Raw genomic sequence first — 49962 nt, forward strand, 5'->3', positions numbered from 1 at the left:
GGGTTGGCGGCGGGGGTGGGGGGGGGGTGACGGCGGGGGGGCGGAGAAGGGGTCGGGGGGAGGGGCCCCCCAGGGGTCCGCGCGAAAGCGGGGGGGGGGGGGGGGGGGCCCCCCCCCCCCCCCCCCCTTCCGCCGTCACCCAGGCCGTCAGGGCTTGATGAGCACCTTCAGTGCGCTGCGGTCGTCCATCGCGCGGTAGCCGTCCGGCACCTCGTCCAGGGACACGGCCCGGTCGAAGACGGGCGACGGGTCGATCGCGCCGCTCAGCACGTCCTCCAGCAGCTCCGGGATGTACGCGCGCACCGGGGCGACGCCACCGCGCAGGGTGATGTTGCGGTCGAACATCACACCGAGGTCGAGGCCGGTGCCGCTGCCGTGCGGGACGCCGACGTAGCCGATGGCCCCGCCGTCGCGGGTGATGTTCACGGCGGTGCGCATGGACTGCTCGGTGCCGACCGCCTCGATGACCGCGTGCGCGCCCTGGCCGCCGGTCAGCTCGCGGACGGCGGCCTCGGCGGCCTCGCCGCGCTCGGCGACGACGTCGGTGGCCCCGAACAGCTTGGCGATGTCGGTACGGACGGCGTGGCGGCCCAGTGCGATGATCCGCTCGGCGCCGAGGCGCTTGGCGGCGAGGACCCCGCACAGGCCGACCGCGCCGTCGCCGACGACGGCCACGGTGGAGCCCTTGCGGACGCCCGCGCCCAGGGCGGCGTGGTGCCCGGTGCCCATGACGTCGGAGAGGGCCAGCAGGCCGGTCAGCAGGTGGTCGTCGGAGACGGCGGCGGCGGGCAGCTTCACGAGGGTGCCGTCGGCGTGCGGGACGCGGACGGCCTCGCCCTGGCCGCCGTCGAAGCCGACCGAGCCCCAGAAGCCGCCGTGCACGCAGGAGGTGTAGAGGCCCTCGGAGCAGTAGTCGCAGGTGCCGTCGGACCACATGAAGGGGGCGACGACGAGGTCGCCGGCCTTCAGGCCGGACACGGCCGAGCCGGTCTCCTCGACGACGCCGAGGAACTCGTGGCCGATGCGCTGGCCGGGCCGGCGCTCGGCCTCGCCGCGGTAGGCCCACAGGTCGCTGCCGCAGATGCAGGCACGCAGGACGCGGACGACGGCGTCCTCGGGGCGCTGGATCGCAGCGTCGGGCACCTCCTCCACGCGGATGTCGTGCGGGGCGTGGATGACGGTGGCTCGCATGGTGGTGCAGCCCTCCGGATCAGATAGTTCAGTCTTGTAGGACCGTCCTACCGTACGCCTGCGTCGGGGCGAGCGCTCCGGTGGCCAGGAGGTACTGGGCGGCGACGTAGGTGGCCATGATCCAGAAGTCGGGGCGCGGCAGCTGCGGCCAGTCGGCGACCCCGGTGGCGATCAGGGTGTCCGAGAGCAGGAACAGCGCCCCGCCGAGGCCGGCGCGCAGACCGAGGGCGCTGGAGCGGTAGGCCATGGCGGTGAGCAGCAGGCTGTACCCGGCCACCGGGATCCGCAGGTCGGCCGGCAGGTCGCCCCAGAGCAGGCCGACGGTCCCGAGGAGGGCGACGGCGTACGCGCCCCCGAGCGCGGGGTGCGTCCTGCCCCGGCCGAAGAGCACGAGGTAGCAGACGTGCCCGGCGGCGAAGGAGCCCATGCCGACGAGGAAGGCGGGCTCGGCGTCGAAGAGCAGCGCCAGGTCCCCGCCCCACCCGAACAGCAGGGCCGCGGCGAGCAGGCGCGGGGCCCGGCGGGTGATGACGTACGCGACGAGCAGCGGCATCAGCAGCGGCTTGGCGAGGACGTGCCCGAGGTGCCAGCCGGCCAGCAGCGAGCCGAGGTCGACGGCGGTGGCGACGGAGAAGGCACCGAGCAGGACGCGACCGGCGGCGCCCGCTTCGTCGGGCACGGGCCGCGCCCAGGAAGGCGTACGGAACGCACGGGACCCGGTGTCGCTCACGCGGCGTGCTCCTGGGCCTTGGCGGGCTCGGCGGCGGCGGTCTCGGCTGCTGCCGCCGGGGCGGCGGGCTGCCAGCCGGGGCCGCGGAAGACGCGCCCGGCGCGCTCGCGCCAGCTGCCGGCGGCGCGGACGTCGCGGGCGATGGCGGCGTACTCGTGGGTGGCGACGCGGAGCGGGTTGTAGGTGCCGATGTTCTTGGTGAGCCCGTAGACGGGCTTGTCGGTCTCGCCCACCCAGGAGCCGAACATCCGGTCCCAGACGATCAGGATCCCGCCGAAGTTGCGGTCCAGGTAGCCGCCCTGGGAGGCGTGGTGGACGCGGTGGTGGGAGGGGGTGTTGAAGACGTACTCGTAGGCCCGCGGCAGCTTGCCGATGCGCTCGGTGTGGACCCAGAACTGGTAGAGGAGGTTGATGCCGTAGCAGAACGGGATCGCGGCCGGGTGCACGCCGAGGGCGACCATCGGCAGGTAGAACCACCAGGTGGTGGCGCTGGTCCAGGGCTGGCGCAGGGCGGTGGTGAGGTTGAAGTTCCGGCTGCTGTGGTGGACGACGTGGCAGGCCCAGAGGATGCGGATGACGTGGTGGAGCCGGTGCTGCCAGTAGTAGAGGAAGTCCTGTACCAGCAGCATCAGCAGGACGGTCCACCACAGGAACGGCACGCGCAACGGGGTCAGTTCGTACACCGCGGTGAAGACGGCGACGACCGGGAGCTTCCAGAGCAGGTCGAAGCCGATGCTGCCGAGGCCCATGGCGACACTCGTCGCCGCGTCCTTGGTGTCGTAGCCGGCGGCATCCTCGTCGGGATGGAGCCGGTAGCTCACCACCTCGATGACGGTGAGCAGCACAAAGGCGGGTATGGACCACAGCACGACATCGGGCAGGTTCGGCATGCCCGCACCATAGAGCGGGTTCGGGGGCGCCGCTAGGGGTTGTTACCGATCGGTATCCATCGGGGTTACCGGCGGTTCACGCGATGATGTCCGAGCCAAGGGGAGGGCAGGGGATGACGGGCTTCGAGACGGTTGTCTTACGGGTGGCGGGTACGGCGGCGGGGGCGCTGGTGAAGTCCCTTCTGAGCCGGTCCCCGGGGGCCGGTCTGGCGGCGGATCCGGCCGCTCCGGCCCCGCGCTGGCGCCGGCCGGCGGAGCTGGGGGCGGCGGAGGTCCGCCGCCTCGCCGAGACCCTGGCGCCCCGGCTGGACGCGGCCGCGCGCGGCCTCCCGGAGCACGAGCGCCTGGCGGCGCTGGACGCGGTGGGCGACGCCTTCGCGGCGCTGGGCCCGCTGAACGCGGAGACCCTCTTCGCGGCGGACCTGGACCCTGCGGCGCTGGCCGCGGCGGTTGCCGCGGCCTCGGGCCTGAGCGAGCCGGCCGAGGCCGTCTACCGCGACCTGGTCCGGCTGTGCTGCGTCCACGCGGTGGAGTACGTGACGACCCTGCCGGGCTTCGGGGCCCGGGCGGACGTGGAGCTGGTCCGCCGGACGGGCGAGCTGGCGCGCGCCGTGGACCGGATGAAGGAACGCACGGACGGTGCGGCCTACGCCTTCGAGGAGCAGTACGCGCGCTACGTCGCCGAAACCCACAGCCGCCTCCAGCTGTTCGGCCTGACCTTCAGCCACGCCCGCCAGGAGTGGCCGCTGGACCTGGCCTACATCAGCCTGGCGGTGACGGGCGAGCAGCTGCTGGAGGAGCCGGGCCGCCACTCGGCGATGAAGACCGAGCTGGCGCTGAGCACTTCCGAACGGGTACTGCTGCGCGGCCCGGCGGGTTCGGGCAAGAGCACCCTGGTGCAGTGGCTGGCCCTGAATGCGGCGAGACGGAGCTTCAAGCTCGGCCTGCGCCACTGGAACACGCTCGTCCCCTTCGTCCTGCGGCTGCGCTCGTTCAACTCGCCCGAGGGCCTGCCGATGCCGGAGAACTGGCTGCGCGCCTCGGGCGTGCCGCTGCGGGCCCCGGAGGGATGGGTCGAGGGCCTGCTGTCCGAAGGGCGGGCACTCGTCCTGGTCGACGGCGTCGACGAGGTGCCGTCGAAGCTCCGCAGCCGCACGGAGGAGTGGCTCAGATCCCTGCTCGCGGCCTACCCCCGGGCCCGCTACGTGGTGACCACACGCCCGTCGGCGGTCCCGGAGGACTGGCTGACCGGGCAGGCCTTCTCCCTCATCTCCCTGCTGCCGATGGAGCGCGACGACGTCAGCGCGTTCATCACGCACTGGCACGACTCCGCCCGCGCCGAGTGCGGCTCCGAGGAGGAGCGGGACAGCCTGGACCGGTACGAGAAGTCGCTGATCCAGTCCGTCGGCTCTCGCCGGGACCTCGGATGGCTGGCCTCGAACCCCCTCATGTGCGCTTTGCTGTGCGCCCTGAACCGGGACCGCCACATGCACCTGCCGAGGGCGCGCAAGGAGCTGTACGACGCCGCCCTGGACATGCTCCTCGTACGCCGGGACACCGAGCGGGACATCTCCGGTGTCGAGGGCGTGTACCTCAGCAGGGACGAGCAGACCCTGCTGCTCCAGCGGCTCGCGTACTGGCTCATCCGCAACGGCCAGGTGGAGGCGTCCTGCACGGAGGCCGAGGAGATGGTGGGCGAGTGGCTCGGCGCCATGCCCCAGGTACGGGCGCAGGCCGGCGCCGAGCAGGTGTTCCGGCACCTGCTGATCCGCAGCGGGCTGCTCCGGGAGCCGATGCCCGGGTCGGTCCACTTCGTGCACCGCACCTTCCAGGACTACCTGGGGGCCAAGGCTGCCGTGGAGGCGCGGGACTTCGGCGTGCTGGTGGGCAACGCCCACGAGGACGCGTGGGAGGACGTGGTCCGCATGGCGGTCGGGCACGCCCGCCCCGACGAGCGCGCGCGCCTGCTCCGGCAGCTGCTGCGGCGGGCCGACAAGGTCAAGCGGGACAACAGCCGGCTGGTCCTGCTGGCCGCGGCCTGCCTGGAGCACGCCCCGGAACTGGACCCGGCGGTCTGGCACGAGGTGGAGGCGCGCACGGCGCACCTGCTGCCGCCGCACTCCGTGGGGCAGGCCGAGGAGCTGGCCAAGGCGGGCGAGCTGGTCCTGGAACTCCTGCCCGGCCCGACGGGCCTGGCCGAGCAGCAGGCGGCCGCCGTCATCCGCACGGCCGCGCTGGTCGGCGGGGAGCGGGCGCTCCAGGTCATCGCCGGTTTCCGCCGGGACGACCGCTACGACGTGGTCCACGAACTGTCCGACTCCTGGGGGCGGTTCCCCACCGACGCGTACGCGGACGCGGTCCTGGCCGACGCCCCCGTGCGCGTCGGGCACCTGCACGTCCGCACGCCGGAGCAGCTGGCCGTGCTCGGCCGGATGCCCCACATACGCCGGGTCCACCTCACGTGGAACGGCGCCGTCCCGACGGAGATCTCCGGGCGGAGGGACCTGGAGTGGCTGGTCATCCACCGCAATCCGAGCCTGACCGATCTCGCACCACTGGCCGGGCATCCGACGCTGCGCCACCTCGGCGTGCTGGACTGCCCGGAGGTCACGGGCATCGAGGCGGTCGCCGAGCTGGCGGCGGACAGCCTCGCCTTCGGCTACCTCCGGGAGGGTCTTTCGCTGGCCCCGCTGGCGGCGGTCGACCGGCTCAAGTCCCTGGTCATCGGGTTCGAGCCGGCGCAGCGGTGGATCGGGGACGTCCCGGCGGCCGAGGGGCTGACGTCCCTGGCCCTGTGGCAGGGCGTCCGCAGGATGACCCTCGACGGGATCGAGCGGTGGCCGGGGGTGAAGGACCTGACGATCGCGGGCAGCCTGCAGTACCGGCAGCTGGTCCGCTCGCTCCCGCTCCCGGGGCTCGGCTCCCTGCAGATCCGGCACGCCGCACCCGTGTCGCTCGCGGCTCTCGTGCCGTATCAGCGCCTGACCGAACTCGTCCTGATCAGGTGCGTGTTCGAGGGGACGCTGGAGCCGCTGACCGAGCTGCCCGGGCTGCGGCTGCTCGTCCTGCGCGAATGCCTCGGAACGCTGGACCTCTCGCCGCTCGCGGACGTGGACGGGCTGGTCGTCGAGGTGGACCGGCGCACGAGCGTGGTCGGCACCGAGCGGATCCCGCCGGAGCGGCTCGTGTACAAGAACTGAGCCGCCCGGCGGGGTCACGGGATCACCAGACGCGGACCGAGCCTCCTCGGGCGAAGGCCGGGCTGGTGGCCTCCGGCGGGACGTGCGTGAGGGGTTCCGCGATCTCCGAGACCAACGGGCCGTGCTTCGCCGCCAGCGCGTCCAGCTGCGCCAGGTCGAAGCCGTACACGCGGGCCGCGTTGCCGCCGACCATCGCGGCGACCTCGTCCTGCGGGAGGCCCGCGTACGCGATGCGCAGGCCCTCGCGGGAGAAGGGGGTCGTGCCCTCGTCGTGGGGGTAGTCGCTGCCCCACATGATCTTGTCGAGGCCGATCCGGTCCCGCAGCGGGACCTCGTGCGGGCGCATGAAGCTGGCCCCCACGAAGCAATTGTCCCGCCAGACCTCGCTCGGGCCCTTGCCCATGGATTCGGCCAGGCCGGCGCCGAACTTGGACTCCGCCGTGGCCGCCTCGGCAGCCGCGTTCACCAGGCGGCCGTGGTAGTAGTCCAGCATCTCGATCACCCCCGGGATCCAGCCGGAGCCCTGCTCCGTCAGGACCAGCTTCAGGCCGGGGTGGCGGCGGAAGGCCCCGCCGAAGACGAGGTGCCAGAGGGCGCGGTGCGAGAACCACGTGGTCTCGACCATGAAGACCGCCCTCGCGGCCGGTTCGTCGCCGAGCGGCGGCGACGCCGAGCCGCCGTGGTGGTTGACCGGGACGTCCAGCTCGTCGCACACCGCCCAGATCGGGTCGTACGCGGCCGAGTACAGCTCGGGGACCGACGATCCGGGCGGGACGCCGGGCAGCAGGATGCCGCCCGTCAGGCCTGCCTCCCTCGTGCGGCGGATCTCCTCCACCGCCGCGTCCACGTCGTTCAGCAGGATCTGGACCACGCCCGCCCGCCGGCCCGGTGCGTCCGCGCAGAAGTCCGCCAGCCAGCGGTTGTGCGCCTGGAGCCCCGCCCAGCGCATCGTGTACTCCGCGGCCGTCGGAGGCTGGGCCATCAGCGAGGCCTTGGGGAAGAACGGCGGGATCGTGTTGGGGAAGAGGACCTCGGCCACGATGCCGTCCGCCTCGAGCTCGGACAGCCGGCGCGCGGAGTTCCAGTTGCGGTCCGCGGTGTCCGCGAGGAGGTCCTCGTACGGGTTCACGTACGTGGCGGCCCAGGCGTCGAACTCCTCGTGGTACCGCTTCTCCAGGTACGGCTTGTAGTCCAGCAGGTCGGCGCCGGCGTGGCAGTCCGCCGAGATGACCGTGTAGCGGTCCGCCATCAGGACACCCCCAGGACGGGGAAGTCGTGGCCCGTCAGCCAGTGGCGGCCCGTCTCCCGCGAGCGGGCCCACGAGGCCTCCACGGAAGCCTGGTCGGCCGGCTGGCCCAGCTCCGCCGGGGTCGGGCCGATCCGGCGGGCGATCGGGGCCAGCTTGTCCGTGTCGAAGCCGAAGACGTCCGCCGCCGCCAGCCCCAGCATCCGGCGGGTCTCGCCGACCGGGATGTCGTGGAAGGTGTTCTTCAGCCAGCTCCGGGTGTTGGGCCAGGTCCCCTCGGGGTGCGGGAAGTCCGAACCCCACAGGATGTTGTCCACGCCGATCTCGTAGCGCTGCGCGAGCTCGCGCCGCTTGGTGTTGGTCGCGCAGATGAACACCTGGCGGTCCAGGTACTCGCTCGGCGGGCGCTTGAGCTCCTCGAACGGCGACAGCTTCTTGCCGCCGTGCGCGCCGAGGTACAGCCGGTCCATGAACCACAGCTGGTTCGGCAGCCACCAGCAGCCCGATTCGGCGACGCCGAACTTCAGGCCCGGGTGCCGCTCGAAGACCCCGGACCAGAGCAGGAACCACAGCGGGCGGGCCGGCCACCAGGTGACCTCGGACACGAAGATGCCCAGGTGGTCGCCGTACTCGTGGCGGGGCGAGGACCCCGAGTGGGTGACGATCGGCATCTGCGTCTCGGCCGCGGCCGCCCAGACCGGGTCGTAGCGGCGGTCGTGGTACGGCGCCTTGTCCACCCACATCGCGGGGATCATCAACGCGCCGAGCCCGGACTCCTTGGCCCGGTGGATCTCGGCGACGACCTTCGACGGCTCGCCCGTGACGGGCAGCAGGGCGACCCCGCAGTGCCGCTCGGGGGTCTCGGAGACGAACTCCGCCAGCCAGCGGTTGTGCGCCTGCGCGCCCGCCATGCCGAGCTCGGGGTCCTGGTCGCCGGAGAGCCCGAGGCCCACCCCGAAGGGCGCGGCGGTCTGGCTGTCCACGGCGTCGGCGTCGGGGAAGACGACCTCGCCGGCCACCCCGTCGCCGTCGAGTTCCTTCAGGCGCTGCGCCGTGTCCCAGCCGCCCCTGAGGCCTTCCTCGTGGTCGTGGAACCACTTCTCGGCGAAGGCCTCGTTGCGGACGCCGAGCTTCGTGGCCTCGGCGCGGCGGGCGTCGCGCTGGCCGAGGAACTCGTCGAACTGGGGGTGGAAGCGGGAGTCGAGGTACGGGCGGTACTGCTCGGTCGGCAGGCCCGCGTGGCAGTCGGAGGAGATGATCAGGTACGGGTCTTCGTACGCACTGCTGTCGCTCACGGTCTCACTCACTGCAAACGCTCCTCAGTCGAGGATGAAGCTCTCCAGATAGGCGGGGTTGGCGCGGTCGAGCATCGACTGCGACCGGGCGCGGATCTGCCGGTCGCTGTGCTCGCTCGCCGGGAGCATCCAGAAGCGGTCGGCGCGGATGCCGTCGACGACGTGCTCGGCGACCTCCTCGACCGGGGTGAAGTCCACCTCGTGGCCGGCCTGCTTCATCGCGGCCTCGTACTGGTCGAGGCTGCGGTACGGGGTCTTGCGCGGCCGCTGCTTCGCGTACCGCTCGGGCCGGTTGCGGTGCGACTCCCACAGTCCGGTGCGCAGCATGTGCGGGCCGGGGAAGAGGACGGAGGCGCCGACGGCCGCGCCCTCCGCCTTGAGGTGGGCGTACAGGGACTCGGTCATGGTGACCACGGCCGCCTTGGTGACGGCGTAGACGGAGGCGGTGGGCAGCGGGGCGATGCCGCCGTCGCCGGAAGAGGTGTTGACGACGTGGCCGGGTCCGCCGGCCGCGATCATGCGGGGGACGAAGGCCTGGATGCCGTGGAAGACGCCCCAGACGTTGACGGAGAAGGCCCATTTCCAGTCGTTGGGCTCGTGCTCCCACATCCGGCCTTCCGCGCCGGAGCCGACGCCCGCGTTGTTGCACAGCACGTGCACGGCGCCGAAGGTGTCGTACGCGGCGTCGGCCAGCGCGATCACGGAGTCGCGGTCGCCGACGTCGACGACCCGGGCGAGCACCTGGGCGCCGTCGGCGGTCAGCTCGTCGGCGGCCTTGCGCAGGGCGCCCTCCTCCACGTCGGCGAGGACGACCTTCAGCCCCTCGGCGGCGAAGCGGCGGGCCATGGCGAGGCCGATTCCGCCGGCGGCGCCGGTGACGACGGCCACCTGTCCCGGTTCGAGCCTCATGTCACACCCTCCCCTCTGACGATCCCTCCGGGGGCGCGTCGAGGATCTGCATCGGGTCGTCGTAGCGCTGGTGGATGTACGGGAGGAGGGCCTGGGCGCTGACCCGCTCGACGACGCGGCCCTTCTGGTCGGTGGTCTTCTCGCCGATGGTGATCTCCACGATCCGGCGTACGGGGAGGTCGGCGACGGGGTCGAACATCGACTCGCGCAGGACCACGTCACCGGTGACGTGCTCGAGCTTGCGGACCTTCTCGTTGCGGGTGACGTGGACGAGCACCGGGTCGGCGTCGAAGCCCGAACCGTCCACCGCCGGGAGGAACTTGAAGTAGAAGTCGGTCTTGGCGGCGGGCTCGGGCAGCGGCAGTTCGCGGTCCACCGCCCCGCGCACCTCCACGAAGGCGATCCCGTGCCGGGCCAGGGAGGCCCGTACGACGAGGCCGTCCCGCTCGACGTCGACCTCGCCCAGCTTCTTCGGCTCGCCGAAGACCTCGCGGCCGCCGATCAGGGCCCGCTCGTGGGTCATCGGCATGACCAGCGGGTACCAGCCCTCGACCCCGCCGTGCTGCGCGGCGACGGCCACGGAGCCGGCGCCGAGGGGGTAGCCGGGCAGGTCGACCTTGCTGATGTTGGCCCGTACGAGGGGCCGCTCGGCGGGCTTGAGCGGCGGGGGCAGGACCGCCGCCACCACGTCCGGGTCGCTCTCCCAGACCGCCACCACGCCGGTGGACCAGATGTCGGGGAGCCGGGAACTCTTCTCGCGCGACGCCGTGATCTCGGCCTCGGTGCGCGCTCCGTACCGTACGCGTGCCATCTCGCACCATCCCTCGTCTTGAGCGGATCGGTTCTGTAACACAGTTACACCGCCACCGATGAAGGGTAAAGACCCCTGCACGGACCAGAACTGACGATCCGACAGATTGGCGGGACGGCCATGGCCAGAACCACGCTCACCCGCGACGAGGTACTGGAGAAGGCCGCGTGCCTGGTCAAGCAGCACGGCCCGGGCGCCCTCACCATGCGCAAACTCGCCGCCGAGCTGGGTACCGCGGTCACCTCCATCTACTGGCACGTCGGCAACCGCGAATCACTGCTCGACGCCCTCGTGGAGCGGACCGTCCAGGACATGGGCGCGATCCGGCCGGCCGGCCGCACCCCCACCGAGCGGATCCTCTCCGTGGCCCGGACCCTGCGCCGCGAGCTGCGCGAGCGGCCGCACCTGATCGCGATGGTCCACGAACGCGGGCTCACCGAGCGGATGTTCCTGCCCGCCCAGCAGGCCCTGGTCCACGAGGTGCACGCGGCCGGGCTGCGCGGTGCCAGGGCCGCCGACACGGTGCGCGCGGTCCAGTTCCAGATCGTCGGCTACCTCCTCGTGGAGCGCAATCGCGAGCGCTCCCCCGCCCAGTCCCCCGCCGAGAGCGACCTCTGGGACCCCTCCGCCGCCCCCGACGACCCGGAACTCGCCCGCGCCCTGGCCCACCCGGCGGATCCGGAACGGCTGTTCCTGCTGTCCGTACGGGCCCTCGTACGCTCCCTGCTGGCGTCGCCGAATCCGCCCCTGCGGTGAATCGGTTCGCGGGCCCGCGCCCGGGCCGGCCCGGGCCATCGGGCTCCGGGTGTCAGTCCGTGCCGATATCCTCTGTGACCATGCTCGACGACCGTACGACCGCAGAGACGACGTGGCCGACCGCGTACCCCGAGGGGTACGCGGTCGTCGACGTGGAGACGACCGGGCTCGCTCGCGACGACCGGATAATCTCCGCCGCCGTCTACCGGCTCGACGCGCAGGGCAACGTGGAGGACCACTGGTACACCCTGGTCAACCCCCTGCGGGACCCGGGACCGGTCTGGATCCACGGGCTCACCAGCGACATGCTCCAGGACGCGCCGCTCTTCAAGGACATCGCCGGGGAGTTCGCGGACCGGCTCGCGGACCGGGTGCTGGTCGCGCACAACGCCATCTTCGACTGGCAGATGATCGCCCGGGAGTACGCGCGGGCCGCCGAGACCGCGCCGGTCCGTCAGCGGCTGTGCACCATCGCCCTGTCGAAGGAACTGAACCTCCCGCTGCCCAACCACAAGCTGGAATCGCTCGCCGCGCACTTCGGCGTGGTCCAGCAGCGCGCCCACCACGCTCTCGACGACGCCCGCGTGCTCGCGGAGGCGTTCCGTCCGTCGCTGCACGCCGCCGCGCGGGACGGCGTACGACTGCCCCTGCTGGAATGCCGGCCGCTGACGGAGTGGTCGGACTCCGCCGTCACCCCGCGGATCGGCCGGCAGGCCTCGTACGGGAGCGGCAGCTGGCGGCCCTCGCGCAAGCGGCCGGCGTGCCCGCACCCCAACCCGGGCCGCTTCGAGGACGGCAAGCCGCTGAAGCAGGGCATGCGGATCGCCTTCTCGGGTGACACCTCGGTGGAGCGGGAACTGCTGGAGGACCGGGCGATCGAGGCGGGCCTGCACATCGCGACGAGTGTGTCGCGGCTCACGAGCCTGCTCGTGACGAACGACCCCGACTCGGCCACCTCCAAGACGGTCAAGGCGAAGTCCTTCGGTACGCCGGTGGTCGACGAGGCGGCCTTCACCCAACTGCTGCGGGACGTCGCTGCGGCAGACGGGTGAGCATCGGGCGACTCGCCCGGCACCCGCTTCCGCGTTCCGCCCGTCCGGTCCCACCCTGTGGCGCATGGCACGTTGTGAGGTCTGCGGAAACGATTACGGCATGTCCTTCGAAGTGCACGCGCAGGGCAGCGTGCACGTCTTCGACTGCTTCTCCTGCGCCATCCACCGCATGGCGCCCATCTGCGAGCACTGCCGGGTGCAGATCATCGGGCAGGGCGTCGAGGTCGAGGGCCAGTGGTTCTGCGGGGCGCACTGCGCCCGCGCGGAAGGGAAGGTGGGCATCGTCGACCGCGTCTGACCCTCCCCGAACCCCCGTGTGACGCTCCCCCGGTTCCCCATCCCCGTTCCCCGTCCCGACCCCGGACGGCCACCCGGCCACCGGGGTCTTCCCGGCTGGGGGTACCGTCGTGGGCGTGTACCGCTTTGTGCTGACCCGGCAATGGGTGTGCCTCACCCTCGTCGCCCTCGCCCTCATCCCCGCGATGATCAAGCTGGGGTTCTGGCAGTACCACCGCCATGAGCACCGGGTCGCCCAGAACGAGCTGATCGCCTCGAACCTGTCCGCGAAGCCGGTCCCGATGACCGAGGTGACCTCCCCCGGCCACCGGGTCCCGCGCGCCGACTACTGGCGCGCCGTCACCGCCACCGGGACGTACGACACCGCGCACGAGGTCGTCGTGCGGATGCGCACCGACAACGACGACAAGGTCGGCTTCCACGTCCTGACCCCGCTGGTGCTGGCCGACGGCCGGGTGGTCCTGGTCAACCGCGGCTGGGTGGCCGGCGGCGACGACCCGCGCGCGTACCCGCCCGTGCCGGCCGCGCCCGCGGGCGAGGTGACGGTCACCGGCCGCCTGAAGGCCGACGAGACGAGCGGCGGCAGCGGCATCAAGGACCGCAAGGGCCTGCCGGACCGCCAGGTGATGCTGATCAACAGCGCGCAGCAGGCGGAGTACCTGGCCCGGCCCGTCCTCGGCGGCTACCTGGAGCTCACCGCTCCGGCCCCGGCGGGCGGCAGCCCGGAGACGGTCGCCGATCCCGACCACGACTCGATCGGCCCGCACATGGCGTACGCCGTGCAGTGGTGGCTGTTCGCCTCGGCGGTGCCGGTGGGCTGGCTGGTCCTCGTACGGCGCGAGAAGCGCGACCGGGCGGCGGCCGCGGCGGCCGGCGCCACCCCCGAGCGGGAGCCGGCGCCGACGGCGTAGCGTGTCGGGCATGGATCTTGGACTGAAGGACCGTGTCTACGTCGTCACCGGAGCCACCCGGGGCCTGGGCTTCGCCTCGGCACGCGAACTGGCGGCGGACGGCGCGAAGGTGATCGTGACGGGCCGCGACGCGGCGCGCGCCGCCGAGGCGGCGGCCTCGCTGGGTCCGAACGCGGTGGGGGTCGCCGCGGACAACGCCGACCCGGAGTCGGCGGCCGCGCTCGTCGCCGCCGCGAAGGAACGCTTCGGCCGCTTGGACGGCATCCTCGTCAGCGTCGGCGGCCCCGCCCCCGGTTCGGCGGCGAGCAACACCGACGAGCAGTGGGCCGCGGCGTTCGAAGCGGTCTTCCTGGGCGCCGTACGCCTGGCCCGCGCGGCGGCGGCCGAGCTGGGCGAGGGCGGGGTCATCGGCTTCGTCCTGTCGGGCTCGGTCCACGAGCCGATCCCCGGCCTGACCATCTCCAACGGCCTGCGGCCCGGGCTGGCGGGCTTCGCCAAGTCCCTGTCGGTGGAGCTCGGACCGCGCGGCATCCGCGTGGTCGGGCTGCTGCCGGCCCGGATCGACACCGACCGCGTCCGCGAGCTCGACGCGCTGTCGGGCGACGCCGAGGCGGCCCGCGCGGCCAACGAATCCGGCATTCCGCTGAGGCGCTACGGCACCCCGGAGGAGTTCGGCCGCTCGGCGGCGTTCCTGCTGTCGCCCGCGGCCTCGTACCTGACGGGCATCATGCTCCCGGTCGACGGCGGCTCCCGCCACGGCTTCTGAGGCCCTCCCCTTCTGAGGCCCTCCCCGCTCATCACGTGACGCGGCGGGCCCGGTGCTTGGCGATCCGGAAGCGGGCCTCCGCGGGGAGTTCGGCAAGGCCCGCAGACCGGCGGGCGTGGTTCAGCACCGGCCCGGCCAGCGCGGCCAGCGCATCGGCCGGGACGGCATGCGGTTCCAGCTCCAGCTCCACCTGGAGCTTCGGCGCACTGCGCCGACTGCGTTTCCCCTGCCGCCCGCGCAGCACGACGCTGCACCGGGCGACCCCCTCCAGCGCCCCCGCCTCGGCGGCCACCGCCTCCTCCAGCGCCCGCCCCCGCAGCACCGCGAACGCCTCGTCCCCGGTGTCCACCACCAGCGCGGTCAGCCGCGAACGCCTCAGCTGGGCCACCAGCCACCACAGTGCGAGCACCACGCACAACCCGAGCCCGGCGAGCACCGCCCACCACCACCAGCCCTCGGCATGCCAGTACCGCAGCCGGGTCGCCTCCGTCAGCAGCGGCTCGTGGCGGCCGCCGAGCGGTCGGAACGCCGCCAGCAGCGCCGCCCCGGCCGCCAGCAGGACGAGGCCGATGATCCCGAGCAGGATCCGGTTCACCGTCCCGAGCATCCCCTCACCTCTTCCCGACGGGGGCCCGGGTGACCCGTACCCGCGGCTGCGGCGGGTGCGCGAGGCCCAGTTCCTCGATGCCGACCGCGAGCACGGCCTCCAGGTCGGCCCGTACGTCGTCCAGCTCGCGGAAGTGCGAAGCGGCCCGGACCGCGACGCGGGAACGGCCCACCGCGACCCGCGCCGACTGCACCCCGGACACCTCCATGGCCCGGTCCCGCAGCACCAGCGCGGCGGCCTTGCGACCGAGCCCGGCCCGTACCCCGGCCTCCGGGTCCGCCGTCCGCATCGTCAGGATCGCGCGGAGCCCGGGGGTCAGCGCGAGGAGCAGGAGCACCGCCCCGGCCACGGCGAGGGCACCGGCGCACACGAGGACCCACGGGTCCGCGGGGGTCTGCCGCTCCAGCTGGTGGGCGAGTTCGCGGCGCCATTCCATCCCGGGACGGCCGGCCCGTACGGCGGCGAGGTCGTAGAGGAACAGGCCCGCCACCCCGAGCACGGCGAGTGCGGTCAGCGCGGCCGGGACCCGCCGGGCCGACCGGAACCGCGCGGCGCGGACCGGGGCCCGCCCGGGATCCGGGTCCAGGTCCGGGTCCGGGGCACGGCCGGGGGAGGGCGCCGTCACCGCAGCTTCCGGTCCCGTACGGCGGAGCCGGAGGTGTGCGCGGAGTGCAGGTGCTCGATGTCGATGTCCACCTCGGGTACGGACATGCCGGCGCACTCCTCGATGCGGGAGACGACCTGGCGGCGTACCGCTGCGCACTGGGCGCCGAGGTCCGAGGGGTAGTCGAGCTCGAGGCTCACCCGTACCCGGGCGATGTCGTGGTGCACGGTGACGGTGGCGTGCGGGGCGGCCGGCCCGGCGCCGGCGGGGCGCGCGGACCCGACGGACCCGACGAGTCCGACGGCGCGCGCGGTACCCGCGGCCGTCGGCGGCCCGCCGGTCTGCGCGGCGAGCGCCTCCCGGGCGGCCTGGGCCGCGATCTTGGCGACGACCCGGTCACCGATCCGGGTGGACCCCCGGTCGGCCGGCGGCACCCGCGGCGGGGTCGTCCGTGGCGTGCTCATCGGGGCCTCACCTGTCGCGGTCGCGGGGGCGGAAGAAGTCGCCGGGTTCCAGGTCCCCTTCCAGGAACCGGCCCACGACGAAGCCGATGGCACCGAGCGCCGCCACCAGCAGGAAGGCCCCGAACCCGCCGAAGTATCCGGCGAAGGCCAGCGCCATGCCGGCGAAGAGGCCGACGACCGCCATCCTCATGCGGGCTCCCTCACTGGAGTCGGGTTTCCGGCTCTTCGTCGGGCTCGTCGGGGAGCTTGACGTCGCTGACCGCGATGTTGACCTCGACGACTTCCAGGCCCGTCATCCTCTCGACCGCCGAGATGACGTTCTCACGGACGGCCCGGGCCACGTCGCGGATCGACACGCCGTAGTCGACGACGATCTCGAGGTCGAGGGCCGTTTGCACCTCGCCGACCTCTGCCTTGACCCCGCGGGTGACGGACGATTTCGCCCCGCCGGGGACGCGGTCGCGGACGGCGCCGAAGGTACGGGAGAGGCCGGTGCCGCTGCCCATGGCGTGGACACCGACCACCTCGCGGGCGGCGAGCCCGGCGATCTTCTCGACCACCCCGTCGGAGATGGTGGTGCGGCCCCGGTCGCCCGGGTTGCGGGAGGCGCCCCCGGATGCGGATTCGGTCATCGCGTGTCCCTTCGCGCGGATGGACTCACTCCTCACCACGGTAAGCGGGCGGCCGCGTTGGCGCGCAGGGACTACGCCGGTCGGCCGGGACCGGATTCATGCCGCCGCTTGACCTCAACCGCGGTCGAGGTCCGAGAGTGGGCGAGTGATCAAGGCCGAAAACGGCCGTGGCACGTTCCGAATGCCGAACGTGAATGCCGAACGAGGGGGATGTCATGCGGGCGATACGGGTGGACGGGTACGGCGGTCCGGAGGTCCTGGTGCCGGTCGAGCTGGCGGACCCGGTCCCGGGGGCGGGCGAGGTGGTGGTCCGGGCCGAGGCCGTGGACACCATCTACGTGGAGACGCAGATCCGCGGGGGCTGGGGCGCGTCCTTCGGCATCCACCCGCCGTACGTGCCGGGCGGCGCGGCCGCGGGGACGGTCCTCGCGGTGGGCGAAGGGGTGGACCCGGGCTGGCGGGGCCGCCGGGTGGTGGCCGCCCCGGGTACGAAGGGGACGTACGCGGAACTGGTCCGGGTCCCGGTGGAACTGCTGGTCCCGGTCCCGGACGGGCTGGAACCGGCGAAGGCGGCGGCGCTGGCGCACGACGGGGTGACCGGCTCGGGCATCGTCGAGGGCGTCGGGATCAAGCCGGGAGACCGGGTGCTGATCCTGGGCGCCGCCGGCGGGATGGGGACGCTGCTGGTGCAGATGGCGGTGGCGGCGGGAGCGTACGTGGTGGGGGCGGCGCGGGGCGAGCGGAAACTGGCGCTGGTCCGGGAGCTGGGGGCGGACCGGGCGGTGGACTACACGGAACCGGGCTGGACCGAGGCGGTCGGCGGTCCGGTGGACGTCCTGCTCGACGGGGTCGGCGGCGAGCTGGGCCTGGCGGGCTTCGGGCTGGTCCGGGACGGCGGGCGGGTCTCGGCGCACGGCGCCCCCGGCGGCGGCTTCACGGAGCCGGACCCGGCGGAGGTGGAGCGGCGCCGGATCGCTCTGCGGGGGATAGCGGAGGTCCAGTTCCCGCCGGCGGAGATCACCCGCCTGGCGGGCCATGCGCTGGCCGAGGCGGCGGCGGGGCGGCTCCGCCCGGTGATCGCGCGCAGGTTCCCCCTTGCGGAGGCCGCGGACGCGCATCGCGCGATCGAAGCCCGGGCGGTTCCGGGCAAGGCCCTCCTGATCCCCTGAGGGCCGGTCCGCTGTGCGGAGTCCCCTACCGCCGTTCCCCGGGCTCTGCCCGGAGCCGCGCCTCGAACGCCGGCGGGGCTGCAAGAGCAGCCTGCCGGCGTCGGAGGCGGCGGGGGGGGTCAGTCCGAGAGGCCGGCCAGGTCGCGGAGGCGGCGGGCCTGGGCGGCGCGTTCCGCCGAGCGCTGGTCGTCGTACGGGCGGGACACCGCCTCGCGGAGCAGCGCCTTCGTCTCGATCACGGCGTCCCGCGGCGGAGCCAGCAGCGCCGTCGTGAGGTCCTGCACCGCCGCGTCGAGCTCGTCGGCCGGGACGACCAGGTTGGCCAGCCCGACCCGCTCCGCCTCCTCGGCATGCACGAGACGGCCCGTCGCGCAGATCTCGAGCGCGCGGGCGTAGCCCACCAGGGAGGTCAGCGGCTGCGTGCCCGCCAGGTCCGGCACGAGGCCCAGGCTGGTCTCGCGCATGGCGAACTGCACGTCGTCCGCGACCACCCGCAGGTCACACGCCAGCGCGAGCTGGAAGCCGGCGCCGATCGCGTGCCCCTGTACGGCGGCGATGGAAACGATGTCGTTGCGCCGCCACCAGGTGAAAGCCTCCTGGTACTCGGCAATGGTCGAGTCGAGCAGTTCGTCCGAACCGCGCGCCAGATCGAGGAAGGACGGCTCACCCTCGAAACCCTCGGGGGTGAACGCCTGCCGGTCGAGTCCGGCGGAGAAGGACTTGCCCTCACCGCGCAGCACCACGACCCGGACGGTGCCCGGCAACGACCTTCCGGCCTCCGTCAACGCCCGCCAGAGCGCGGGGGACTGAGCGTTTCGCTTGGCCGGATTGGTCAGTGTCACCGTGGCGACCGAGTCGTCCACGGTGAGCCGTACGCCGTCCTTGTCGAGCAGAGCCATCTGGTGCCTCCGGTGTGCAGTCGGCCGGCAATCCCGGCCTAAGTGACTGCACAGTAACCACCCGATCGGCCACACGGCCGACCGGGGGTCACCGAAGGAACCGCGGTGTGGGCAGGCAAGCGTCTTCCATCCCGGCCCCGGGCCTGACGGCCAGGGTTCCGGGTCAGGCCGAAGCCGCCTTCTTGCCACGCGTCGCGCCACCGCGACCACGCAGCACGACTCCGGACTCGCTGAGCATCCGGTGGACGAATCCGTAGGACCGGCCGGTTTCCTCGGCCAGCGCCCGGATACTCGCACCGGAGTCGTACTTCTTCTTCAGGTCTGCCGCGAGCTTGTCGCGCGCGGCGCCGGTTACCCGGCTGCCCTTCTTCAGAGTCTCGGCCACCCGTGCCTCCTCATGGGAAGTGCGCTCTGGACTTCTCATGATCACCCCTCCCCGGCTTCCTGGCCACCCATTCAGCAAGGTCGGTACGACGGCATTTCCCGACCAGTGGACACATCAGCAGAACGGAATCTTCTCTTCCGCTGCATGACGTCCGTCACACTTCTCCACCCTCACCGGGAATCGCCAGGTCAGGGGCCGGACGGCACAAAACGACGGCCCCGGCAGCATGCCCGTGCGGGCACGGCCGGGGCCGTCGTACAGAGCGCAGAGGTACGAGACCGTCTCACTCAGATGATGGATCACGCCTGAGCCGAATGATCCATAAGGAACTGGATCACCGACTCCGGGGGATCAGGCGAGGGCGACGAGGTCCCGGTAGTCCGGGCCCCACAGGTCCTCGACGCCGTCCGGGAGCAGGATGATCCGCTCCGGCTCCAGCGCCTCGACCGCGCCCTCGTCGTGCGTGACGAGGATGACCGCGCCCTTGTACGTGCGCAGCGCGCCCAGGATCTCCTCGCGGCTGGCCGGGTCGAGGTTGTTGGTGGGCTCGTCGAGCAGCAGCACGTTCGCCGAGGAGACGACCAGCGTGGCCAGGGCCAGGCGGGTCTTCTCGCCGCCGGAGAGGACCCCGGCGGGCTTGTCCACGTCGTCGCCGGAGAAGAGGAACGAGCCGAGGGTCTTGCGTACGGCGACCAGGTCCAGGTCGGGCGCGGCCGAGCGCATGTTCTCGAGGACCGTGCGGTCGGGGTCGAGCGTCTCGTGCTCCTGGGCGTAGTAGCCGAGCTTGAGGCCGTGGCCCGGGGTGACCTCGCCGGTGTCCGGCTTCTCGGTGCCCGCCAGCAGCCGCAGCAGCGTGGTCTTGCCGGCGCCGTTGAGGCCGAGGATGACGACGCGGGAGCCCTTGTCGATGGCCAGGTCGACGTCGGTGAAGATCTCCAGCGAGCCGTACGACTTCGACAGGCCCTCGGCGGTCAGCGGGGTCTTGCCGCAGGGCGCCGGGTCCGGGAAACGGAGCTTGGCGACCTTGTCGGAGACGCGGACGGCCTCCAGGCCTGCGAGCAGCCGGTCGGCGCGCTTGGCCATGTTCTGCGCGGCGACGGTCTTGGTGGCCTTGGCGCGCATCTTGTCGGCCTGCGAGTTCAGGGCCGCGGCCTTCTTCTCGGCGTTCTGGCGCTCGCGCTTGCGGCGCTTCTCGTCGGCCTCGCGCTGCTGCTGGTAGAGCTTCCAGCCCATGTTGTAGACGTCGATCTGGGAGCGGTTGGCGTCCAGGTAGAAGACCTTGTTGACGACGGTCTCGACCAGGTCGACGTCGTGGGAGATCACGACGAAGCCGCCGCGGTAGTTCTTCAGGTAGTCCCGCAGCCAGACGATGGAGTCGGCGTCGAGGTGGTTCGTCGGCTCGTCGAGGAGCAGGGTGTCGGCGTCCGAGAAGAGGATCCGGGCGAGCTCGACGCGGCGGCGCTGGCCTCCGGAGAGGGTGTGCAGCGGCTGGCCGAGGACCCGGTCGGGGAGGCTGAGGGCGGCCGAGATGGTCGCGGCCTCGGACTCGGCGGCGTACCCGCCCTTGGTGAGGAACTCGGTCTCCTGGCGCTCGTACTGCTTGAGCGCCTTCTCCCGGGTGGCGCCGGCGCCGGTGGCGATGCGCTCCTCGTTCATCCGCATCTTCTTGATCAGGACGTCGAGGCCGCGGGCGGACAGGATCCGGTCGCGGGCCAGGACGTCCAGGTCGCCGGTGCGCGGGTCCTGCGGGAGGTAGCCGACCTCGCCCGAGCGGGTGATGGAGCCGGCGGCGGGCTGGCCCTCGCCGGCCAGGCACTTGGTGAGGGTCGTCTTGCCCGCTCCGTTGCGGCCGACCAGGCCGATGCGGTCGCCCTTGGCGATGCGGAACGAGGCGGACTCGATGAGGACGCGGGCGCCGGCGCGCAGCTCGACGCCGGTGGCGGTGATCACGGAAATACTCCAGGGCGGGGGGACGGCGGAAGGGGGGCAGGACGCGATGCTTCGACGCCGCTAATCCGCGAGGAGATTTGCCATGGGATTCATTCTACCGGGGGTGTGCAACTGGTTATGGGGGCGTCCGACCCTCGACGCACGCCCCTCCCGCCCCCCTCTTCCGTCCCCCGTCCGGCCCACGGATCCCCCGGGAGGCCGGGGCACGTATCAGGATGGACCGGGTGATACGCGCCACTGGGCGGCCACGTGGAATCGAGGGCGGTGCGGGATGCAGTTCGACGACGACGCCGATCTGGACACTTCCGAGGTCGAGGACGTGCGCGGCAGCCGCATCCCGGGCGGCCGGGCGACGATCGGCGGCGGTATCGCGGGCCTCATCGCCCTGGTCCTCGGGCTGCTCTTCGGCGTGGGCCCGGACGAACTGGGGCTGTCCTCGGGGAACCCGGAGCCGGTGGCGACCTCGTCGTCCGTCAGTCAGGTGGAGCAGTCGTGCAAGAAGGGGCGGGACGCGAACGCGCGGGAGGACTGCCGGCTGGTCGCGGTCGTCAACAGCACCCAGGACTTCTGGAGGGAGGAGTTCGCCCGCCGCGGCGGCCGCTACACCCCGGCGTCGACGTTCTTCTTCACCGGTCGCGTGAACACCGCCTGCGGGGCCGCCACCTCGGCGGTCGGCCCCTTCTACTGCCCAGCCGACCGGCGGGTCTACCTGGACCTCGACTTCTTCGACGACCTGAGGACGAAGTTCGGCGCGAGCGGCGGCCCGTTCGCCCAGGCCTATGTCGTCGCCCACGAGTACGGGCACCACATCCAGAACCTGACCGGCACCCTGCAGCTGGCCCAGGGCGGACAGCCGGGCGCGAACAGCAACGCGGTCAAGGTCGAACTGCAGGCCGACTGCTACGCGGGGGTCTGGGCGCACCACGCGACGCGGACCCCGGACGAGTCCACGGGCCGCCCGCTGATCAAGAGCCTCACCGACCAGGACATCAGGGACGGCCTGGACGCGGCGGGCGCGGTCGGCGACGACCGGATCCAGGAGAAGTTCCAGGGCCGCGTGACCCCGGAGTCCTGGACGCACGGTTCGGCCCAGCAGCGCCAGCAGTGGTTCTACCAGGGCTACCGCACGGGCGACATGGCCCGGTGCGACACCTTCCGCTGACGGTCGGCGCCGCCTGCCATGCTGTGACGTGGGTCACCGTCACCGAGAGGGAGTGGTCGTCATGGCAGGCGTTCCGTCCATCTGTCCCACGCTGCGTTTTCGCGACGCGAAGGCGGCGATCAAGCTGCTGACCGGGGCCTTCGGCTTCAGCCAGGTCGCGGTGTACGAGGGCGAGGACGGCGCTGTGATGCATGCGGAGCTGGCGTACGGCAACGGCCTGGTGATGCTGGGCAGCAAGGGCACCGGCAGCGTCTTCGACAAGGCCATGGAGGGCGGCGGGCCCGTGGGGGTCTACGTGGTGGTCGACGACGTGGACGCCCACCACCGGCGGGCCGCCGAGCACGGCGTGGAGATCCTGATGGAGCCCACCGACCAGGACTACGGCTCCCGCGACTACATGGCCAGGGACGCCGAGGGCAACATCTGGAGCTTCGGGACGTACGCGCCGCAGGTCTGAGACCCGCGGCGCGTTCCTGCGCACGTACCCGTACGGGTGCTACGCGCCGCCGGTGTGGACCTGGAACGCGGCCCGGCGGACCGCCTTGGCCAGGGCCGGGTCCGGATGGGCGGCCGCCAGGGCGACCAGGACCTGGACGGTACGCGGATGGCCGACCGCGCGGACCTCGTCCAGCAGCCGCGGGACGGTGGTGCGGACGGCCGAGTCGAGGTGGCGGGCCAGCAGGTCGGCCTCGCCGTGGTCGGCGATGGCGGCCGCGGTGTCCACCCAGAGCCAGGTCGACTCCTCGGCGGTGAGCACGTCCTGGGCCTCGTCGGGATCCACCCCGTCGTGCTCGGCGAGCCAGAGCAGGGCGTACGGCCGCAGGGCGGCGTCGCGGACGGCGGCGCGCACCTCGGGTTCGGCCGGGGCGCCGACCACGCGCAGGGCCTCGAAGGCGAGGCCGCGCAGCAGGGCGTCCTCGCCGCGGGCGGCGTGCAGGAGCTCGCTGACGGCGTGGCCGACGGGCCGGGCGGCGAGCCAGGCCTGGTACTCGGCGCGGGCCGGTCCCGGGGTGAGGCGGGCGCAGCCGTGCAGCATCGCGGCGGCGGACTGCTCGATGTTCCCGGCCGGGCTCTGCGCGGCGACGCAGATCTGTTCGAGCTTGACCCAGACGGCCCAGCTGCCGAGGGGGGTGAGCGCGGCCTGGGCGGGACCGAGGGTGACGGCGTCGACGGCGGCGAGTCCGCCGAGCGCCCAGCGCAGCAGCCGGGCGAGCGGCACGGGCGCCGTGGCGGCCTCCGCGACGGCGACGGCCACGCCGGTGCCGGTCGCCTCGGGGCCGGTCGCCTCAGGGCCGGCCAGATGAGGGCCGGTCAGGTGAGAGCCGGTCAGATCGGAGCTGACTGCCGCTGCTTCGGCGCCGGCCGGCGTCCCGCCAGAGGGCGAAGTCTCGCGCGCCGGGGCGTCGTAGGGGACCTCGCAGCGCTCGTCGCGCAGTTCGGTGACCCGCTGGCCGAGCAGGTCCAGCAGATCCGGAACGGTCACGGGACCGGCGGACAGCTGGAGCAGGGACAGCAGTTGGGGCATCGCCTCGACCACCTCGGCGACGACCGCGGGCGCGATGTCGGCGGGGGCCGGGTGGACCAGTGACCAGGCGTCGAACAGGGCGACCCAGCCGCGCAGTACGGCGGTGTCGTCGCGGTCCCAGGCGCGCAGCCGCCAGCCGGGCCGGGCGTGGCCGCCGTGCACTTCCACGAGGCCGGCGAGCCGGGCACGGTCCCAGCCGACCCGGATCTGCCCGTGTGTCAGGTTCAGTTCGGCGGCGGCCCGTTCCACGTCGGAGGCGGGCAGCGCTCCCGCCGGGGCGGGCCGGCCTCCGTCTCCGGCACCGAGGTTGAGCTCGGCCCAGCGGGCGAGCCGTACGGCGTCGGCGAGCGAGGCCCGGGCCCGGTTCGCGAGTTCGGCCGTGGCCGGGGTGCCCGCCGGGGGCCGGGAGGCGGTACGGGCGCGTCGGTCGGTCACCGCCTTGCGGGCCGCGGCGACGGAGCGCGGGGAGACGAGTCGGAGTCTGGAGTCGCGAGCCAACTGCTCATCAGGCTTTCGGGACGTCACGGAAGCAGTCTCGCCCGTCACCGGCCGAAAGCCCAAACGGAACCAGCCATTATCGCCGGTCGCCGGGGGGACATACGGGGAGAATGCACCCTCCCCGTCCCGTCCGGCACACGGCCTTCACATAAGAGGGGTGAGAAAGCGCCTCAGTGCTTCCTCGTAACGGGCCGGGTCCGCGTTCCACATCGCCCCGTGCGGGGCTTCGCGGACGGTCGTCAGGGTGACGAGGTCGGGACGGGCGGCGGCGAGCCGGCGGGAAGGCTCCCAGGGGGCGAGCGCGTCGTCCGGGCCGTGGAAGATCAGGACGGGTACGCGCAGCGCCGCGGGATCGGCCCCGGGCCCCCGGCGGTCGGCGCGCAGCCCGGCGCTCCCCTCGGCGGCCCGCACCGCGAGCGGCACCAGCGGGGCCGGGGTGCGGCGGGCGGCGACGAGCGCGCGCAGGGTGGTGTGCCAGTCGAGCACCGGCGAGTCCAGCACGAGCCCGGAGATCCGGTCGGCGAGGGCCGAGCGCTCCGCGGCGTACAGGGCCATGGCGGCGCCGGTGGACCAGCCGTGCAGGACGACCCGGCGGGCGCCGTAGCGCAGGGCGTAGCGGATGGCGGCGTCCACGTCGCGCCATTCCGACTCGCCGAGGTGGCCGAGACCGTCCGGTGAGGCGGGGGCGCCGAGGTCGCCGCGGTAGGCGAGGTCGAGGACGGGCAGCCGCTGGCGGTGCAGGAACGGCATGACCACCATCGGGTGCTCGCGGCCGGCGCCGAGCCCGTGCACGGTGATCACCCAGGTGTCGCGGGCGGCGGGCACGAACCAGGCGGGCAGCCCGCCGAGCTCGCCGGGCACGTCCACGTCGGCGTGCTCGAGCCCGAGGGCGGTACGGGGGTTGCCCGCGTGGACCTGGGGGGTGAGGGCGACCCGGGCACCGGGCTCCAGGCTGCCGTGGGTGACGTCGAGGAGCCGGCGCACGACGGTGTCCGCGCCGGGCGCGGCGCCGGCGAGGACGGGCCCGACCACGGCGTGCACCCCGGGGGCGGTGAGCCCGTACGTACCGGGGCGCAGGGAGGCCAGCGAGCGGGTCAGCGCGATCCGCCCCGAGCCGGCGGAGTGGACGCTGAGCCGCGGCCCCCCGGGCAGGGGCCGGCCGGGCTCGTGCCGCAGGGCGGCGTCGGCGGCGTACCGGCCGGCCGCGACCGCGGCTGCGCCGGCACCGACGAGGGAGGTGGCGACGACCGCGGCCGTCGCTGTGGCGGTACGCACGGCTCCAGTGTCGACGCGGGAGCCCGCGCGGGCCACTGGAGCGGAACGCTCCGCATATCGCCGGGCGGGGTCGGGAAGGAACGACTCGGCGGTGCGGCGGGCCGACCGGAGGAGTGATCTAGATCTCTTTCCAGTGCCCCTCGAGGGCGGATCCAGGGGTCTCTGATCCTCTGCGGATCCTTTCGCACACCCCGCTTTGACGTGCATTAATCGCGTTATCAGCGGCAAAATCAGGACGAAGGTCCCGATGGCACGACGGGCCAGTACACCGCTCCGCCCGAGTCAGTTCATCTTCCGTTCACTCAGGTTGCCTACGGTCGCCGAGCCACTGACGTCAAACAGAAGCCTGGGTAAATGGAGCACATAACGCTTCTCCTCGGGATCGTGATCATCACCGCTCTCGTGTTCGACTTCACGAACGGTTTCCACGACACAGCCAACGCGATGGCCACCACCATCTCGACCGGCGCCCTCAAGCCCAAGACGGCGGTGGCCATGTCCGCCGTGCTCAACCTCGTCGGCGCGTTCATGTCCGTGGAGGTCGCCAAGACGATCTCCAAGGGCCTGGTCAACGAGGAGGGCATCCAGCCAGAAGTGATCTTCGCCGCCCTGGTCGGCGCGATCCTCTGGAATCTCGTCACCTGGCTGGTCGGACTCCCCTCCAGCTCCTCCCACGCCCTGATGGGCGGCCTCGTCGGCGCGGCCGTCGCCTCCGCCGGCCTCGGCGCCGTCAACGGCGGCACGCTCGTCACCAAGGTGCTGCTCCCCGCGATCGCCGCGCCGATCGTGGCCGGTGTGGCCGCGATGCTGGCCGCCAAGGTCACGTACAAGCTGGGCGGGAACGTCGGCAAGAAGACCTCCGCCAAGGGCTACAAGGCCGGTCAGATCGCCTCGGCCGGACTCGTCTCCCTCGCGCACGGCACCAACGACGCGCAGAAGACGATGGGCATCATCACCCTGGCGCTGGTCGCCGGCGGTGCGCTCGCACCCGGCTCCAACCCGCCGGTCTGGGTCATCGTCTCCGCCGGCATGGCGATCGCGATGGGCACCTACCTGGGCGGCTGGCGCATCATCCGCACCCTGGGCAGCGGCCTGACCGACCTGCAGCCGCAGCAGGGCTTCGCCGCCCAGACCTCGGCCGCCAGCGTCATCCTGGCCTCCTCCAGCCTCGGCTTCTCCCTCTCCACCACCCACGCGTGCTCCGGCGCCGTCATGGGTGCGGGCCTGGGCCGCAAGGGCGGTGTGGTCCGCTGGTCCACCGCCACCCGCATGTTCATCGCCTGGGGCCTGACCCTGCCGGCCGCGGCCGTCGTCGCCTCCGGCGCCGAGCTGGTCATGCGTACCGGTGACGTCGGCGTCGCCGCCGTCGCGCTCTTCCTGGTCGCCTCGTGCGTCGCCATCTGGCTCATCTCGCGCCGCCAGGTCGTCGACCACAGCAACGTCAACGACGTGCAGCCGGCCGAGGAGCCGGGTGTCGTCACCACGGCCATGGCCGCCGTCACCGTCCCGCCGACCGTGGCCGCCGAGGCCGCCGCCGGTACGACCGCCGCGGTCACGGACGGCGCCCTGAAGGCCACCATTCCGGCGGCCGCCCCGACCCCTGCGGCCCCGGCCGCGGCGGTCTGACCCCGAGAACGACAGAGGAATCCGCAGTATGAAGATCGACTGGGCAGCACTCGGCTCCGTCTTCGGGGTCAGCCTCTCCGCCACCGTCGCGCTCGTGGCCCTGTTCACCCTGGGCCTGGTGGGCCTCTCCAAGCACGAGACCGCCACCGAGCAGGGCGGCGCCGCCACCCTGGCCCGCAGCGGCGCGTACGCCTGCTTCGCGCTCGTCGCGGCGGCCGTGGCGTACGGGATCTACCTGATCGTCAGCTGACCGATTCGGGCACGGCGCACGAAAGCTCCCTCCGGGCTTCCCGGGGGGAGCTTTCCCGTACCTCGGCCCGGCGCGGTGACCAGCCCCGCCGCAGGTCAACGGCGAGTTGACGGGCCTTCGCGGTGCGTGGTGGACTGCCCGAGCCAATACGGCGGCATGGAGAGGAAGTCCGGTGCGAATCCGGCGCGGTCCCGCCACTGTCACCGGGGAGCACGCGGCACGTGCGCCCCGGGAGCCAGGAACTCCCACCGCCGGACACGTCGAACCAGGGCGCGGACCCTGAGTGAGGACATACCTGCCACCATGCGTGCCGATCGCGTCTTCGCGTACGGCGCCACGGCGGGCCTGATCGGCGACCGGATCCTCGGTGATCCGCGCCGAGGGCACCCCGTGGCCGCCTTCGGACGAGCAGCCGCCGCCGTCGAACGCGCCCTGTGGCGCGACGACCGCGCCCGGGGCCTCCTCCACACCCTCGTGTGCGCCGGGGGCGCGGCCGCCGTCGGCGCGCTGGGCGCCCGCGCCGTGCGCTCCCGCCCCGCGGCCGCCCGTATCGCCCTGACCGCAGCGGCCACCTGGGCCGTCGTCGGCGGCACCTCCCTGGGCCGCGAGGCCCGCGCCATCGGCGGCGCGCTCGCCGCCGGGGACGCCGAGGTGGCCCGGGAGCGGCTGCCGCACCTGTGCGGGCGAGACCCGCAGGCCCTGGACGAGCAGCAGATGGCCCGGGCCGTCGTGGAGTCGGTCGCCGAGAACACCTCCGACGCGGTGGTCGGTGCCCTCGTGTGGGGCGCCGCCGCCGGTGTCCCCGGGCTGCTGGCCTTCCGCGCCGTGAACACCCTCGACGCGATGGTGGGGCACAAGTCCCCGCGCTACCTGCGCTACGGCTGGGCCTCGGCCCGGCTCGACGACCTCGCGGGCTGGCCGGGCGCCCGGCTGACCGCCCTGGCCGCCGTACTGGCCGGACCCGACCGGCGGGGAGCCGTACGGGCCTGGCGTGCGGACGCCGCCGAGCACCCGAGCCCGAACGCCGGCCCGGTGGAAGCCTCGTTCGCCGGGGCGCTCGGCGTACGGCTGGGGGGCACCCTGGCGTACGGGGGGCGGGTCGAGCACCGGGCCGTGCTGAACGGCGAAGCGGGGCGGCCGGTGCAGGTCGCGGACATCGAACGGGCGGTGCGGCTGTCACGGCAGGTGACGTGGCTGGCGCTGGGGGCGTGTGTGGCACTGCGCTGTGCGGTGTCCCGTGTGGCAGGGAGGGGGCGCCGGTGAGCGGCGGCAAGCTGGGCGGGGGACTCCTCGTCGCCGGAACGACATCGGACGCGGGCAAGAGCGTGGTCACGGCGGGCATCTGCCGCTGGCTGGCCCGGCAGGGCGTGAAGGTGGCGCCCTTCAAGGCGCAGAACATGTCGCTGAACTCGTTCGTCACGCGCGAGGGCGCCGAGATCGGGCGGGCGCAGGCGATGCAGGCGCAGGCGGCCCGCGTGGAGCCGACGGCGCTGATGAACCCGGTGCTGCTCAAACCCGGCAGCGACCGCAGCAGCCAGGTGGTGCTGCTGGGCAAGCCGGTGGGCGAGATGAGTGCGCGCGGCTACCACGGAGGGCGGCAGGAGCAGTTGCTGGGCGTCGTCACGGACTGCCTGGAGCAGCTGCGGGGCACGTATGACGCCGTGATCTGCGAGGGGGCGGGCAGTCCGGCCGAGATCAACCTGCGCCGGACCGACATCGTGAACATGGGCATCGCGCGGGCCGCGCGGTTCCCGGTGGTCGTGGTCGGGGACATCGACCGGGGCGGGGTCTTCGCCTCGTTCTTCGGGACGACGGCGCTGCTGTCGCCGCAGGACCAGTCGCTGATCGCCGGCTACATGGTGAACAAGTTCCGCGGCGACGTGTCGCTGCTGGAGCCGGGCATGGAGATGCTGCGTTCCCTCACCGGCCGGGCGACGTACGGCGTGCTGCCGTTCCAGCACGGTCTGGGCATCGACGAGGAGGACGGGCTGCGGGTCTCGCTGCGGGGCGCGGTGCGCGAGTCGGTCGTGGCGCCGCCGGTCGGCGAGGACGTCCTGCGGGTCGCGGTGTGCGCGGTGCCGCTGATGTCGAACTTCACGGACGTCGACGCGCTCGCGGCGGAGCCGGGGGTCGTGGTGCGGTTCGTGGACCGGGCCGAGGAACTGGTCGACGCGGACCTGGTGGTGGTCCCGGGCACCCGGGGCACGGTGAAGGCGCTGGAGTGGCTGCGCGAGCGCGGCCTCGCCGATGCGTTGGCGCGGCGGGCCGCGCAGGGGCGCCCGGTGCTGGGCATCTGCGGCGGCTTCCAAGTGCTCGGCGAGCACATCGAGGACGAGGTCGAGTCCAGGGCGGGCTCGGTGGACGGCCTCGGCCTGCTGCCGGTACGGATCCGCTTCGACCGGGAGAAGACCCTGGAGCGGCCTTCCGGGACCGCGCTCGGCGAGGAGGTCGCCGGGTACGAGATCCACCACGGGGTGGCCGAGGTCCTGGGCGGGGAGCCGTTCCTGGACGGCTGCCGGGTCGGGTCGGTGTGGGGCACCCACTGGCACGGCTCGCTGGAGTCGGACGGGTTCCGGCGGGCGTTCCTCCGCGAGGTGGCTGCGGCTTCGGGCCGCCGCTTCGTCCCGGCCCCGGACACGTCGTTCTCCTCCCTCCGGGAGGAGCAGCTGGACCTGCTGGGCGATCTGATCGCCGAGCACGCCGACACGGATGCGCTGCTGCGCCTGATCGACACCGGAGCCCCCTCGGGCCTCCCGTTCCTCCCCCCGGGGGCCCCGTGAACGCCCGGGAGGTCCCCGCGGAGGCGGGGAGCAGAGCAGCAGTTCGATCACGTGCTCGTGGAGGAGCGGGCCACGCCCGTCACCGCGGGGAGCAGATGACCAGCACGGCCGAGGGCCGCTCTCGCTCAGCATGTCGCGGGGGCAGCCCACTCGAAGGAGTGATCAGCGGATGAGCACGAGCACCACCCACTTCCCGTTCACCGCGGTGGTCGGTCAGGACGACCTGCGGCTGGCGTTGCTGCTCAACGCCGTGAGCCCTGCGGTCGGCGGTGTACTCGTGCGCGGCGAGAAGGGGACCGCCAAGTCGACGGCCGTCCGCGCGCTGTCCGCGCTGCTGCCGCAGGTGGACGTCGTTCCCGGCTGCCGGTTCTCCTGTGCGCCGACCGCGCCCGACCCCTCCTGCCCGGACGGCCCGCACGAGGCGGGGCCCGGCTCCGCCCGGCCCGCGCGCATGGTCGAGCTGCCCGTCGGCGCCTCCGAGGACCGGCTCGTCGGCGCCCTCGACATCGAGCGGGCGCTGGCGGAGGGAGTCAAGGCCTTCGAGCCGGGGCTCCTGGCCGACGCGCACCGAGGGATCCTGTACGTCGACGAAGTGAACCTGCTCCACGACCACTTGGTGGACGTCCTCCTCGACGCGGCCGCGATGGGCGCCTCCTACGTCGAGCGCGAGGGCGTCTCCGTACGCCACGCCGCCCGCTTCCTGCTCGTCGGCACCATGAACCCCGAGGAGGGCGAGCTCCGCCCGCAGCTCCTCGACCGGTTCGGGCTCACCGTCGAGGTGGCGGCCTCCCGCGAGCCCGCCCAGCGCGTCGAGGTGGTGCGCCGCCGCCTCGCGTACGAGGACGACCCGGCCGGGTTCGCGACCCGCTGGGCCGGTGACGAGCGGGAGGTCCGTGCCCGCGTCGTGGCCGCCCGGGCCCTGCTCCCGAAGGTCCGCCTCGGCGACGCCTCGCTGCTGCAGATCGCGGCGACCTGCGCCGGCTTCGAGGTCGACGGCATGCGCGCCGACATCGTGATGGCCCGGACCGCGACCGCGCTGGCCGCCTGGGCCGGACGGACCGACGTGCGCAAGGAAGACGTACGGCAGGCCGCGCTGCTGGCCCTCCCCCACCGGCGCAGGCGTGCTCCGTTCGACGCGCCGGGCCTCGACGAGGACAAGCTCGACGAGATCCTGGACCGCTTCCCCGACGAGGAGCCGGACGACGAGCCCGACCCGGACCCGGAGCCCGACCCGGCGCCCGAGGGTCCGGACGACGGCGGTCCGCAGGACGGCGGCCCCGACGGCGGGGGCGGCGGGGTCCCCCCGCAGAGCGGTCCCGACGCGCCCGAGCCCGAAGCCTCCGAGGCGCAGGACGGCACGGCCCCGGACGCCCCGGAGTCCCCCGAGCCGCAGCCCGCCTCCCAGGACGGCGCCGCACCGGAGCAGGCCGCCGTACGGGCCGCCGAGCCGTTCCGGACCAAGGTGCTCAGCGTGCCGGGCCTCGGCGAGGGCGCGTCCGGGCGGCGTTCGCGCGCCCGCACCACCCACGGCCGGACCACCGGCGCCCAGCGCCCCCGCGGCCACCTGACGAAGCTGCACCTCGCGGCGACCATCCAGGCCGCCGCCCCGCACCAGAAGGCGCGCGGGCGCAGCGGGCGCGGGCTCGTCGTCCGCAAGGACGATCTGCGCCAGGCCACCCGGGAGGGCCGCGAGGGCAACCTGGTCCTCTTCGTCGTCGACGCCTCCGGCTCGATGGCCGCCCGGCAGCGCATGGGTGCGGTCAAGGGCGCGGTGCTCTCGCTGCTGCTGGACGCCTACCAGCGCCGCGACAAGGTCGGTCTGATCACCTTCCGCGGCGCCGCCGCCGAGCTGGCGCTGCCGCCCACCTCCTCGGTGGACACGGCCGCGGCCCGGCTCGAGCAGCTGCCGACGGGCGGGCGCACCCCGCTCGCCGCGGGCCTGCTCAAGGCCCACGAGGTGCTGCGCATCGAGCGGTTGCGGGATCCGAGCCGGCGTCCGCTGCTCGTGGTCGTCACCGACGGGCGGGCCACGTCGGCCGGTTCCGTCGGGGGGGACCCGCGGGAACTCTCGGGCCGCAGCGCCCGGCTGCTCCAGGCCGAGGGCGTCGCGTCGGTGGTCGTGGACTGCGAGTCGGGGCCGGTCCGGCTGGGGCTGGCCGGGGTACTGGCCGCCGACCTCGGCGGGCCCGCCGTCACGCTCGACGGGCTGCGGGCCGACTCGCTGGCCGGGCTCGTGAAGAACGTACGTACCGCAGTGACTTCCCCGTCTCACCACACCACCAGGAGGGCCGCGTAATGCCGCAGGGACAGCCGACCGTCGTTCCGGACGACGGACTCACGACGCGCCAGCGCCGCAACCGTCCGCTCGTGTTCGTCCACACCGGCCCGGGCAAGGGCAAGTCGACGGCGGCCTTCGGGCTGGCGCTGCGCGCCTGGAACCAGGGCTGGTCGATCGGGGTGTTCCAGTTCGTCAAGTCGGCGAAGTGGAAGGTCGGCGAGGAGAACGCGCTCAAGGTGCTCGGCGCCTCGGGCGAGGGCGGCCCGGTCGTCTGGCACAAGATGGGCGAGGGCTGGTCCTGGGTCCAGCGGGACGCGCAGCTCGACAACGAGCAGGCGGCCAAGGAGGGCTGGGAGCAGGTCAAGCGCGACCTGGCCGCCGAGACGCACAGGCTGTACGTGCTGGACGAGTTCGCGTACCCGATGCACTGGGGCTGGATCGACGTCGACGAGGTCATCGAGGTGCTGCGGAACAGGCCGGGGACGCAGCACGTGGTGATCACGGGGCGCAACGCACCGGAGAAGCTGCTGGAGTTCGCGGACCTGGTCACGGAGATGACCAAGGTCAAGCACCCGATGGACGCCGGCCAGAAGGGCCAGAAGGGCATCGAGTGGTGACTTCTCTGCACGTTCCGCGCCTGGTCATTGCCGCGCCGTCGTCCGGCAGCGGCAAGACCACGGTCGCCACGGGCCTGATGGCGGCGTTCTCGGAGCGCGGCCTCGCCGTGTCCCCGCACAAGGCCGGGCCCGACTACATCGACCCCGGCTACCACGCGCTGGCCACGGGCCGGCCGGGGCGCAACCTGGACGCGTTCATGTGCGGGCCGCAGCTGGTCGCTCCGCTCTTCGCGCACGGGGCCGCGGGATGCGATCTCGCCGTCGTCGAGGGCGTGATGGGGCTGTACGACGGGGCTGCGGGGCGGGGTGAGCTGGCGTCGACGGCTCAGGTCGCGAAGCTGCTGCGGGCGCCGGTGGTGCTGGTGGTCGACGCGTCGTCGCAGTCGCGGTCGGTGGCGGCGCTGGTCCACGGCTTCGCGTCGTTCGACCCGCAGGTGCGGCTGGGGGGCGTGATCCTGAACAAGGTCGGGTCCGACCGGCACGAGGTGATGCTGCGCGAGGCGCTGGAGGAGGCCGGGATGCCGGTGCTCGGCGTGCTCCGGCGGGCCCCGCAGGTGGCTGCGCCGTCGCGGCACCTGGGCCTGGTGCCGGTCGCCGAGCGGCGGTCGGACGCGCTGTCCTCGGTCGCGGCCCTGGCGGACCAGGTCCGGGCCGGCTGCGACCTGGAGGCCCTCATGGCCCTGGCCCGCACGGCCCCGCCGATGGCCTGCGAAGCCTGGTCGCCTGCCGCTGCGCTGGAGGGTGTCCGGGGCGCGGCCCTGAGCCCTGCCGGGGACGCATCGGGCCCGCCGGCGTTCGCGGCGCGGGGGTTCGGGGGCCGCGCCCCCGACAGCGGCGCCGCGCCGGAGGGACGGCCCGTCATCGCCGTCGCAGGCGGGCCGGCCTTCACGTTCTCCTACGCCGAGCACGCCGAGCTGCTCGCCGCCGCCGGGGCGGACGTCGTCACCTTCGACCCGCTCCGGGACGAAGCCCTGCCCGACGGAACCGCCGGCCTGGTGATCGGCGGCGGGTTCCCCGAGGTGTACGCCCCCGAGCTCGCCGCCAACGAGCCGCTGCGCAAGGCCGTCGCGGCCTTCGCCGCGGACGGCGGGCCCGTCGCCGCCGAGTGTGCCGGACTGCTGTACCTCGCCCGTTCCCTGGACGGCAAGCCCATGTGCGGGGTCCTGGACGCCGACGCGCGGATGTCGGAGCGGCTGACCCTCGGCTACCGCGAGGCCGTCGCGGTGTCGGACAGCGCGCTGGCCGCCACCGGAACCCGGCTGCGCGGCCACGAGTTCCACCGCACGGTGATCGAGCCCGGCGCGGGGGCCGCCCCCGCATGGGGGTTCACGCACCCCGAACGCCGGGTCGAGGGCTTCGTACAGCAGGGCGTGCACGCCAGCTACCTGCACACGCACTGGGCGGCGGAGCCCTCCGTGGCCCTTCGGTTCACGGAAGCCGCGGCGCGGGCCAGGTGAGTTCAGTCCGCGAGGCCCACCACCAGCCAGATCCCGGCCACCCCGCCCACCGTGCACATCAGCGTGGACAGGGCGGGGTGCTTGTGGTGCGCCTCCGGCAGGATCTCGGCGGCCGCCAGGTACAGCAGGACGCCGCCGAAGAAGCCGAGGTACGCCCCGAGCGGTTCCTCCGGAAGGGTGAACAGCAAAGTGGACGCAGCGCCCAGCACCGGGGCCACCGCGTCCGCGAGGAGCATCATCACGGCCTTGCGGCGGGCGTTCCCGTACAGCCGGGTGAGCGTGTACGTGTTGAACCCGTCGGCGAAGTCGTGCGTGATGACGGCCAGCGACACGGCCACGCCCATCCCGCCGCCGACCTGGAAGGCCGCGCCCAGGGCCACGCCGTCGGCGAAGCTGTGGCCGACCATCGCCGCGGCCGCGGTCAGCCCGACCTCGGGGACGCGGCCCCCGTTCTCGGCTCCGTGCGCGGCCTGGCGTACCGCCAGCAGCCGTTCCACGACGTGCGCGATCAGGAACCCGGCCACGAACAGCAGCAGGGCGAGCGGGACGCCGAACACCTTGCGGCCGGCCGCGTGCAGCGACTCCGGCAGCAGGTCGAGGCCCACGACGCCGAGCATCAGCCCGCCGGCCAGGCCCAGCACGAGGTGGCGGCGGTCGGTGACGCGCTGCGCCGTCCACCCGCCCGCCAGGGTCATCAGGAACGCGCCCAGCGCCACGATCACGGCCATGTGCCCCTGAATACCGACTCCTCGCCCCGTGCGCACGTGTGCGCGCGGGCGGCGGGGCACGAACCATTGACGACTACGGAGGGGGCATGAGCCCGGTGGGCGAGTACGGGACGCAGCTGGTGGTCGGGGTCGGCGGACGGGCGGGGGTGTCCGTGGCGGAGGTCTGCGCCCTGGTCGAGGAGACGCTGCGGGGTGCCGGGCTGGCCTCCGGGGCGGTGAAGGCGCTGGCCACGGTGGAGTCGAAGGCGGGCGAGGCGGGGATCACGGGCGCGGCGGAACGTTTCGGCGTACCGCTGCTCAGCTATCCCGCCGAGGAGCTGGCGGGCATCTGCGTACCGCACCCCTCCGACACGGTGCGCGACGCCGCCGGGACCTCCTCGGTGGCGGAGGCCGCGGCGCTCGCGGGCGGCGGGGAGCTGCTCGTACCGAAGCGCCGGTCGGTCGCGGCGACCTGCGCCGTGGCGACCGCGCAGGCACACGACCTGCGCCATCACGGGGACGCGGAGGTGCGCGGCGACGGCGGCGCGCTCGTGGACCTCGCGGTGAACGTACGGGCGCACACCCCGCCGGAGTGGCTCAAGCAGCGCATCGCGGCTTCGCTCGACGCTCTCGCCGCATACCCCGACGGGCGTTCGGCCCGCGCGGCGGTGGCGGCTCGGCACGGGCTGCCGGCGGACCGGGTGCTGTTGACGGCGGGGGCCGCGGAGGCGTTCGTGCTGATCGCGCGGGCCCTGGGCGCGCAGCGGCCGGTGGTCGTGCACCCGCAGTTCACGGAGCCGGAGGCGGCCCTGCGCGACGCGGGGCACACGGTGGAGCGGGTGGTGCTGAGGGCGGCGGACGGGTTCCGGCTGGACCCGGCGGCGGTGCCGGAGGACGCGGACCTGGTGGTGGTGGGCAACCCGACGAACCCGACGTCCGTCCTGCACCCGGCGGCGGTGCTGGCCGCGCTGGCCCGGCCGGGCCGGATCCTGGTCGTGGACGAGGCGTTCATGGACGCGGTGCCGGGTGAGCGGGAGGCGCTGGCCGGGCGGACGGACCTGCCGGGTCTGGTGGTGCTGCGGAGCCTGACCAAGACGTGGGGGCTGGCGGGGCTGCGGATCGGCTACGTGCTGGCCGAGCCGGAGGTGATCGCGAAGCTGGCGGCGGCGCAGCCGCTGTGGCCGGTGTCTTCGCCGGCGCTGGTGGCGGCGGAGGCCTGTACGGCTCCGGCGGCGCTCGCGGAGGCGGAGGCCGCGGCCCGGCAGATCGCGGTGGACCGGGCCCATCTGCTGGCGGGGCTCGCGGAGTTCGAGGAGATCACGGTGTCGGGGGTGGCGGAGGGGCCGTTCGTCCTGATCCAGGTGGCGGGCGCCATGGAGATCCGCGCCCGGCTGCGCGCCCTCGGCTTCGCGGTGCGCCGCGGGGACACCTTCCCGGGCCTGGACCACTGCTGGCTCCGGCTGGCGGTCCGGGACCGCGCCACGACGGGCCGCCTCCTCCAGGCCCTCGACCACGCCCTGGCGCTGACCGCCCGCTGACCTGCGCTTCCCGACTCCGGGGCCGGTCACCCGGGCGGCTCCGCACCGCGCGGTCGGCGCCTGCGACCTGCTGCGCCGCGGATATCCGGACGATCAGGCTCCGTTGGCGGGGCGGGCGGAGGTAGGCGATGATCGCGGCATCAGCAGGGAACCCCGGGGGGCCGGAATGAAGACAAGAGCAAAAACGGGCTTGGCACTGACCGCGGTGGCGGCCGTGGCCGGCGGGATCCTCGCCCTGCCGAGCCTGCTCGACCACCTCGACGCCGACGGGGGACCGGGCGGCGCCGGCGAGCAGCGGCTCGGGGCCAAGCCCGGCCAGAGCAAGGCGAGCCCGGGCAAGGCGAGTCCCACGACGCCCGCCGGCGCCAAGCCGTTCACGCTGGTCGCGACGGGCGACATCATCCCGTACCCGTCGATCATCCAGCGGGCCGCGGACGACGCGCAGGGCAGCGGCCAGAGCCACGACTTCCGCAAGATACTCGCGGGGGTCAAGCCCGTGGTGGTCGCCGCGGACCTGGCGATATGCCACCACGAGATACCGTACGGCCGGCCCGGCGGCCCCTACACCGGATATCCCGCGTTCAAGGCCCCGCACCAGCTGGCCGACGCCCTGAAGGACACCGGGTACGACAGCTGCTCGACCGGGTCGAACCACACGCTGGACGACGGCTACGACGGTCTCGTCCGCACCCTGGAGCACCTCGACCGGGTCGGCATCAAGCACGTCGGCTCGGCCCGCAGCGCCGACGAGGCCAAGGCCCCGGCGGTCCTCTCCGCCGGCGGCGCCAAGGTCGCCCAGCTGGACTACACGTACGGGACGAACGGCATCCCGGTCCCGGCCGGCAAGCCCTGGTCCGTCAACCTGCTCGACCAGAACCGGATCGTCGCCGACGCCCGCGCCGCCCGGGCGGCCGGAGCGAACGTCGTCGTCCTCAGCGTCCACTGGGGCACCGAGTGGCAGACGGCGCCCGACCAGCAGCAGCGCGATCTGGCGCAGGCGCTGACCGCCTCGCGCGGCCCGGACGGGCTCCCCGACATCGATCTGGTCCTCGGCACGCACAACCACGTGCCGCAGCCGTACGAGAAGATCAACGGCACCTGGGTCGTCTTCGGCATGGGCGACCAGGTCGCCAGCTTCTACGAGGCCGACAAGGCCCGCGGCAACATGTCCTCGATCCCGCGCTTCACCTTCGCCCCGGCGGCCGCCCACCCCGGCCGCTGGGAGGTGACCAAGGCCGAGTACCTCACGCAGTACTCGGACATGAACCCGCCGTTCCGCGTCGTCTGCACCTCCTGCGCCCCCTCCGACTCCGAGCTCGGCGCGGCCAGGAAGTCCGCGTACGCCGCCGTCGACAAGCAGGTCAGCGAGGCCGTGCTGTCGCGCGGTGCCGACAAGCAGGGGCTGGTGCGCGCCACCCGCTGAGCCGCGGAGTCCGTTGCGGGGTCACGAGCTGCGGCGGCGCCGGGTCACGACCAGTGCGGTCGCGCCGATGCCGAGCAGGACCAGTGCACCGCCCGCGACGTACGGGGTCGTCGAACCGCCGCCGGTCTCGGCCAGGTTGGCCTCGGTGGTGAGGGCGGCCCCGGTCCCGGAGGCAGCCGTCTGCGGCTTGACGTCGAGCTTCGCCGACGACTCCGGGGCGGGCCCGGCCGGGGTTTCGCAGTGCGCCTCGGCGAGGACGACCTCGCCCTCGACCTGCGCCACGTTGAGGTCCAGCGGGTTCACGGACACCTTCAGCCGCAGCGCGGCCGCGGCGGCCGTGGTGGAGGTGGTCTCGGTGCCGGAGAGCTCGAGGCTGACCAGGCCGACCTTGGGGACCTCGATCTTGGTCGGGCCGCCCGCCGAGAGGGTGACCTTCTTGCCGAGCGCGGTCACCGTGCCCAGTACGTTCGAGCTGGCCACGGGCTTCTTGCCGGCCTCGCACACGGCCTTGGAGGTGACCTTCTCCACCTGGATCAGCGAGAGCAGGGGCAGTCCCGGCACGTGCACCTCGGCGTCGGCCAGGTTGGCCTCCGCCTCGGCGCGGCTCTTGTCGGCGGTCGCCTTGGAGGTGGCCACGTCGGCACGCAGCACGCTCACCGGCTGCCCTCCCTCGACCCCGTCCAGGGTCACGGAGAGGGCGGTCTTCCGGGCCGTCGCGGGGGCGCTGACCTCGTTGAGGGTGGTCTTCAGCGGCACGTGGACGGTCTTGTTGAGCAGGCCCACGTCCAGGCCGGCGCGCAGGACGACCGCGCCGGCCTTGCCCTCGCCGCCGCCCGTGGAGCCGCCGCCTCCGGTGGCGGAGGCGGGCGGGGCGGTGAGCAGGGCGACCGCTCCCGTGGCGAGCAGGACGGCTGCGGGCATGCGGAAGGTGTTGCTGTTCAAGGTGGTGGAACCCCCGGGGAGATGGGAGCCGTCGCGTCGCCAATGGGGGACATCGCGCGCCGACGGCCTCTAACCCTCGGAATCTTTACGCACGGAGAGTGAACGGGCGGCAACCCGAGGTGAGTTCACCCCAAAGGGTGGTTTCCATGCATGTATTCGATTAACTACGCATCACGAGGAACGGGAGTTCTTTTCCGCCACAGGGCGGAGGGGAATGCGCCGACGCCGACGCCCCGGGCGGCCTTTCACAACGACCGCCGGGGCGTCGGCGTCACGGACGCGTCAACTCTGCTCTCAGGCCCGGACCTTGCCGCCCACGACCACGCGCCGCGGCTGCGCCAGCGCCCGCACGTCGGCCCGCGGGTCGGCGTCGTAGACCACGAGGTCCGCCGGCGCCCCCTCGGTCAGGCCTGGTCTGCCGAGCCACTCGCGTGCCGCCCAGGTCGTCGCCGAGAGGGCCTCCAGGGCCGGGATCCCGGCCCGCACCAGCTCCGAGACCTCCGCCGCGACCAGGCCGTGCGGCAGGGAACCCCCCGCGTCGGTGCCGACGTACACGCCGATGCCCGCGTCGTACGCGGCCCGTACGGTGTCGTACCGGCGCTCGTGCAACCGCCTCATGTGCGCCGACCAGCGCGGGAACTTGGCCTCGCCGCCCGCCGCCATCTTCGGGAACGTCGCGATGTTCACGAGCGTCGGGACGATCGCCACCCCCCGCTCCGCGAACAGCGGAATGGTGTCCTCCGTGAGTCCCGTGGCGTGCTCGATGCAGTCGATGCCCGCCTCGACCAGGTCGCGCAGCGAGTCCTCCGCGAAGCAGTGAGCGGTGACCCGGGCGCCCAGCCGGTGCGCCTCGGCGATGGCCGCCTCGACCTCGGCCCGCGGCCAGCAGGGTGCCAGGTCCCCGACCTCGCGGTCGATCCAGTCCCCCACCAGCTTCACCCAGCCGTCGCCGCGCTGCGCCTCGCGGCCCACGTACGCGACGAGGTCGGCCGGCTCGATCTCGTGGGCGAAGTTGCGGATGTAGCGGCGCGGGCGGGCGATGTGCCGGCCGGCCCGGATGATCTTCGGGAGGTCCTCGCGGTCGTCGATCCAGCGGGTGTCGGAGGGGGATCCGGCGTCGCGGATGAGCAGCGTGCCGGCGTCGCGGTCGGTCAGGGCCTGCCGCTCGGCGGTCTCCGCGTCGACCGGGCCGTGGGCGTCCAGCCCCACGTGGCAGTGCGCGTCCACCAGGCCGGGCAGGGCCCAGCCGGACACCGTGGTGATCTCACGGGCCCCGTGCGGGCGTTCGTACGAGATCCGGCCGCCGACCACCCAGAGCTCGTCGCGCGCGTCGTCGGGCCCGACGAGCACACGCCCCTTCACATGCAGCACGTCATCGGTCATGTCCCGCACTGTACGTGCGTGCTGGGTAGGCTCATGCGGTCACCCCGAACGCCCCGGACGAGACGCCCCGGACGAAGAGAGCACCGCCGTGAACCACCCCCTCCTGGACCTTCCGCCGCTCACCGCGGAGCGCTTCGCGCAGATCGAGCAGGGGGTCGCGGACCTGCTCGGTACCCGCGAGGACGTGGTGATCACCCAGGGCGAGGCGCTGCTGCCGCTGGAGGGGTGCATCCGCTCGGGGGCGCGGCCCGGTTCGACGGCGCTGAACGTGGTGACCGGCCCGTACGGGACCACGTTCGGCAACTGGCTGCGCGACTGCGGGGCGAACGTGGTGGACCTGGCGGTCCCCTTCGACACGGCGGTGACGGCCGACCAGGTGGCAGGCGCCCTGGCCGAGCACCCCGAGATCGACTTCGTGTCCCTCGTCCACGCGGAGGCGGCGACCGGCAACACCAACCCGGTCGCGGAGATCGGCGAGGCCGTACGGGCCCACGGAGCGCTGTTCATGCTGGACGCGGTGGCGTCGGTGGGCGCGGAGGCACTGCTGCCGGACGCGTGGGGCGTGGACCTGTGCGTGATCGGCGCCCAGAAGGCGATGGGCGGCCCGGCGGGTGTCTCGGCGGTGTCGGTCTCGGAGCGGGCCTGGTCCCGCTTCGCGGAGAACGCGGCTGCCCCGAGGCGCTCGTACCTCTCCCTCCTGGACTGGAAGGAACGCTGGATCGACGCGGACCGCAGGGCGCTCCCCCACGCCCCGGCACAGCTGGAGATGCTGGGGCTGGAGGCCTGCCTGGACCGGATCGCGGCCGAGGGCCTGCCGGCGGTGACGGCCCGCCATGCGGCTGCCGCGGCGGCGACCCGGGCGGGCGCGGTGGCGCTGGGCCTCGCCCCGTACGTCGGCCGCGCCTCGGAGGCGGCCCCGGTGGCCACCACGCTGCGGGTGCCGGACGCCTCACTGGTGGTGGCCAAGGCCCTCGCCGCCGACCCGGCGGCCCCGCTCGCGGCGGGCGGCGGCGCGCTGGCGCGGGAGATGGTCCGGGTGAACCACTACGGCCGGGCCGCCTCGCTGCCGACGGTCCTGACCTCTCTGACGGCCCTGTCCACCGCCCTCGCGGCGGACCCGTCCGAGTCCCTCGCCGCCGCGGAGGCGGCCTGGGCGGAAACCCTGCACTGACCCGTCCGGCTCCCGGCCGGCCCGCAGGCCGGCCGGAGGCCCGGTCAGGCCTGGGGGACGGCGCAGGCGCCCTCGGGGTCGCAGGCGTCGGCCGTGGTGGCGGGCTCGGTGAGCGCGCGGCCGGCCCAGGCCTGTTCCAGGGCCTGCGTGAACACCTCCGCGGGCTGCCCGCCGGAGATCCCGTAGCGGCGGTCGAGGACGAAGAACGGCACGGCGTTGGCGCCGAGTTCCGCCGCCTCGCGCTCGTCCGCCCGCACCTCGGCTGCGTACGCGGTGTCGTCCGCGAGGACCGTACGGGCCTCCGCCTCGTCCAGGCCCGCCTCGACGGCGAGGGCGACCAGCACCTCGGAGTCGAACACCGAACGCTCCTCCGCGAAGTTCGCGCGGTAGGCGAGGTCGAGCAGCTCCTCCTGGCGGCCGCGGGCGGCGGCCAGGTGCAGCAGGCGGTGGATGTCGAACGTGTTGCCGTGGTCGCGGCCGTCGGTGCGGTACGTCAGCCCCTCGGCGCGGGCGCTGGCGGCGACGTGCTCCTCCATGCCGCGCGCCTCGTCGAGGGTGCGGCCGTACTTCTTGGCGAGCATTTCCAGGACCGGCGCCGTGCTGCCCTTCGGGCTGTTCGGGTCGAGCTCGAAGGACCGGAAGACGACCTCCACCTCGTCGCGGTGCGCGAACTCGGCCAGCCCCTTGGTGAAACGGGCCTTGCCGATGTAGCACCAGGGGCAGGCGATGTCGCTCCAGATCTCGACGCGCATGATCCTTCTTCTCTCCGGGTTCTTTGGGACGCCGCGGCTGCGGGCCGCGGCGGTTTCCCGTTCAACCACCTGGCGGAGCGTCTCATTCCCCGGACGCGACCTGCGGGCCGACGCTGAGCCAGAGCGTGAGGTGGGAGCCGGACCGGGCGGCGCCGAGCGGGTCCGCGCGCCAGCCGTGGCGGGCGTAGAAGGCCTGGGCCCGGAGGTTGTGCTCGTAGACCTCCAGCCGGGCCCGCTCGACACCGGCCCGCCGCCAGGCGTCGAGGCAGGCGGCGTGCAGGGCGGCCCCGGTGCCGCGGCGCCAGTGGACCGGGTCGACGTGCAGCTGGGTGAGGGTGGTCTCGCCGTCCGCGGTGCGGAAGGCGGCGACCCCGGTGATCTCGCCGTCCTGGTCCGCGCAGAGCACCCCGCCGTCGGCGGCGGCCCGCGCGACGGCCCGGGACCAGCCCTCGCGGGTCCGCGCGAGTTCGGCTGCGCCCGCGTAGGCCTGCTCGGGGACGCGGCCGCGGTAATAGGTGGCCCGGGCCCGGCTGTGGAGGGCGGCTATGGCGTCGAGGTCTGCGGGTTGCGCGGTCCTGATCATGGGAAAGGAAACGCGCCGGGAACCGTGTCGGTTCCCGGCGCGCCCTGCGGCGACCGGCGCGGCTACTTCTTCAGCCACGCCGCCATCATCTTCTGGGCGATGGGCGCGGCGAGCTTGCCGCCGCCGATCTCGGAGCGGTCGGTGTCCGAGTTCTCGATCACCACGGCAACCGCGATCTGCTTGCCGCCCTGCTTGCCGTACGAGGTGAACCAGGCCAGCGGCGGCAGGCTGTTGTTCACGCCGCGCTGCGCGGTGCCGGTCTTGCCGCCGACCTCGGCGCCCGCCACCTGGGCGGGCTTGCCGCCGCCCTCGGTGGCGACCGTCCGCATGGCGTCCTGCAGCATCGACGCGGTTTTGCCGCTCATGACCTGATCGGACTTCGGGTCCTTGAAGCTCTCCAGCACGTTGCCGTTCGCGTCGGTGACCTCGGAGACCGAGTGCGGGGCGACGAGCTTGCCGCCGTTCTCGATCGCGGCGGTCACCATCGCCATCTGGAGCGGGGTGGCCTGGACGTCGAACTGGCCGATACCCGTCTGCGCAACCTGGTCGGCCGACATCTTCTTCGTCGGGTACTTGCTCCCCGGCCGGGCGGTGACGGGCGTCGCGATCTCCGTGTTGAAGCCGAACTTCTCGGCCATCGCCCGCATCTTGTCCTGGCCGAGCTTGTGCGCCAGCTCCGCGAACACGTTGTTGCAGGACAGCCGCAGCGCGGTGCGTGCGGAAACGTTGTTGCAGGCTGCGGATCCCGCTTCGCTGGGCAGCAGGGTCCGGGTCCCGGGGATCGTGTACGGGTCCGGGGTGCCGGTCGGCGTGTCGAGGTTGGTGACCAGCCCGTTCTCGATGGCCGCCGCCAGGGTGACCAGCTTGAAGGTGGAGCCGGGCGCCTGCGGCTTGCGCAGGGCCACGTTCTCCATGGCCTTGCCCTTGTCCTCGATCAGCTTCTCCCAGGCCGCCTTGTCGTTGGCGCCCGTGATGCTGCCCGGATCGAACGAGGGGTTGTTCACGATGGCGAGGATCTCGCCGGTCGCCGGGTCGATGGCGACGGCGGAGCCCTGCTTGCCCTGGAGCGCGTCGTACGCGGCCTTCTGCACACCCTTGTCGACCGTGGTCAGCACGTTGCCCGGCGAGGCCCGCTTGTTGGTGAACATGTCCATCACGGTCTTGAGCCGGTCGTCGGAACCGTTCAGGACCTTCTTGTAGACGCCCTCCAGCATGCTCGTGCCGAAGGCCTGGGAGCTGTAGCCGGTGAGCGGCGCGTAGAGCGGACCGTCGACGTACGTCCGCTTGTACCCGAAGTCCTTTCCGTCCGTCTTCTCCGAGCCGGTGATCGCCTCCCCGCCCACGATGATGTTGCCCAGCGGGTTCTCGTACTGCCCGATGAGGTTCCGCCGGTTGTTCTCGTTGTCTGCGAGGGCCTGGCCTTGATAGGCCTGCACCCAGGTGACCCGCACCAAAAGGGCCAGCACCAGGAGCAGACAGAAGACCGACGCACGCCTGATCGTCTTGTTCATCCCCCAGAAGGACGCACCAAGGCCCCCAGTCGTTCCGCTCTGCCCCGATTGTGTCCGGGTTCTCAGCTTTTCTTCATGAAGCCGCCCTCGTAGGCCGCGATGACCGCCTGGGTGCGGTCGCGGGAGCCGGTCTTGGAGAGCACCGCGGCGACGTGGGTCTTGACCGTCTGGGGGCCGACGCCCAGGCGTTCGCTCATCTCGTGGTTGGACAGTCCGGTGGCCATCAGGCGCAGTACGTCGGCCTCCCGGTCGGTGAGCCGGGCCACCCAGGGCGCGGCGGGGCCCGGGACGCCGGGGGCGTACGACGCGGCGAGCGAGCGGACGGCCGCCGGGAAGAGCAGGCAGTCGCCGCGCGCGACGAGGCGGACGGCGCCGATCAGCTCGTCGGGGTCGGCCCGCTTGAGGAGGAACCCCGAGGCGCCCGCGCGCAGCGCGTCGTAGACGTACGCGTCGTTCTCGAAGGTGGTGACGACCACGATCCGGGGCGGCTCGGCCATGCCGGTGACGATCTGCTCGGTGGCCCGGATGCCGTCGATCTCGGGCATCCGGACGTCCATCAGCACCACGTCGGGGGCCAGGGAGCGGACCAGCGGGACGGCTTCGGCGCCGGAGGCCGCCTCGCCGACCACCTCCAGGTCGGGCTCGGCCTCGAGGATCACCCGCAGGGCGGTGCGGACCATGCGCTCGTCGTCGGCGAGCACGATGCGCAGCGGCGGCCGCCGCACCGCGGTCATCGGGCGCCTGCGCCGAGCGGGAGGACGGCCCGCAGCCGCCACAGCCCCTGGTGCGGGCCCGCTTCGACGCGGCCGCCCAGCAGGGTGGCCCGCTCGGCGGCGCCGTGCAGGCCCCGGCCCCCGGTGGTGCGGGGCTGCGGCCCTTCGGCGGTGCCCGGCGGATTGGTCATGGTGATCTCCAGTTCGCGGTGGGTGCTGCCGGCGCCGTCTTCGTTGCCCTGTACGGCGATCCGCAGCTCGACGGGGCCCGCGCCGTGGCGCAGGGCGTTGCTCAGGCCTTCCTGGACGATCCGGTACGCCTCGCGGGAGGCGATCGCCGGGAGCTGCGCCCAGTTCCCGGCCGGTCCGGGGTCCTGGTGGGCGGTGACGGTGGTACCGGCGGCCCGGGTGCGGGCCAGCAGCCCGTCGAGGTCGGCGGCGAGGGTCGGCGCCGGTGCGGCGTCGGGCCGGGCCGGGTCGCCGTCCCGCAGCAGCCCCAGCACGGCGTCCAGCTCGCCCACCGTCCGCCGGGTGGTGTCCTCGATCGCGGCCAGGGCCTCCCGTACGAACCCGGGGTCGCTGTCGAGCACCCGCCGGGCGGCGACCGCCTGGAGGGTGACGGCGCTCAGGGCGTGCCCGACCGCGTCGTGCAGCTCCCGGGCCAGCCGGTTGCGCACGGCCAGGTCGGCGGCCCGCTCCTCGGCCGCGGCCAGCCGGTCCGCCGCCGTCGGCCCGAGCAGTACGGGTGCCAGCCGGGCCAGCAGCGCCCCGGCCCCGGCGGCGCAGAGGACGAGCCCGCACAGCAGCCCGATCCCGAGCAGCGGGGCGGCGTACTGCGCGGCGTCGGTGCTGAACCAGCCCAGCCCCATCGGGGGCTCCCGCAGCGCCCTCACGAACGGCAGCGCGATCAGCGTCACCGCCATGGGCGGCACCGCGAGGCTCATCCCGCTGATCGCCGCGCCGACGCCCACATGCAGGGTCCACCAGGCCGAGGTCCGCCCCCGGGCCGCCCAGGACCGGGCCGGTCCCTCGGCCAGCTGCTCGCCCGGCACCCCGCACAGGGCCCGTACGGCGCCCACCGACATCGGCCGGACGAGCCCGAACACGGCGGTCACCGCGGCCATGGGGAGGGAGAGCCCGTAGGAGGCGAAGGTCAGCGGGGTGGAGCCGAAGATGTTGCCCTCGCCCGCCACGACACTGACCACCACCTGGGCGAGGAGGAAGTACGGCATCAGCAGGGCGCCGCCCAGGATCAGGTGCACCCAGCGCAGCCTGGCCCGCGCCCCCAGGAGCCGGGACGCCGCCGTCCGCATCACTCCTCGCGGCGAGAGGCGAGGAACCGGGTCAGCACGGCGGCGGCGCACATTCCGGTGATCATCTGACCAGCGTAGATCAACTGGACTGCTGTGGAGGACGGTTCGCCGCCATCGAGCTGCGGGCCCAGCGAGGCGACCAACGGCCACAGCCCCCAGGACAGGGCCGCCGCCGAGCCGACCCAGGTGAGGACGAGCGGCCACCACGCCTGCCGGCTCCCGCCCCGGACCAGCAGCAGCGCCCCTGCGGCAGCGGCGAGCGCACATATCGCGTGCACCCCGGACACCACGCCCGTCGCCGCCGTGTGCGCGGCCGCCCGCTCCGCGCCCAACCCCGCCGTCCCACCGAAGGCCCAGTACGCGTGGACGGCTCCGACCAGCAGGCCTGCGACCGCCGCGGCTCCCGCCACCACCCCCGTGGGTGACGGGAGCCCGCGGCCCATGACGCCCTGCCATCGCCGGCCCCAGCGCTCCCGCGCATAGGGCACGAACAGCCCGGCCAGGGCGACGCCTTGGATGGTGAAACCGGTGTAGACGACGGTGAACACCCAGGAGTCGAGGAAGGGCCGCGCCGCTTCCCCGCCGGGCGCCGGCGCACCCAGACCCGCCGCCTGTATGAGCAGTTGGGCCGGGAACGCGGTGAGGATGGGCGTGAGCAGCCCGGTGGCGACGAAGGCGGGGACCGTGAGCAGCCAGGGCGGCACCCGCAGCCCCCAGGGTCTGGTGAGGACCAGGACGAGCAGGATCACGCTCGCGTCCATGGCCAGCGTGACCGCGTTCGCCGCGGTGAGGAACATCCCCGGCTCCAGCAGCGGGCTGCCGTCGGGGATCCCGGCCCGGCTCCCCGAAAGCCAGGCGGCCTTGAGTACCAGATAGGGCACGGTGGCGGCCAGGGCCACCACCCGCAAGGCCCTACGCCCGGCCCCCGGGGCGGGGCCCGACGGCCGGGCTGCGTACGTCGTCTCGTCCGTGTTCACCACTCGTGTGTTCATGACTCAACGGTCCCGTGCCCGCCGCCCCGCCACCTCCCCCGTGAAGGGGAACCGCCTCCCCCGCCCGGGGGAGGAACCTCCCCGTCCACCGCCTCACATGCGGCGGGTCGCCACCGACAGCCGGTCCCGCGCCTCGAACAGCGCCGCCTTGATCTTCTGCTCGTGGCCCGCCGTCAGCCGGGCCACCGGCACCGAGCAGCTCACCGCGTCCCGGGCCGGCGTCCGGTACGGCACCGCCACCCCGAAGCAGCGCAGCCCGAGCGTGTTCTCCTCGCGGTCCACCGCGTACCCCTGCTCCCGTACCAGCGCCAACTCGTCGACGAGCCGCTCCCGGTCGGTGATCGTGTGCTCGGTGACCGCCTCCAGCCGCCGCGGCAGGAGCGCCCGTACCTCCTCGTCGGAGTGGGTCGCCAGCAGGGCCTTGCCCAGTGCCGTCGAGTGCACGGGCAGCCGCCGCCCGACGCGGGTGAACGGCCGCAGGTAGTGCTGGGACTGGCGGGTGGCCAGGTAGACGACGCTCGTGCCGTCCCTCCGGGCCAGGTGGATGGTCTCGGTGGTGTCGTCGGAGAGCCGGTCCAGGGTGGGCCGGGCCGCGGCGACGACCTCGTCCCCGTCGATGTACGAGCTGCCGACGAGCAGGGCCCGTACGCCGATGCCGTACCGGGTGCCCGTCGCGTCCGTCTCCACCCACCCCAGGTTCACCAGCGTGCGCAGCAGCATGTAGAGGCTCGACTTGGGCAGCGAGAGGTCGTGCTGGATGTCGGCCAGGCTGTGCAGTCCGGGGCGCGCCGCGAAGTGCTCCAGCAAGAGGACCGTGCGGACGGCCGATTTGACGGCCGCCGGCGTTCCCGGGCCCCCGGGGCCCCCCGGCCCCTCCGGTTCCGCGGCGGACCGGTCCGGCTCAGTTGTGGTCATTCGCCTTCTTGCCCCTCTTGTCTCTTGTCAACGCGGAAGACCCGGAAATAGAGTCCGGAGCGGATGTGATCATTCATCCATCGGAACGGCGTTCAGAATACTGAACGCCACCGCGCGGGTCAGCGTAGATCCAGGAGGCAGTGCGCCATGGCAGCAACACCAGTCTGGAGTGTGGACCCCCGCACCGGGAAGCAGCGCGAGCAGGTTGCGGTGGAAGCCACATCCGGCGAGGTGGACGAGGCCGTACGCGCCGCCCACGCGGCCCGCGGCGCGCTCGCCGACCGCACCACCCGCGCGGCCTTCCTGCGCGCGGCCGCCGAGCTGCTCGACGGGGCCGCGGAGCACGTGATCGAGGCCGCCGACGCCGAGACCGCCCTCGGGCCGGGCCGGCTCACCGGCGAGCTCGCCCGCACCACCGGCCAGCTGCGGGCCTTCGCCGACGCCGTGGACGAGGGCTCCTACCTCGACATCCGCATCGACCGCGCCGACGCCGCCGCCGTCCCACCCCGCCCCGAACTGCGCCGCTACAAGGTGCCGCTGGGCGTGGTCGCGGTGTACGCCGCCTCCAACTTCCCGCTCGCGTTCTCCGTCCCCGGCGGGGACACCGCGAGCGCACTGGCCGCCGGCTGTCCGGTGGTCGTCAAGGCGCACCCCGACCACCCGGCCACCTCCGAGCTGTGCGCCTCGCTGCTGCGCCGGGCGGCGGTGGCGGCCGGCCTGCCGGCCGACGTGGTCTCCGTCGTCCACGGGTTCGACGCGGGCCTCGAGCTGATCCGCCACCCCCTCGTCTCCGCCGCCGGATTCACCGGTTCCATCCGGGGCGGCCGTGCGCTGTTCGACGCGGCCGCCGCCCGCCCCGTCCCCATCCCCTTCCACGGCGAACTCGGCTCCCTCAACCCCGTCGTGGTCACCCCCGCGGCCGCCGCCGAGCGCGCCGAGGAGATCGCCGCCGGGCTCGCGGGCTCGGTCACCCTCGGGGTCGGCCAGTTCTGCGTCAAGCCGGGCCTGGTCCTGGTCCCCGAGGGCGCGGACGGCGACCGGTTCACCGGCGCGCTGACGAAGGCCCTCGGCGAGACCGAGCCGGGCGTCCTGCTCGACCACCGGATGCGGGAGAACTTCATCTCCGGCGTGGGCGAGCGGGCCGCGCTGCCCGGCGTCGACGCGCCCGTCACCCCGGGCTCCGGCGGCGAGCACACCGTCGGCGCGGGCTACCTGACCGTGCCGGCCGCGGCCCTCCTCGAGGGCGGCGCGTACGAGGTGCTGCTCGAGGAGTGCTTCGGACCGGTGACCGTGGTCGTCCGGTACGCCGACCAGCACGAGGCGGGGTCGGTGCTCGGCCTGCTCCCCGGGAACCTGAGCGCCACGCTCCAGCTGTCCGCGGCCGAGGCCCACGGCGGCCCGGGCCCGGCCGCCGAGCTGATCGCGCAGGTCACGACGCTGGCCGGGCGGATCGTGGTCAACGGCTGGCCGACCGGGGTCGCGGTGGCCCCGGCCCAGCACCACGGCGGCCCGTACCCGGCGGCGACCTCGCACTCCACCTCGGTCGGCGGGACCGCCATCGAGCGCTGGCTGCGGCCGGTGGCCTACCAGTCGGTGCCGGACCCGCTGCTTCCGGCGGAGCTGCGCGAGGCGAACCCGCTGGGGCTGCCGCGCCGCGTCACCGGCGCCTGAGGCGGGCCGCGGCCCGGCCGGGCCGCCCCCTCCCCCCCCCCCGCCCCGGCCAGACCAAACCACGCCAAGCCAAGCCAAGACCAGCCCAGACAAGACATTTACCACGCCCTCCCCCC

The 49962-nt window shown here is 73.6% G+C and carries 47 protein-coding genes and 1 riboswitch; of the genes, 20 read left to right on the forward strand and 27 right to left on the reverse strand.

The genetic code is table 11. The features are described 5' to 3' along the window. Nucleotides 1–147: 147 nt before the first annotated feature. Genes ACZ49B_RS30140 through ACZ49B_RS30150 form a run of 3 tightly spaced genes read right to left on the reverse strand, consistent with a single transcriptional unit; the run spans nt 148 to nt 2811 of the window. Nucleotides 148–1191: a zinc-dependent alcohol dehydrogenase family protein gene (locus ACZ49B_RS30140; protein ID WP_468311859.1), complete on the reverse strand. Its 1044-nt coding sequence runs from the start codon at nt 1189–1191 to the stop codon at nt 148–150. Nucleotides 1192–1219: 28 nt separating this feature from the next. Then, the gene (locus ACZ49B_RS30145; protein ID WP_468311861.1) at nt 1220–1921 is read right to left on the reverse strand and encodes a lysoplasmalogenase; all 702 of its coding nucleotides are present in this window, start codon (nt 1919–1921) and stop codon (nt 1220–1222) included. Next, nucleotides 1918–2811: a sterol desaturase family protein gene (locus ACZ49B_RS30150; RefSeq protein ID WP_468311863.1), complete on the reverse strand. Its 894-nt coding sequence runs from the start codon at nt 2809–2811 to the stop codon at nt 1918–1920. The genes ACZ49B_RS30145 and ACZ49B_RS30150 overlap by 4 nt, the downstream gene beginning before the upstream one ends. 113 nt (nt 2812–2924) lie before the next feature. Here ACZ49B_RS30150 and ACZ49B_RS30155 point away from each other — a divergent pair, with 113 nt between their 5' ends. Next, the gene (locus tag ACZ49B_RS30155; protein WP_468311865.1) at nt 2925–6011 is read left to right on the forward strand and encodes an NACHT domain-containing protein; all 3087 of its coding nucleotides are present in this window, start codon (nt 2925–2927) and stop codon (nt 6009–6011) included. 22 nt (nt 6012–6033) lie between these two features. Here the strand turns inward: ACZ49B_RS30155 and ACZ49B_RS30160 are convergent, their stop codons facing one another. From ACZ49B_RS30160 to ACZ49B_RS30175, 4 genes are read right to left on the reverse strand one after another with little or no spacing between them, the layout of a single operon-like run. Further along, nucleotides 6034–7260, reverse strand: coding sequence for an amidohydrolase family protein (locus ACZ49B_RS30160; RefSeq protein ID WP_468311866.1), 1227 nt, complete (start codon nt 7258–7260; stop codon nt 6034–6036). Continuing rightward, nucleotides 7260–8564 (reverse strand): amidohydrolase family protein, encoded by a 1305-nt coding sequence (locus ACZ49B_RS30165; protein WP_468311868.1) that lies wholly within the window; start codon nt 8562–8564, stop codon nt 7260–7262. Before ACZ49B_RS30165 ends, ACZ49B_RS30160 begins: the two co-directional genes overlap by 1 nt. Nucleotides 8565–8576: 12 nt before the next feature. Further along, nucleotides 8577–9461 (reverse strand): SDR family NAD(P)-dependent oxidoreductase, encoded by an 885-nt coding sequence (locus ACZ49B_RS30170; protein ID WP_468311870.1) that lies wholly within the window; start codon nt 9459–9461, stop codon nt 8577–8579. A 1-nt stretch (nt 9462) separates the two neighbouring features. Next, on the reverse strand, nt 9463–10272 hold the full coding sequence (locus ACZ49B_RS30175) for an acetoacetate decarboxylase family protein (protein ID WP_468311872.1): 810 nt from the start codon (nt 10270–10272) through the stop codon (nt 9463–9465). Between the two features lie 120 nt (nt 10273–10392). On the opposite strand from ACZ49B_RS30175, the gene ACZ49B_RS30180 reads away from it, so the two are divergent. The 5 genes from ACZ49B_RS30180 (at nt 10393) to ACZ49B_RS30200 (ending at nt 14054) form a co-directional block, all read left to right on the forward strand. Then, complete coding sequence (locus ACZ49B_RS30180) at nt 10393–11028, forward strand: TetR/AcrR family transcriptional regulator (protein WP_468311874.1); 636 nt, start codon at nt 10393–10395, stop codon at nt 11026–11028. A 74-nt stretch (nt 11029–11102) separates the two neighbouring features. After that, the gene (locus tag ACZ49B_RS30185) at nt 11103–12080 is read left to right on the forward strand and encodes a DEDDh family exonuclease (RefSeq protein ID WP_468311940.1); all 978 of its coding nucleotides are present in this window, start codon (nt 11103–11105) and stop codon (nt 12078–12080) included. Between the two features lie 64 nt (nt 12081–12144). Further along, nucleotides 12145–12378 (forward strand): hypothetical protein, encoded by a 234-nt coding sequence (locus ACZ49B_RS30190; protein WP_078613516.1) that lies wholly within the window; start codon nt 12145–12147, stop codon nt 12376–12378. A gap of 115 nt (nt 12379–12493) precedes the next feature. Continuing rightward, nucleotides 12494–13288, forward strand: coding sequence for an SURF1 family cytochrome oxidase biogenesis protein (locus tag ACZ49B_RS30195; RefSeq protein WP_468311875.1), 795 nt, complete (start codon nt 12494–12496; stop codon nt 13286–13288). 10 nt (nt 13289–13298) lie between these two features. Further along, entirely contained in the window at nt 13299–14054 is a 756-nt protein-coding gene (locus ACZ49B_RS30200; RefSeq protein ID WP_468311877.1) for an SDR family oxidoreductase, read from the forward strand. A gap of 31 nt (nt 14055–14085) precedes the next feature. Here ACZ49B_RS30200 and amaP read toward each other — a convergent pair whose 3' ends face one another. Genes amaP through ACZ49B_RS30225 form a run of 5 tightly spaced genes read right to left on the reverse strand, consistent with a single transcriptional unit; the run spans nt 14086 to nt 16361 of the window. Beyond that, nucleotides 14086–14661 (reverse strand): alkaline shock response membrane anchor protein AmaP, encoded by a 576-nt coding sequence (amaP, locus tag ACZ49B_RS30205; protein ID WP_468311878.1) that lies wholly within the window; start codon nt 14659–14661, stop codon nt 14086–14088. Between the two features lie 4 nt (nt 14662–14665). Next, the gene (locus tag ACZ49B_RS30210) at nt 14666–15286 is read right to left on the reverse strand and encodes a DUF6286 domain-containing protein (protein WP_468311879.1); all 621 of its coding nucleotides are present in this window, start codon (nt 15284–15286) and stop codon (nt 14666–14668) included. Further along, nucleotides 15283–15729 carry a hypothetical protein gene (locus ACZ49B_RS30215; RefSeq protein ID WP_468311881.1) on the reverse strand — a complete coding sequence of 149 codons (447 nt, stop codon included), beginning with the start codon at nt 15727–15729 and terminating at the stop codon, nt 15283–15285. Before ACZ49B_RS30215 ends, ACZ49B_RS30210 begins: the two co-directional genes overlap by 4 nt. A gap of 7 nt (nt 15730–15736) precedes the next feature. Then, complete coding sequence (locus ACZ49B_RS30220) at nt 15737–15919, reverse strand: hypothetical protein (protein ID WP_053790244.1); 183 nt, start codon at nt 15917–15919, stop codon at nt 15737–15739. A gap of 10 nt (nt 15920–15929) precedes the next feature. Further along, entirely contained in the window at nt 15930–16361 is a 432-nt protein-coding gene (locus ACZ49B_RS30225; protein WP_468311883.1) for an Asp23/Gls24 family envelope stress response protein, read from the reverse strand. Between the two features lie 215 nt (nt 16362–16576). Here ACZ49B_RS30225 and ACZ49B_RS30230 point away from each other — a divergent pair, with 215 nt between their 5' ends. Continuing rightward, nucleotides 16577–17530 (forward strand): zinc-binding dehydrogenase, encoded by a 954-nt coding sequence (locus tag ACZ49B_RS30230; RefSeq protein WP_468311884.1) that lies wholly within the window; start codon nt 16577–16579, stop codon nt 17528–17530. A 119-nt stretch (nt 17531–17649) separates the two neighbouring features. Here ACZ49B_RS30230 and ACZ49B_RS30235 read toward each other — a convergent pair whose 3' ends face one another. The 3 genes from ACZ49B_RS30235 to ACZ49B_RS30245 form a co-directional block, all read right to left on the reverse strand. Beyond that, entirely contained in the window at nt 17650–18429 is a 780-nt protein-coding gene (locus tag ACZ49B_RS30235) for an enoyl-CoA hydratase/isomerase family protein (protein ID WP_468311886.1), read from the reverse strand. A 163-nt stretch (nt 18430–18592) separates the two neighbouring features. Further along, nucleotides 18593–18814, reverse strand: coding sequence for a helix-turn-helix domain-containing protein (locus ACZ49B_RS30240; protein WP_005319113.1), 222 nt, complete (start codon nt 18812–18814; stop codon nt 18593–18595). A 351-nt stretch (nt 18815–19165) separates the two neighbouring features. Next, nucleotides 19166–20764 carry an ABC-F family ATP-binding cassette domain-containing protein gene (locus ACZ49B_RS30245; RefSeq protein WP_468311888.1) on the reverse strand — a complete coding sequence of 533 codons (1599 nt, stop codon included), beginning with the start codon at nt 20762–20764 and terminating at the stop codon, nt 19166–19168. Nucleotides 20765–21035: 271 nt separating this feature from the next. Between ACZ49B_RS30245 and ypfJ the strand changes: the two genes are divergently transcribed. After that, a complete protein-coding gene (gene ypfJ, locus ACZ49B_RS30250) occupies nt 21036–21926 on the forward strand; it encodes a KPN_02809 family neutral zinc metallopeptidase (protein ID WP_468311889.1) in 891 nt (296 codons plus the stop codon). Between the two features lie 61 nt (nt 21927–21987). Further along, nucleotides 21988–22383 carry a VOC family protein gene (locus tag ACZ49B_RS30255; RefSeq protein ID WP_468311891.1) on the forward strand — a complete coding sequence of 132 codons (396 nt, stop codon included), beginning with the start codon at nt 21988–21990 and terminating at the stop codon, nt 22381–22383. 39 nt (nt 22384–22422) lie between these two features. Here the strand turns inward: ACZ49B_RS30255 and ACZ49B_RS30260 are convergent, their stop codons facing one another. After that, nucleotides 22423–23976 carry a hypothetical protein gene (locus ACZ49B_RS30260; protein ID WP_468311892.1) on the reverse strand — a complete coding sequence of 518 codons (1554 nt, stop codon included), beginning with the start codon at nt 23974–23976 and terminating at the stop codon, nt 22423–22425. Between the two features lie 117 nt (nt 23977–24093). After that, entirely contained in the window at nt 24094–25224 is a 1131-nt protein-coding gene (locus ACZ49B_RS30265) for an alpha/beta hydrolase family protein (RefSeq protein WP_468311894.1), read from the reverse strand. A gap of 354 nt (nt 25225–25578) precedes the next feature. Between ACZ49B_RS30265 and ACZ49B_RS30270 the strand changes: the two genes are divergently transcribed. The 7 genes from ACZ49B_RS30270 (at nt 25579) to ACZ49B_RS30300 (ending at nt 34232) form a co-directional block, all read left to right on the forward strand. After that, nucleotides 25579–26850 carry an inorganic phosphate transporter gene (locus ACZ49B_RS30270; protein WP_468311896.1) on the forward strand — a complete coding sequence of 424 codons (1272 nt, stop codon included), beginning with the start codon at nt 25579–25581 and terminating at the stop codon, nt 26848–26850. 28 nt (nt 26851–26878) lie between these two features. Then, nucleotides 26879–27100 carry a hypothetical protein gene (locus tag ACZ49B_RS30275; RefSeq protein WP_468311897.1) on the forward strand — a complete coding sequence of 74 codons (222 nt, stop codon included), beginning with the start codon at nt 26879–26881 and terminating at the stop codon, nt 27098–27100. Between the two features lie 113 nt (nt 27101–27213). Next, a riboswitch (cobalamin riboswitch) is annotated at nt 27214–27364 on the forward strand. Between the two features lie 39 nt (nt 27365–27403). Continuing rightward, complete coding sequence (locus ACZ49B_RS30280; RefSeq protein ID WP_468311898.1) at nt 27404–28363, forward strand: cobalamin biosynthesis protein; 960 nt, start codon at nt 27404–27406, stop codon at nt 28361–28363. Between the two features lie 11 nt (nt 28364–28374). Then, nucleotides 28375–29880, forward strand: a complete 1506-nt coding sequence (locus ACZ49B_RS30285) for a cobyric acid synthase (protein WP_468311942.1) — start codon at nt 28375–28377, stop codon at nt 29878–29880. Between the two features lie 169 nt (nt 29881–30049). After that, entirely contained in the window at nt 30050–32176 is a 2127-nt protein-coding gene (locus ACZ49B_RS30290; protein ID WP_468311900.1) for a putative cobaltochelatase, read from the forward strand. After that, the gene (gene cobO / locus ACZ49B_RS30295; RefSeq protein ID WP_030300494.1) at nt 32176–32775 is read left to right on the forward strand and encodes a cob(I)yrinic acid a,c-diamide adenosyltransferase; all 600 of its coding nucleotides are present in this window, start codon (nt 32176–32178) and stop codon (nt 32773–32775) included. Before ACZ49B_RS30290 ends, cobO begins: the two co-directional genes overlap by 1 nt. Beyond that, nucleotides 32769–34232 (forward strand): cobyrinate a,c-diamide synthase, encoded by a 1464-nt coding sequence (locus ACZ49B_RS30300; RefSeq protein ID WP_468311901.1) that lies wholly within the window; start codon nt 32769–32771, stop codon nt 34230–34232. Before cobO ends, ACZ49B_RS30300 begins: the two co-directional genes overlap by 7 nt. A gap of 2 nt (nt 34233–34234) precedes the next feature. On the opposite strand, the gene ACZ49B_RS30305 is transcribed toward ACZ49B_RS30300, so the two are convergent. After that, nucleotides 34235–34960 carry a ZIP family metal transporter gene (locus ACZ49B_RS30305; RefSeq protein ID WP_468311903.1) on the reverse strand — a complete coding sequence of 242 codons (726 nt, stop codon included), beginning with the start codon at nt 34958–34960 and terminating at the stop codon, nt 34235–34237. 86 nt (nt 34961–35046) lie between these two features. Here ACZ49B_RS30305 and cobC point away from each other — a divergent pair, with 86 nt between their 5' ends. Together cobC and ACZ49B_RS30315 are read left to right on the forward strand one after the other, a co-directional pair. Continuing rightward, nucleotides 35047–36477, forward strand: a complete 1431-nt coding sequence (cobC, locus tag ACZ49B_RS30310) for an Rv2231c family pyridoxal phosphate-dependent protein CobC (RefSeq protein WP_468311904.1) — start codon at nt 35047–35049, stop codon at nt 36475–36477. 166 nt (nt 36478–36643) lie between these two features. Continuing rightward, nucleotides 36644–37900, forward strand: a complete 1257-nt coding sequence (locus ACZ49B_RS30315) for a CapA family protein (RefSeq protein ID WP_468311906.1) — start codon at nt 36644–36646, stop codon at nt 37898–37900. Between the two features lie 21 nt (nt 37901–37921). Here the strand turns inward: ACZ49B_RS30315 and ACZ49B_RS30320 are convergent, their stop codons facing one another. Together ACZ49B_RS30320 and ACZ49B_RS30325 are read right to left on the reverse strand one after the other, a co-directional pair. Continuing rightward, complete coding sequence (locus tag ACZ49B_RS30320; RefSeq protein WP_468311908.1) at nt 37922–38842, reverse strand: SCO1860 family LAETG-anchored protein; 921 nt, start codon at nt 38840–38842, stop codon at nt 37922–37924. 294 nt (nt 38843–39136) lie between these two features. After that, entirely contained in the window at nt 39137–40225 is a 1089-nt protein-coding gene (locus ACZ49B_RS30325; RefSeq protein ID WP_053785829.1) for an amidohydrolase family protein, read from the reverse strand. An 88-nt stretch (nt 40226–40313) separates the two neighbouring features. On the opposite strand from ACZ49B_RS30325, the gene ACZ49B_RS30330 reads away from it, so the two are divergent. Continuing rightward, a complete protein-coding gene (locus ACZ49B_RS30330) occupies nt 40314–41396 on the forward strand; it encodes a pyridoxal-phosphate-dependent aminotransferase family protein (protein WP_468311910.1) in 1083 nt (360 codons plus the stop codon). A gap of 44 nt (nt 41397–41440) precedes the next feature. Here the strand turns inward: ACZ49B_RS30330 and ACZ49B_RS30335 are convergent, their stop codons facing one another. The 7 genes from ACZ49B_RS30335 to ACZ49B_RS30365 form a co-directional block, all read right to left on the reverse strand. Next, nucleotides 41441–42148, reverse strand: coding sequence for a DsbA family oxidoreductase (locus ACZ49B_RS30335; RefSeq protein WP_468311912.1), 708 nt, complete (start codon nt 42146–42148; stop codon nt 41441–41443). A gap of 82 nt (nt 42149–42230) precedes the next feature. Further along, entirely contained in the window at nt 42231–42731 is a 501-nt protein-coding gene (locus ACZ49B_RS30340; RefSeq protein WP_468311914.1) for a GNAT family N-acetyltransferase, read from the reverse strand. A 62-nt stretch (nt 42732–42793) separates the two neighbouring features. After that, nucleotides 42794–44242 carry a peptidoglycan D,D-transpeptidase FtsI family protein gene (locus ACZ49B_RS30345; RefSeq protein ID WP_468311916.1) on the reverse strand — a complete coding sequence of 483 codons (1449 nt, stop codon included), beginning with the start codon at nt 44240–44242 and terminating at the stop codon, nt 42794–42796. A 62-nt stretch (nt 44243–44304) separates the two neighbouring features. After that, nucleotides 44305–44976, reverse strand: coding sequence for a response regulator transcription factor (locus ACZ49B_RS30350; protein WP_468311918.1), 672 nt, complete (start codon nt 44974–44976; stop codon nt 44305–44307). Continuing rightward, entirely contained in the window at nt 44973–46268 is a 1296-nt protein-coding gene (locus ACZ49B_RS30355; protein WP_468311920.1) for a sensor histidine kinase, read from the reverse strand. Before ACZ49B_RS30355 ends, ACZ49B_RS30350 begins: the two co-directional genes overlap by 4 nt. Further along, a complete protein-coding gene (locus ACZ49B_RS30360) occupies nt 46268–47260 on the reverse strand; it encodes a hypothetical protein (protein WP_468311922.1) in 993 nt (330 codons plus the stop codon). The genes ACZ49B_RS30355 and ACZ49B_RS30360 overlap by 1 nt, the downstream gene beginning before the upstream one ends. Before the next feature lie 93 nt (nt 47261–47353). Further along, entirely contained in the window at nt 47354–48175 is an 822-nt protein-coding gene (locus ACZ49B_RS30365; protein WP_468311924.1) for an IclR family transcriptional regulator, read from the reverse strand. A 147-nt stretch (nt 48176–48322) separates the two neighbouring features. Here ACZ49B_RS30365 and ACZ49B_RS30370 point away from each other — a divergent pair, with 147 nt between their 5' ends. Next, entirely contained in the window at nt 48323–49846 is a 1524-nt protein-coding gene (locus tag ACZ49B_RS30370) for an aldehyde dehydrogenase (NADP(+)) (protein WP_468311926.1), read from the forward strand. Nucleotides 49847–49962 lie beyond the last annotated feature (116 nt).

The organism is Streptomyces sp. NPDC031132, from assembly GCF_055570595.1.

What these genes read in the sequence shown, in the direction of transcription:
- ACZ49B_RS30190 (WP_078613516.1), top strand. Translation starts at nt 12,145, where the DNA reads ATGGCACGTTGTGAGGTCTGCGGAAACGATTACGGCATGTCCTTCGAA.
- ACZ49B_RS30175 (WP_468311872.1), bottom strand. Translation starts at nt 10,272, where the DNA reads ATGGCACGCGTACGGTACGGAGCGCGCACCGAGGCCGAGATCACGGCG.
- ACZ49B_RS30275 (WP_468311897.1), top strand. Translation starts at nt 26,879, where the DNA reads ATGAAGATCGACTGGGCAGCACTCGGCTCCGTCTTCGGGGTCAGCCTC.
- cobC (WP_468311904.1), top strand. Translation starts at nt 35,047, where the DNA reads ATGAGCCCGGTGGGCGAGTACGGGACGCAGCTGGTGGTCGGGGTCGGC.
- ACZ49B_RS30155 (WP_468311865.1), top strand. Translation starts at nt 2,925, where the DNA reads ATGACGGGCTTCGAGACGGTTGTCTTACGGGTGGCGGGTACGGCGGCG.
- ACZ49B_RS30370 (WP_468311926.1), top strand. Translation starts at nt 48,323, where the DNA reads ATGGCAGCAACACCAGTCTGGAGTGTGGACCCCCGCACCGGGAAGCAG.
- ACZ49B_RS30290 (WP_468311900.1), top strand. Translation starts at nt 30,050, where the DNA reads ATGAGCACGAGCACCACCCACTTCCCGTTCACCGCGGTGGTCGGTCAG.
- ACZ49B_RS30255 (WP_468311891.1), top strand. Translation starts at nt 21,988, where the DNA reads ATGGCAGGCGTTCCGTCCATCTGTCCCACGCTGCGTTTTCGCGACGCG.
- ACZ49B_RS30325 (WP_053785829.1), bottom strand. Translation starts at nt 40,225, where the DNA reads ATGACCGATGACGTGCTGCATGTGAAGGGGCGTGTGCTCGTCGGGCCC.
- ACZ49B_RS30365 (WP_468311924.1), bottom strand. Translation starts at nt 48,175, where the DNA reads ATGACCACAACTGAGCCGGACCGGTCCGCCGCGGAACCGGAGGGGCCG.
- ACZ49B_RS30215 (WP_468311881.1), bottom strand. Translation starts at nt 15,729, where the DNA reads ATGAGCACGCCACGGACGACCCCGCCGCGGGTGCCGCCGGCCGACCGG.
- ACZ49B_RS30160 (WP_468311866.1), bottom strand. Translation starts at nt 7,260, where the DNA reads ATGGCGGACCGCTACACGGTCATCTCGGCGGACTGCCACGCCGGCGCC.
- ACZ49B_RS30360 (WP_468311922.1), bottom strand. Translation starts at nt 47,260, where the DNA reads ATGAACACACGAGTGGTGAACACGGACGAGACGACGTACGCAGCCCGG.
- cobO (WP_030300494.1), top strand. Translation starts at nt 32,176, where the DNA reads ATGCCGCAGGGACAGCCGACCGTCGTTCCGGACGACGGACTCACGACG.
- ACZ49B_RS30355 (WP_468311920.1), bottom strand. Translation starts at nt 46,268, where the DNA reads ATGCGGACGGCGGCGTCCCGGCTCCTGGGGGCGCGGGCCAGGCTGCGC.
- ACZ49B_RS30180 (WP_468311874.1), top strand. Translation starts at nt 10,393, where the DNA reads ATGGCCAGAACCACGCTCACCCGCGACGAGGTACTGGAGAAGGCCGCG.
- ACZ49B_RS30230 (WP_468311884.1), top strand. Translation starts at nt 16,577, where the DNA reads ATGCGGGCGATACGGGTGGACGGGTACGGCGGTCCGGAGGTCCTGGTG.
- ACZ49B_RS30280 (WP_468311898.1), top strand. Translation starts at nt 27,404, where the DNA reads ATGCGTGCCGATCGCGTCTTCGCGTACGGCGCCACGGCGGGCCTGATC.
- ACZ49B_RS30305 (WP_468311903.1), bottom strand. Translation starts at nt 34,960, where the DNA reads ATGGCCGTGATCGTGGCGCTGGGCGCGTTCCTGATGACCCTGGCGGGC.
- ACZ49B_RS30225 (WP_468311883.1), bottom strand. Translation starts at nt 16,361, where the DNA reads ATGACCGAATCCGCATCCGGGGGCGCCTCCCGCAACCCGGGCGACCGG.
- ACZ49B_RS30140 (WP_468311859.1), bottom strand. Translation starts at nt 1,191, where the DNA reads ATGCGAGCCACCGTCATCCACGCCCCGCACGACATCCGCGTGGAGGAG.
- ACZ49B_RS30315 (WP_468311906.1), top strand. Translation starts at nt 36,644, where the DNA reads ATGAAGACAAGAGCAAAAACGGGCTTGGCACTGACCGCGGTGGCGGCC.
- ACZ49B_RS30340 (WP_468311914.1), bottom strand. Translation starts at nt 42,731, where the DNA reads ATGATCAGGACCGCGCAACCCGCAGACCTCGACGCCATAGCCGCCCTC.
- ypfJ (WP_468311889.1), top strand. Translation starts at nt 21,036, where the DNA reads ATGCAGTTCGACGACGACGCCGATCTGGACACTTCCGAGGTCGAGGAC.
- ACZ49B_RS30150 (WP_468311863.1), bottom strand. Translation starts at nt 2,811, where the DNA reads ATGCCGAACCTGCCCGATGTCGTGCTGTGGTCCATACCCGCCTTTGTG.
- ACZ49B_RS30220 (WP_053790244.1), bottom strand. Translation starts at nt 15,919, where the DNA reads ATGAGGATGGCGGTCGTCGGCCTCTTCGCCGGCATGGCGCTGGCCTTC.
- ACZ49B_RS30235 (WP_468311886.1), bottom strand. Translation starts at nt 18,429, where the DNA reads ATGGCTCTGCTCGACAAGGACGGCGTACGGCTCACCGTGGACGACTCG.
- ACZ49B_RS30350 (WP_468311918.1), bottom strand. Translation starts at nt 44,976, where the DNA reads ATGACCGCGGTGCGGCGGCCGCCGCTGCGCATCGTGCTCGCCGACGAC.
- amaP (WP_468311878.1), bottom strand. Translation starts at nt 14,661, where the DNA reads ATGCTCGGGACGGTGAACCGGATCCTGCTCGGGATCATCGGCCTCGTC.
- ACZ49B_RS30200 (WP_468311877.1), top strand. Translation starts at nt 13,299, where the DNA reads ATGGATCTTGGACTGAAGGACCGTGTCTACGTCGTCACCGGAGCCACC.
- ACZ49B_RS30270 (WP_468311896.1), top strand. Translation starts at nt 25,579, where the DNA reads ATGGAGCACATAACGCTTCTCCTCGGGATCGTGATCATCACCGCTCTC.
- ACZ49B_RS30170 (WP_468311870.1), bottom strand. Translation starts at nt 9,461, where the DNA reads ATGAGGCTCGAACCGGGACAGGTGGCCGTCGTCACCGGCGCCGCCGGC.
- ACZ49B_RS30345 (WP_468311916.1), bottom strand. Translation starts at nt 44,242, where the DNA reads ATGAACAAGACGATCAGGCGTGCGTCGGTCTTCTGTCTGCTCCTGGTG.
- ACZ49B_RS30335 (WP_468311912.1), bottom strand. Translation starts at nt 42,148, where the DNA reads ATGCGCGTCGAGATCTGGAGCGACATCGCCTGCCCCTGGTGCTACATC.